Origin of the sequence: Streptomyces cinereoruber, assembly GCF_009299385.1 — a bacterium.
GTDB classification, from domain to species: Bacteria; Actinomycetota; Actinomycetes; order Streptomycetales; family Streptomycetaceae; genus Streptomyces; species Streptomyces bikiniensis.
On the sequence record NZ_CP023693.1, the window covers coordinates 4,035,708 to 4,091,898 of the forward strand.

General features: G+C 71.1%; 56 protein-coding genes, 3 tRNA genes and 1 pseudogene (1 of these 60 running past the window's edge). 28 read left to right on the forward strand and 32 right to left on the reverse strand.

From position 1 onward, the window contains the following. Positions 1-18: 18 nt before the first annotated feature. The gene (locus CP977_RS18020; protein ID WP_152370470.1) at positions 19-3,843 is read right to left on the reverse strand and encodes a PAS domain-containing protein; all 3,825 of its coding nucleotides are present in this window, start codon (positions 3,841-3,843) and stop codon (positions 19-21) included. Between the two features lie 205 nt (positions 3,844-4,048). Next, positions 4,049-4,477, reverse strand: a complete 429-nt coding sequence (locus CP977_RS18025; protein WP_152370471.1) for an SSI family serine proteinase inhibitor — start codon at positions 4,475-4,477, stop codon at positions 4,049-4,051. 317 nt (positions 4,478-4,794) lie between these two features. On the opposite strand from CP977_RS18025, the gene CP977_RS18030 reads away from it, so the two are divergent. The 14 genes from CP977_RS18030 to CP977_RS18095 all read left to right on the forward strand — a co-directional run bounded on the left by CP977_RS18030 (position 4,795) and on the right by CP977_RS18095 (position 18,499). Further along, positions 4,795-4,885: transfer RNA gene (locus CP977_RS18030), tRNA-Ser, on the forward strand. A gap of 202 nt (positions 4,886-5,087) precedes the next feature. Beyond that, positions 5,088-5,160 (forward strand) — tRNA-Arg (locus CP977_RS18035). Positions 5,161-5,330: 170 nt separating this feature from the next. Beyond that, entirely contained in the window at positions 5,331-6,008 is a 678-nt protein-coding gene (locus CP977_RS18040) for a signal protein (RefSeq protein WP_229991609.1), read from the forward strand. 261 nt (positions 6,009-6,269) lie between these two features. After that, on the forward strand, positions 6,270-6,635 hold the full coding sequence (locus CP977_RS18045; RefSeq protein WP_030549674.1) for a PH domain-containing protein: 366 nt from the start codon (positions 6,270-6,272) through the stop codon (positions 6,633-6,635). Positions 6,636-6,773: 138 nt separating this feature from the next. After that, positions 6,774-7,598 (forward strand): BRO family protein, encoded by an 825-nt coding sequence (locus CP977_RS18050; RefSeq protein WP_109186730.1) that lies wholly within the window; start codon positions 6,774-6,776, stop codon positions 7,596-7,598. Between the two features lie 85 nt (positions 7,599-7,683). Then, positions 7,684-8,556, forward strand: a complete 873-nt coding sequence (locus CP977_RS18055) for a DUF2797 domain-containing protein (RefSeq protein WP_229991610.1) — start codon at positions 7,684-7,686, stop codon at positions 8,554-8,556. 133 nt (positions 8,557-8,689) lie between these two features. After that, the gene (locus CP977_RS18060) at positions 8,690-9,025 is read left to right on the forward strand and encodes an antibiotic biosynthesis monooxygenase family protein (protein ID WP_062753598.1); all 336 of its coding nucleotides are present in this window, start codon (positions 8,690-8,692) and stop codon (positions 9,023-9,025) included. Next, the gene (locus CP977_RS18065) at positions 9,012-9,959 is read left to right on the forward strand and encodes an amidohydrolase family protein (protein WP_079131106.1); all 948 of its coding nucleotides are present in this window, start codon (positions 9,012-9,014) and stop codon (positions 9,957-9,959) included. The genes CP977_RS18060 and CP977_RS18065 overlap by 14 nt, the downstream gene beginning before the upstream one ends. 125 nt (positions 9,960-10,084) lie before the next feature. Beyond that, entirely contained in the window at positions 10,085-10,840 is a 756-nt protein-coding gene (locus CP977_RS18070) for a response regulator transcription factor (protein WP_152370473.1), read from the forward strand. Positions 10,841-10,876: 36 nt separating this feature from the next. Further along, positions 10,877-12,466: a sensor histidine kinase gene (locus CP977_RS18075; RefSeq protein WP_109186727.1), complete on the forward strand. Its 1,590-nt coding sequence runs from the start codon at positions 10,877-10,879 to the stop codon at positions 12,464-12,466. 26 nt (positions 12,467-12,492) lie between these two features. Then, positions 12,493-13,782 (forward strand): bifunctional glycosyltransferase family 2/GtrA family protein, encoded by a 1,290-nt coding sequence (locus CP977_RS18080; protein ID WP_152370474.1) that lies wholly within the window; start codon positions 12,493-12,495, stop codon positions 13,780-13,782. Then, entirely contained in the window at positions 13,779-15,896 is a 2,118-nt protein-coding gene (locus tag CP977_RS18085) for an ArnT family glycosyltransferase (RefSeq protein WP_152370475.1), read from the forward strand. The genes CP977_RS18080 and CP977_RS18085 overlap by 4 nt, the downstream gene beginning before the upstream one ends. Positions 15,897-15,994: 98 nt before the next feature. Continuing rightward, positions 15,995-17,524, forward strand: a complete 1,530-nt coding sequence (locus CP977_RS18090; RefSeq protein ID WP_062753592.1) for an MFS transporter — start codon at positions 15,995-15,997, stop codon at positions 17,522-17,524. A gap of 210 nt (positions 17,525-17,734) precedes the next feature. Next, positions 17,735-18,499, forward strand: a complete 765-nt coding sequence (locus CP977_RS18095; RefSeq protein WP_152370476.1) for a TetR/AcrR family transcriptional regulator — start codon at positions 17,735-17,737, stop codon at positions 18,497-18,499. A 125-nt stretch (positions 18,500-18,624) separates the two neighbouring features. On the opposite strand, the gene CP977_RS18100 is transcribed toward CP977_RS18095, so the two are convergent. Both CP977_RS18100 and CP977_RS18105 read right to left on the reverse strand, forming a co-directional pair. After that, positions 18,625-20,181 (reverse strand): MDR family MFS transporter, encoded by a 1,557-nt coding sequence (locus tag CP977_RS18100; protein ID WP_471957861.1) that lies wholly within the window; start codon positions 20,179-20,181, stop codon positions 18,625-18,627. Positions 20,182-20,274: 93 nt separating this feature from the next. Next, a complete protein-coding gene (locus CP977_RS18105; RefSeq protein WP_062756969.1) occupies positions 20,275-20,718 on the reverse strand; it encodes a MarR family winged helix-turn-helix transcriptional regulator in 444 nt (147 codons plus the stop codon). Between the two features lie 201 nt (positions 20,719-20,919). On the opposite strand from CP977_RS18105, the gene CP977_RS18110 reads away from it, so the two are divergent. Beyond that, the gene (locus tag CP977_RS18110) at positions 20,920-21,144 is read left to right on the forward strand and encodes a hypothetical protein (RefSeq protein WP_152370477.1); all 225 of its coding nucleotides are present in this window, start codon (positions 20,920-20,922) and stop codon (positions 21,142-21,144) included. Between the two features lie 237 nt (positions 21,145-21,381). On the opposite strand, the gene CP977_RS18115 is transcribed toward CP977_RS18110, so the two are convergent. The 8 genes from CP977_RS18115 to CP977_RS18145 form a co-directional block, all read right to left on the reverse strand. Continuing rightward, a complete protein-coding gene (locus tag CP977_RS18115; protein WP_183953323.1) occupies positions 21,382-22,296 on the reverse strand; it encodes an RNA polymerase sigma factor SigF in 915 nt (304 codons plus the stop codon). Between the two features lie 234 nt (positions 22,297-22,530). After that, positions 22,531-23,376, reverse strand: a complete 846-nt coding sequence (locus CP977_RS18120) for an RNA polymerase sigma factor SigF (RefSeq protein WP_062756968.1) — start codon at positions 23,374-23,376, stop codon at positions 22,531-22,533. A gap of 247 nt (positions 23,377-23,623) precedes the next feature. After that, positions 23,624-23,917 carry a Dabb family protein gene (locus CP977_RS18125; RefSeq protein WP_062753582.1) on the reverse strand — a complete coding sequence of 98 codons (294 nt, stop codon included), beginning with the start codon at positions 23,915-23,917 and terminating at the stop codon, positions 23,624-23,626. Positions 23,918-23,926: 9 nt separating this feature from the next. After that, a complete protein-coding gene (locus CP977_RS34125) occupies positions 23,927-24,091 on the reverse strand; it encodes a hypothetical protein (protein ID WP_163013800.1) in 165 nt (54 codons plus the stop codon). 393 nt (positions 24,092-24,484) lie between these two features. Continuing rightward, a tRNA-Ser gene (locus CP977_RS18130) sits at positions 24,485-24,569 on the reverse strand. Positions 24,570-24,647: 78 nt separating this feature from the next. After that, on the reverse strand, positions 24,648-25,076 hold the full coding sequence (gene tadA, locus CP977_RS18135) for a tRNA adenosine(34) deaminase TadA (RefSeq protein WP_062753580.1): 429 nt from the start codon (positions 25,074-25,076) through the stop codon (positions 24,648-24,650). A gap of 131 nt (positions 25,077-25,207) precedes the next feature. After that, the gene (locus CP977_RS18140) at positions 25,208-25,744 is read right to left on the reverse strand and encodes a tRNA adenosine deaminase-associated protein (RefSeq protein ID WP_062753578.1); all 537 of its coding nucleotides are present in this window, start codon (positions 25,742-25,744) and stop codon (positions 25,208-25,210) included. 359 nt (positions 25,745-26,103) lie between these two features. Next, positions 26,104-26,313, reverse strand: a complete 210-nt coding sequence (locus CP977_RS18145; RefSeq protein ID WP_030209434.1) for a hypothetical protein — start codon at positions 26,311-26,313, stop codon at positions 26,104-26,106. 92 nt (positions 26,314-26,405) lie between these two features. Here CP977_RS18145 and upp point away from each other — a divergent pair, with 92 nt between their 5' ends. Further along, positions 26,406-27,041, forward strand: a complete 636-nt coding sequence (upp, locus tag CP977_RS18150) for a uracil phosphoribosyltransferase (protein WP_062753576.1) — start codon at positions 26,406-26,408, stop codon at positions 27,039-27,041. A 4-nt stretch (positions 27,042-27,045) separates the two neighbouring features. On the opposite strand, the gene CP977_RS18155 is transcribed toward upp, so the two are convergent. From CP977_RS18155 to CP977_RS18180, 6 genes are all read right to left on the reverse strand, one after another. Further along, positions 27,046-27,675: a LytR C-terminal domain-containing protein gene (locus CP977_RS18155; protein WP_062753574.1), complete on the reverse strand. Its 630-nt coding sequence runs from the start codon at positions 27,673-27,675 to the stop codon at positions 27,046-27,048. Between the two features lie 138 nt (positions 27,676-27,813). Beyond that, the gene (locus tag CP977_RS18160; RefSeq protein ID WP_030209440.1) at positions 27,814-28,110 is read right to left on the reverse strand and encodes a type II toxin-antitoxin system VapB family antitoxin; all 297 of its coding nucleotides are present in this window, start codon (positions 28,108-28,110) and stop codon (positions 27,814-27,816) included. A 289-nt stretch (positions 28,111-28,399) separates the two neighbouring features. Then, entirely contained in the window at positions 28,400-29,953 is a 1,554-nt protein-coding gene (locus CP977_RS18165) for a M20/M25/M40 family metallo-hydrolase (protein ID WP_062753572.1), read from the reverse strand. A gap of 159 nt (positions 29,954-30,112) precedes the next feature. Continuing rightward, on the reverse strand, positions 30,113-31,063 hold the full coding sequence (gene pip, locus CP977_RS18170) for a prolyl aminopeptidase (protein ID WP_109186723.1): 951 nt from the start codon (positions 31,061-31,063) through the stop codon (positions 30,113-30,115). A gap of 10 nt (positions 31,064-31,073) precedes the next feature. Then, entirely contained in the window at positions 31,074-31,682 is a 609-nt protein-coding gene (locus CP977_RS18175; protein ID WP_062753567.1) for an RBBP9/YdeN family alpha/beta hydrolase, read from the reverse strand. A gap of 95 nt (positions 31,683-31,777) precedes the next feature. Next, positions 31,778-32,431, reverse strand: coding sequence for a TetR/AcrR family transcriptional regulator (locus CP977_RS18180; RefSeq protein ID WP_062753565.1), 654 nt, complete (start codon positions 32,429-32,431; stop codon positions 31,778-31,780). Positions 32,432-32,664: 233 nt separating this feature from the next. On the opposite strand from CP977_RS18180, the gene wrbA reads away from it, so the two are divergent. Then, positions 32,665-33,273, forward strand: a complete 609-nt coding sequence (gene wrbA / locus CP977_RS18185; protein WP_152370479.1) for an NAD(P)H:quinone oxidoreductase — start codon at positions 32,665-32,667, stop codon at positions 33,271-33,273. A gap of 24 nt (positions 33,274-33,297) precedes the next feature. Here wrbA and CP977_RS18190 read toward each other — a convergent pair whose 3' ends face one another. From CP977_RS18190 to CP977_RS18200, 3 genes are all read right to left on the reverse strand, one after another. Beyond that, positions 33,298-33,585 carry a metal-sensitive transcriptional regulator gene (locus CP977_RS18190; RefSeq protein ID WP_062753561.1) on the reverse strand — a complete coding sequence of 96 codons (288 nt, stop codon included), beginning with the start codon at positions 33,583-33,585 and terminating at the stop codon, positions 33,298-33,300. A gap of 284 nt (positions 33,586-33,869) precedes the next feature. After that, on the reverse strand, positions 33,870-36,029 hold the full coding sequence (locus CP977_RS18195; protein WP_152371588.1) for a TerD family protein: 2,160 nt from the start codon (positions 36,027-36,029) through the stop codon (positions 33,870-33,872). Positions 36,030-36,173: 144 nt separating this feature from the next. Then, the gene (locus CP977_RS18200; protein WP_062753559.1) at positions 36,174-36,590 is read right to left on the reverse strand and encodes a YciI family protein; all 417 of its coding nucleotides are present in this window, start codon (positions 36,588-36,590) and stop codon (positions 36,174-36,176) included. A 208-nt stretch (positions 36,591-36,798) separates the two neighbouring features. On the opposite strand from CP977_RS18200, the gene CP977_RS18205 reads away from it, so the two are divergent. Then, positions 36,799-37,428, forward strand: coding sequence for a MarC family protein (locus CP977_RS18205; RefSeq protein WP_062753557.1), 630 nt, complete (start codon positions 36,799-36,801; stop codon positions 37,426-37,428). A 32-nt stretch (positions 37,429-37,460) separates the two neighbouring features. Here the strand turns inward: CP977_RS18205 and CP977_RS18210 are convergent, their stop codons facing one another. Continuing rightward, complete coding sequence (locus tag CP977_RS18210) at positions 37,461-38,462, reverse strand: ArsR/SmtB family transcription factor (RefSeq protein WP_062753555.1); 1,002 nt, start codon at positions 38,460-38,462, stop codon at positions 37,461-37,463. A 107-nt stretch (positions 38,463-38,569) separates the two neighbouring features. On the opposite strand from CP977_RS18210, the gene CP977_RS18215 reads away from it, so the two are divergent. Beyond that, positions 38,570-39,763 (forward strand): MFS transporter, encoded by a 1,194-nt coding sequence (locus tag CP977_RS18215; RefSeq protein ID WP_062753553.1) that lies wholly within the window; start codon positions 38,570-38,572, stop codon positions 39,761-39,763. Between the two features lie 65 nt (positions 39,764-39,828). Here the strand turns inward: CP977_RS18215 and CP977_RS18220 are convergent, their stop codons facing one another. The 3 genes from CP977_RS18220 to CP977_RS18230 are packed head-to-tail and all read right to left on the reverse strand — an operon-like array spanning position 39,829 to position 43,170. Continuing rightward, entirely contained in the window at positions 39,829-42,084 is a 2,256-nt protein-coding gene (locus CP977_RS18220) for an FtsX-like permease family protein (RefSeq protein WP_152370480.1), read from the reverse strand. After that, positions 42,081-42,755 (reverse strand): ABC transporter ATP-binding protein, encoded by a 675-nt coding sequence (locus CP977_RS18225; protein WP_062753550.1) that lies wholly within the window; start codon positions 42,753-42,755, stop codon positions 42,081-42,083. The genes CP977_RS18220 and CP977_RS18225 overlap by 4 nt, the downstream gene beginning before the upstream one ends. A gap of 58 nt (positions 42,756-42,813) precedes the next feature. Then, positions 42,814-43,170: a hypothetical protein gene (locus CP977_RS18230; RefSeq protein ID WP_244412632.1), complete on the reverse strand. Its 357-nt coding sequence runs from the start codon at positions 43,168-43,170 to the stop codon at positions 42,814-42,816. A gap of 598 nt (positions 43,171-43,768) precedes the next feature. On the opposite strand from CP977_RS18230, the gene CP977_RS18235 reads away from it, so the two are divergent. Next, positions 43,769-43,966: a hypothetical protein gene (locus CP977_RS18235; RefSeq protein WP_152370481.1), complete on the forward strand. Its 198-nt coding sequence runs from the start codon at positions 43,769-43,771 to the stop codon at positions 43,964-43,966. 357 nt (positions 43,967-44,323) lie between these two features. On the opposite strand, the gene CP977_RS18240 is transcribed toward CP977_RS18235, so the two are convergent. The 7 genes and pseudogenes from CP977_RS18240 to CP977_RS18270 form a co-directional block, all read right to left on the reverse strand. Next, positions 44,324-44,746 carry a PIN domain nuclease gene (locus tag CP977_RS18240; protein ID WP_152370482.1) on the reverse strand — a complete coding sequence of 141 codons (423 nt, stop codon included), beginning with the start codon at positions 44,744-44,746 and terminating at the stop codon, positions 44,324-44,326. Next, complete coding sequence (locus tag CP977_RS18245) at positions 44,743-44,958, reverse strand: type II toxin-antitoxin system VapB family antitoxin (protein WP_109186718.1); 216 nt, start codon at positions 44,956-44,958, stop codon at positions 44,743-44,745. Before CP977_RS18245 ends, CP977_RS18240 begins: the two co-directional genes overlap by 4 nt. Positions 44,959-45,023: 65 nt before the next feature. Next, positions 45,024-47,446: pseudogene (locus CP977_RS35515) on the reverse strand (helicase-associated domain-containing protein). A gap of 708 nt (positions 47,447-48,154) precedes the next feature. Continuing rightward, complete coding sequence (locus CP977_RS18255; protein ID WP_152370483.1) at positions 48,155-48,790, reverse strand: DUF4276 family protein; 636 nt, start codon at positions 48,788-48,790, stop codon at positions 48,155-48,157. A gap of 9 nt (positions 48,791-48,799) precedes the next feature. After that, positions 48,800-49,984, reverse strand: coding sequence for an AAA family ATPase (locus tag CP977_RS18260; protein ID WP_229991612.1), 1,185 nt, complete (start codon positions 49,982-49,984; stop codon positions 48,800-48,802). A 275-nt stretch (positions 49,985-50,259) separates the two neighbouring features. After that, positions 50,260-50,856 carry a P-loop nucleotide/nucleoside kinase family protein gene (locus CP977_RS18265; protein WP_152370485.1) on the reverse strand — a complete coding sequence of 199 codons (597 nt, stop codon included), beginning with the start codon at positions 50,854-50,856 and terminating at the stop codon, positions 50,260-50,262. Then, entirely contained in the window at positions 50,826-51,584 is a 759-nt protein-coding gene (locus CP977_RS18270; RefSeq protein ID WP_152370486.1) for a GntR family transcriptional regulator, read from the reverse strand. The genes CP977_RS18265 and CP977_RS18270 overlap by 31 nt, the downstream gene beginning before the upstream one ends. A 473-nt stretch (positions 51,585-52,057) precedes the next feature. Between CP977_RS18270 and CP977_RS18275 the strand changes: the two genes are divergently transcribed. From CP977_RS18275 to CP977_RS18305, 8 genes are all read left to right on the forward strand, one after another. Next, positions 52,058-52,327: a DUF6284 family protein gene (locus CP977_RS18275; RefSeq protein ID WP_152370487.1), complete on the forward strand. Its 270-nt coding sequence runs from the start codon at positions 52,058-52,060 to the stop codon at positions 52,325-52,327. A gap of 146 nt (positions 52,328-52,473) precedes the next feature. Beyond that, positions 52,474-52,932, forward strand: a complete 459-nt coding sequence (locus CP977_RS18280; protein WP_236071796.1) for a hypothetical protein — start codon at positions 52,474-52,476, stop codon at positions 52,930-52,932. Then, entirely contained in the window at positions 52,929-54,062 is a 1,134-nt protein-coding gene (locus CP977_RS18285; protein ID WP_152370488.1) for a conjugal transfer protein, read from the forward strand. Before CP977_RS18280 ends, CP977_RS18285 begins: the two co-directional genes overlap by 4 nt. After that, positions 54,059-54,388, forward strand: a complete 330-nt coding sequence (locus CP977_RS18290) for an RRQRL motif-containing zinc-binding protein (protein ID WP_152370489.1) — start codon at positions 54,059-54,061, stop codon at positions 54,386-54,388. The genes CP977_RS18285 and CP977_RS18290 overlap by 4 nt, the downstream gene beginning before the upstream one ends. A 210-nt stretch (positions 54,389-54,598) precedes the next feature. Then, a complete protein-coding gene (locus CP977_RS18295; RefSeq protein WP_152370490.1) occupies positions 54,599-54,985 on the forward strand; it encodes a DUF6251 family protein in 387 nt (128 codons plus the stop codon). A 2-nt stretch (positions 54,986-54,987) separates the two neighbouring features. Next, complete coding sequence (locus CP977_RS34130) at positions 54,988-55,143, forward strand: hypothetical protein (RefSeq protein WP_167308909.1); 156 nt, start codon at positions 54,988-54,990, stop codon at positions 55,141-55,143. A gap of 4 nt (positions 55,144-55,147) precedes the next feature. Next, positions 55,148-55,327, forward strand: coding sequence for a DUF6257 family protein (locus tag CP977_RS18300; protein WP_152370491.1), 180 nt, complete (start codon positions 55,148-55,150; stop codon positions 55,325-55,327). A gap of 88 nt (positions 55,328-55,415) precedes the next feature. Beyond that, positions 55,416-56,191 carry the 5' portion of an FtsK/SpoIIIE domain-containing protein gene (locus tag CP977_RS18305; protein WP_152370492.1) on the forward strand. The gene runs 1,348 nt beyond the window's last position, so 776 of the gene's 2,124 nt are visible here — the first part of the coding sequence; its start codon is at positions 55,416-55,418; its stop codon lies beyond the right edge, outside the window.

Here is a 56,191-nt window from a genome sequence, read left to right on the forward strand (position 1 = left end):
ATCATGGCCGGGTGGGCCCTAGTTGGTGCCGATCTTCGCGAGCAGGTCGACGATCCGGGCCTGGACCTCGGCGCTGTTCGCGCGCTCGGCGAGGAAGAGAACCGTCTCGCCGGAGGACAGCTTCGGCAGCTCCTCCTCGACCAGGTCGGCCGAGGTGTAGACGACGAGCGGGGTGCGGTTGAGCTGCCCGTTCGCCCGCAGCCAGTCGATGATCCCGGCCCGGCGGCGGCGCACCTGCATCAGGTCCATCACCACCAGGTTCGGCTGCGTCTGCGTGGCGAGCGTGACCGCCTCGGAGTCCGTGGCCGCCCGCGCCACCTGCATCCCGCGCCGCTCCAGGGTGGCCGCGAGCGCCTCCGCGATGTCCTCGTTCTCCTCGATGAGCAGGACCCGGGACGGGTGCTGCTCGCTGTCGCGCGGCGCGAGCGCCTTGAGGAGTACGGCCGGATCGGCGCCGTACGCCGCCTCGCGGGTCGCCTGTCCGAGCCCGGCCGCGAGCAGTACCGGCACCTCGGCGGCGACGGCGGCCTGGCGCAGCGACTGGAGCGCGGTACGGGTGATGGGCCCGGTCAGCGGGTCGACGAAGAGCGCGGCCGGGAAGGCGGCGATCTGCGCGTCGACCTCCTCGCGGGAGTGCACGATCACCGGTCGGTAGCCGCGGTCGCTCAGCGCCTGCTGCGTGGAGACGTCGGGCGCGGGCCAGACGAGGAGCCGGCGCGGGTTGTCGAGGGGCTCCGGGGGCAGCTCGTCGTCGACGGGGAGCGGGGCGGGCCGGTTGGCGACCTCGACCGCGCCGCCGGGACCGTCGAGCGGTTCGGGTCCCTCGGCGGAGCCCGCGGCAGGGGCCCCTATGGCGTACGCCCGGCCCTCGGACGCGGGGGAGGCGGACGGCGGAGCGGGCGGGGCGAACCCCGGCGCGGCCTCCGCCTGGGGCTGCGGATGGGGCCTGGCCTCGGTCCCGGCCGGCGCGGGGAGCGCCGCCGGGGCCGGCGGATCGACCTCGGGCGGGGTGGCGAGCTTCCGCCGCCGCCCGGAGCCGTTGGAGGGCGCGGCGGGAGCGGCGGGAGCGGTCGGCGACGCCGGAGCCGGGGTCGGGGTCGGGGCAGTCTGTACGGAGGGAGCCGGGGCCGCCGGAGGGATCGCGCCGGCGGGGGGAGTCGCAGGGGCCGGGGGGACGAAGGGCACGCCCTGCCCGAGGGTCCGGACGCTGAACGCCCGCCCCTGGGTCGACTCCCTCGGCATGGGCAGCTCGGGCGGCAGCGGTACGGAGCCGGTACCGGTCCCGTTGACGGGCTGCGGCTGCGGCTGCGGCTGCTGAGGCTCCGGTGCGGGTGCGGGTGCGGGTGCCGGGGGCGCGACGGCCCGGCGCCGTCCGGTCGGTTCGGCGGGCGCGGGCAGGGGGGCGGAGGCGTCGGGCGCCCGGGCCGGCAGCGGGGTCTGGACGTGGGGGTGGGGCTGCGGCGGCGTGTGATCCGCGCCCGGCACGCCCCGTACCACCTCGTGCTGTCCCTCGTCGGAGACCGGCAGCGGGCCGGCGGGCGTACCGGCCGGCGGACCGGCCACGGGCGCGGCGGGCAGGGGTACTTCGCGGTCGGCGTCGGCGGGCGGCAGCGCGAACGGGGTCCGGGGACCGGCCTCGGCCGCGGCCGCCCGCTCCTGCGCGGCGGCCAGCGCGCGCCGGCGGCGCCCGCTCGGCCGCGCCGGGGCCTCCTCGGAGGCGACGGCGGGCAGGGCCAGGGCGGACGCGGGTGAGGCACCGCTTCCGGCCCCGCTCCCGTTTCCGGTTCCGGGGATGCCCGAGGGATCGACGGGAACGCCCTGCGGCGGTACGGCCGCGCCGAGCGCGGCGCGCCCCTGCGCGCCCTCGGCGGCGGTCACGACGGAACCCTCGGCGGGCCGTCCCCGACGGCGCCCGGTGGGCTCGGCGGGCGAGACGCCCGGAGCGCCCGGGGCGACGGGCGCGGGGGGAGCGATCGCGTTCTGCTGGGCCGGGATCAGATCGGCCGCGGTGGTCCCTCCGGTACGGGCACGGCGCCGCCCGCTGGGCTCGGCACCGCCCGGGGCGTCGCCCCCGGCCGCGACCGCGCTCTCCAGGAAGGCGTCCGTCGAGCCGCGCCGCGCCCGCCGTCGCCCGCCACCGGGAACCTCCGCGTCCGGCCCCGCACCCGGAGAGGGAACGGCGGCGGAGACCTCGGGGGCCGGGCCCGAGGCCTGCGCGGGCAGCGCGAGGGCCTCCCGGCCCCCCGCCTGCGCGTCGTTCCGGGACGTGGGCGCGGGCGCCGGGACCGTGCCCCGGCCCGCGCCGACCGGCACTTCGAGGACGTACGCGCCGCCGCTCGTCCCCGGCACCTCGTGGGTCTGCACGACACCGCCGTGCGCCGCCACGATCCCGCGCACGACGGGCCCGTGGACCGGGTCGCCGCCCGCGTACGGGCCGCGGACCTCGATGCGTACGACGTCACCGCGCTGGGCGGCCGCCACGACGATCGTGGAGTCGACGGGCGCGGCGCCCGGGACGGCGGCCCGGTTCCGGCCGGTCGCGTCGACGCCGGCGACGTCCGCGACGAGGTGCGCGAGCGCGGTCGCGAGCCGGACCGGGTCCACCTCGGCCTCGATGGGCGGGGTGTGCACGGCGAACTGCGCGCGGCCGGGCCCGATCAGCTCGACGGCCCCGTCGATGCCGGCCGACACGACCCCGTCGAGGAGCGTGACGTGCTTGTCGAGCTCCTCCGCGCCCGCGTCGAGGCGCTGGTAGCCCAGGACGTTGTCCACGAGCGCCGTCATCCGGGCGTACCCGGCGGCGAGGTGGTGGAGGACCTGGTTGGCCTCGGGCCAGAGCTGCCCGGCGTCGTCGGCGGCCAGGGCGCCGAGCTGGGTGCGCAGCTCCTCCAGGGGGCCGCGCAGCGACTCGGCGAGGACGGCCGTCAGCTGCTCGTGGCGGGCGGCGAGCGAGGCGTACCGCTCCTGCTGCGCCTCGCGCTCCGCCGCCGCCCGCTCGGCGCGGTCGGCCAGCTCGGCGGCGTGCTGCTCGACGAGCTGCTCGTACGGCCTGCGGTCGGTGAAGGTCATCACCGCGCCGACGAGCTGGTCCCCGTCCCGTACCGGAGCGGTCGTCAGGTCGACCGGGACCCGCTCGCCCTTCTTCGTCCACAGGACCTGCCCGCGCACACGGTGCTTCCGCCCGGACTTGAGGGTGTCCGCGAGCGGCGACTCCTCGTACGGGAAGGGCTCGCCGTCGGCGCGCTTGGCGAGGATCAGGGGGTGCAGCTCCCGGCCGCCGAGCTCGCCGGCGCGGTGGCCGAGGATCTGCGCGGCGGCGGGGTTCACGAGGACGACCCGGCCGTCGGTGTCCGTGCCGACGACGCCCTCGGAGGCGGCGCGCAGGATCATCTCGGTCTGCCGCTGCGAGCGGGCGAGTTCGGCCTCGGTGTCGACGGTGCCGGTGAGGTCGCGCACGACCAGCATGAGCAGCTCGTCGCCGGTGTAGCCGCCGTACGAGTCGTAGGCCTCGCGGCCGTCCTCCAGACTGGCGCTGGTCACCTCGACGGGGAACTCGCCGCCGTCGGTGCGGCGGGCGACCATCCGGGTCGGCTTGGTGCGGCCGCGCTCGTCGGTGTTGTCCGGGCGGCGCATGGAGCCGGGGATGAGGCGCGAGTCGAAGTCGGGCAGGAGGTCGAGGAGGCCGCGCCCGACGAGGGCGGTGCCGGGCGTCTCGAACATGCCGAGGGCGATGGTGTTGGCGTTGACGACCGTGCCGTTGCAGTTGACGAGCACGAGGCCGTCGGGGAGGGCGTCGAGTATGGCTGCGAGGCGAGCAGCGCCTCGGGATGGCCTGCTGCTCACGACGACGCTTCCTCCCTGACGCACTGCACGCGCTTGGCCTGTCGACCGGCCGGCCCCATCTTGCCCCTCGGGCCGTGGCCTGTCACTGGAGAGGAGTCTAAGGGAGCCTCCGGCCGACACCCCCGGACGCCGCCCCCGACCGCCGTCCCCTCACGGCATCTCCGCACGTCATCCCCGGACGACCGTCCCGAAGGGCACCGGGAGGTCACCTCCGGACAAGGGGAAGAACGGGCTCCAGATTCTCCCAGCGGTCGATCTCGCAGCCGTTGGCACGGGAGAAGCGGGCGTCGATCTCGCGCCCCTGCCAGGTACCGGTCACCCGTGCGAGGACGGACCCGCCGTACACCTGTGCGCACACCCGGTCCTCGGGGACCGGCCGGAACGGGTCCTCGTCCGCCGCCGCGAGCCGCTCCAGGCGCTCACAGGCGCGCTCGGCGGCCGGATGGTCGCCCCCGGGCCGGTCGCCGCAGGTCAGCTCGAAGGTGCCGTCGGCCTCGGGATGGCCGCTCCGGGAGACGACCACGGTCAGGGCGTCGGGCGCCGACGGGGCGAACAGCGGCAGCGGCGGCAGGGGCCCGAGACCGGTGGTCCCGGCGGCGGTGGCGAGGGAGGCGAGGGCGATACGGCGCAGCATGCGGATCTCCGGGGGCGCGGGCCCGCGGTGGACGCGGGGAAGCGGCGGGTACGACGGGTACTGCAGGTACTACGTGCGGGTAGGCGGGTACGGGTACACACGGGCACGGACGCACGACGCGCCCGCCCCGTCTAACGCCCCGGACGCGACGGCGTTGCGCCGGACGGGGGTGCGCCGGGCGGGCGCGCGGGCTCGTACGCGCGCTGGTGGGCTTTGCCCTGAACCCCGGAGGACTAGTACGGTGAGAATCGATTGGTGACAGCCGGTTCGCCTGTGTCATCATCTGCACGCACCACCCGCGCATGCGTGAGGTGCATGGAGGCGTCGCCTAGTCCGGTCTATGGCGCCGCACTGCTAATGCGGTTTGGGTCTTAAAGCCCATCGAGGGTTCAAATCCCTCCGCCTCCGCCCCACACCGAAGCCCCGGCCCCAAGGCCGGGGCTTCGGCCGTTCCCGGGACCTGCCCCCACGCCACCCGTCGAGACGTTTCCGCAGGTCACAAGGGGTGGGGCAATCGGATTTCACATGACGGCGGCAGTCATGTAATGTTCTTCCTGTCGCCGCGAGCGGGTCGAAAGACCGGGGAGCGAAGACAACAACTGAAAAACAAGCACTCGTAGCTTAACGGATAGAGCATCTGACTACGGATCAGAAGGTTGCAGGTTCGAATCCTGCCGAGTGCACATGAACGAGAGGCCCGGACGAGAGTCCGGGCCTCTCGTGTTTCCAGGGCTTACAACGGTGAAGCGCAGCAACCGGCCCGGAGGCGGCCCGGTCCTGCCTCGCAGGTAGCGTGTCCGCTCATGTCGCGCCGGGGTGGGGACACGGCGGCGCGTCCGATCGGGAGGGGCGTATGAAGTTCAAGGCTGGAGTGGCGGGTCTGACCGCTGTGGTGATGGCGGCTTTGGCGGGGTGCGGGAACCAGGCGGCCACGGGCCCGGAAGGCACGGGACGGGTGACGCCGGCGAGCACCGCTCCCGCGAACACCGTTCCGCCGAGCACCGCTCCCGCGAAGGAGAACGCGCGTCTCCCCTCTGCGGAGCTGCAAGGCCGATGGTGGACGTGGGCGGCCTCGGAACCCGAGGCGACCAACCCTGTCGCCGACACGGACGGGAGGGCGTGCGGACGCAATCAACCGCACGACGTGTGGTTCCTGGCCGGAACCTTCGGCGGTCAGGTTGAGCGCGCGTGCGAGGTTCCCAGTGGTCGTCCGATCGCTGCGCCTGTCGTCAACACCTTCGGAGACCGTCAGGACTGCGCGGCCTTCATGGGCATGGCGCAGGGGACCGTGCTCCTTGACGGCAAGGTGGTCGAGCCGGAGACCTACGAAGGCGACTCGATCACGGTCCAAGGCGTTCAGGGCAACCCGCTCACCGGGGAGGAAGGGCGCGTCACCGCTACGGGGTGCGGTCTGTGGGTGCAGTTGCCGCCCCTCGATTCCGGGAAGCACTCCCTGAAGATCCGCGGACGCTCGGGCGACTTCTCGACCGGTGTGGACTACGCGTTGACCGTCGCCGCCTCGGCGGCCTAGCGAGCCGCTGTAGCCCAGGGCCCGCGCCACGACCGGGGACTGCCCTTACTCACCCGTGGGCCGGCCCGGCATCGTCCTCGGACGACCGCTTCTCACCCGTGCTCGCGCTCGTCGGCCTCGTCGTCGCCACGCGCAGGTGACGGCCTGATCCGCGCGTCCCGTCGGCGAGGCGCCGCCCCTCACGGGAAGGCCGCCGTGCTTCTCGTTGGTGCGGCGGTTAGGGTCGAGTGATTGTTCTTTTGTCGTACAGGGGGTTGGGACATGGCGCTCTTCGGGAACGCGCACGCGATCGATCCGGCGCAGGCGCAGCAGGACTACGCGCGGCTGCTCGGGCAGGGGGAGCAGGTGCACGCCGCGTACCTGCTGATCCGGGACACGATCTTCTTCACCGACCGGCGGCTCGTGCTCGTCGACAAGCAGGGGATCACCGGCAAGAAGGTCGAGTACCACTCGATCCCGTACCGGAGCATCACCCACTTCGCCGTCGAGACCGCCGGCACCTTCGACCTCGACGCCGAGCTGAAGATCTGGATCTCGGGCAGTCAGCTGCCCGTGCAGAAGACCTTCACCAAGGGGGTCGACATCTACGAGGTGCAGGCGATCCTCACGCAGTTCGTCGCCAAGTAGGCGTCACGGGAAGAGATGCGGGAAGGGGAGGGTTCTCGGGGGAAGCCCCGGGACCCTCCCCTTTTGGGTGAACCTGTCTTATTTGCATGTCAGTTGAATATGCCTTCGGACTAGCTTGCGAGGCGGAGGTGATGATCGATGGACGCGATCGACATCGATGACGTGGTGTACGCCGCCACCGGAGAGCGCCTGCGGAGGCTGACCGCGCCGGGCGGGGCCCACTGGTTCCCGGTGGTGGACGTGGCGAGACGGCTGGGGTACGCGGGGACGAGGGAGGCCCTGCGGACGGTGACGCTGCCCCGGGAGTGCCTGGCGTCCGCGCGGGAGGTCGCCGGCGACGAGGCGTACCTCCGCCGGGGCGGGATCCGCGCCTCGACCCGGATGGTGAACCTCCAGGGGCTCGTCCAGCTCGTCGGGGCCTGCCGCAGACCGGAGGCCGGGCCGTTCCGGGCGTGGGTGGCCGAGGTCGTGGCGTCGGTCCAGCGGTACGGCGGGTACGGACTCGAACCCTCCCCGGTGCACGCCGGGTTCCTCCTGCCGCCGGAACTCGTCGACGTCCTCGTACGCCTGGAGGGGCGGCTCGACGAGCGGGCCCTCGTGTCCACCGAGCAGGTCGAGTACGCGGAGCTGCTCCGCGAGACCCGGCAGAGCCTCTCAAGGGTCGCCGACTCCCTTGAGCGGCTCGCCGTGCCCCGCCAGCGCACCGGCTCCGCCGTCGCGCTCAGCCCGCGGGAACTCGTCGACTCCTGGGCCATCACCGGGGACGTGCGGACGGTCGCCGACTGCCTCGCTCCCGGGCTCGTCCGGGGCGGGGTGCGCTACCGCGCCCAGGACGTCACCCGCCGCACCGGCCTCTCCCGCGAGCGCGTCCGCGACTGCGTACGGCTCCTCCTCGAACGCGGCTGCATGAGGGAGGTCGGCGGGCCCGATCCGGACGGGACCAGGATCTACGTTCTGCCCTGAGTCCCGGACCGACCCGCCGAGGCCGGACGCGGGTGGCGGAGACTGGACGTCTGCGGCGTACAGGGCGCGGTCGGGAGGCGTGGGCGTGGAGTGGCGGTGCCGGAGGATCACCTGGAGCGGCGGGGAGCCGGGGCTGCGGTGGGAGGGCGGGAAGGTCAGCCCGCTCGTGTACGGGCGGCCGCTCGCCTTCCGGGCCGTCGGGGTACGGCGCTGTCCGGGGGCCCGGGGCAACCCCTGCCCCCTGGCGGCCGCCGTTCCCGGCCGGGCCACCGGAGGGATGTGCGCGGAGTGCGCCCGGCTCGACCGGGCCCACTCGGTCGCGGCCGACACCGTGGCCGACGACCCCCAGCCGTACCGCGTCTACCTGGCCTGGTTCGGGCCCGGCATGACCAAGGTGGGGATCACCGCCGAGGCCCGGGGCGGGGCCCGGCTCCTGGAACAGGGCGCCGTCGCGTTCAGCTGGCTCGGCCGGGGGCCGCTGATGGCCGCCCGGCGCACCGAGGAGGTCCTGCGGCAGGCGCTCGGCGTGCCCGACCGGGTCGCGTACGAGCGCAAGCGGGCCGCCCGGCACCCCTTGCCGCCCGCCGCCGACCGGGCCCGGGAGGTCGAGGAGCTGTACCGGCGGGCCCGGGAGGTCGGAGGCTGGACCGAGACCCTGGAGCCGCTGGAGTTCGCGCCGCACGACCACGCCGGGGCCTTCCGCCTCGACGGGCTGCCGCCGCTCGCCGGCACGGTCACCGAGCTGACCGACGGCGGCACCGTCGCCGGGCGGCTGCTCGCCGCCGCCGGTCCCGACCTGCACCTCCTCGCCCCCGACGGGCGCTGCCTCGCCCTCGACACCCGGCTCATGGGCGGATGGGCCCTCCGGCGGGCCGGGGAGGAGGACGGGTTCTCCGTCCCGGTGACGGCGGTGGCCGCCGCCGCGAGCGACCCGGACGCGCAGGGGGAGCTCTTCTGATCGTGGTCCCCCGGGCGGTTCCCTGAGCGTTTCCCGAGGCGGTTCCCGGACGCCGGGCCCGCTTCGTAAAGTCTTGGATCCCTTTGCCCGGGGGCCGTGGACATCCCGGTCCGGCCCCCGCGAGGGTGATCGCATGACCCCGAAACTGGTGGCGGGCATCGAACCGCCCTACTACACCGCCGTCTTCACCTCGATCCGGCCCGACGCGCCCGAGGGGTACGCCGAGACCGCCTCCCGGATGCGGCGGTCCGTCGAGGAGATCCCGGGCTACCTCGGCCACGAGTCCGCCCGCACCCCCGGCGGCATCGGCATCACCGTCGCCTACTTCCGCGACCTGGAGTCCCTCGACGCCTGGCGACTCCACACCGCGCACCAGGAGGCCAAGGCGTACGGGCGGGAGCACTGGTACGACAGCTACAGCGTCCACATCGGCAGGGTCGAGCGGAGTTACGGCCATGAGCGCGCATGACGGTACGAGCGGGACGGCCGGCGGTACGAGCGGGACGGCCGACGGTGAGGCGGTCGGTGTCGCCGACATTCCCGCGCTCCTCGCGCGGCTCGGGATTCCCGGACTCGTGGACGTGCACACGCACTTCATGCCGAAGAACGTCCTCGACAAGGTCTGGGCCTACTTCGACGCCGTCGGCCCCCTGACAGGTCTGGAGTGGCCCATCACCTACCGCGAGGAAGAGGACCGCAGGCTCGCCCTCCTGCGCGGGTTCGGGGCGGTCGCCTTCACCGCGATGCTCTACCCGCACAAGCCCGGCATGGCCTCCTGGCTGAACTCCTGGGCCGCCGACTTCGCCGCCCGTACCCCCGACTGCCTGCACACCGCGACCTTCTTCCCCGAGCCGGGCGCCGGCGGTTACGTCCACGAAGCGCTCGACGCCGGGGCCCGCGTCTTCAAGGTGCACCTCCAGGTCGGCGGGTTCGACCCGAACGACGAGCGGATCGACGGGGTGTGGGGGAGCCTCGCGGACAGTGGCACCCCCGTCGTCGTCCACTGCGGTTCCGGGCCCACCCCGGGAAACTTCACCGGCCCCGGCCCCATGGGACGGTTGCTCGCCCGCCACCCCCGACTGCGGGTGATCGTCGCGCACATGGGGATGCCCGAGTACGGCGACTTCCTCTCCCTGGCCGAGCGGTACGAGGGCGTCCACCTCGACACCACCATGGCGTTCACCGACTTCAGCGAGCGGCTGGCGCCCTTCCCCGAGGAGGAGCGCAAGCGGCTGCTCGACCTCGGCGACCGGGTTCTCCTCGGCTCTGACTTCCCCAACATCCCGTATCCATACGCCCATCAGCTCCACGCCCTCGAACGCCTCGGGCTCGGGGACGACTGGCTCCGGAAGGTGCTGTACGAGAACGGAGCCGCGATGTTTCACGTGAAACCGGCTCGATGAACCGCAGAGCGTGCTGTTTCACGTGAAACCGACCCTTGCGGACGCCTGCCGACGGCAGCCGTTTCTCAGGTAATTCACAGGAAAGGAAAAGGGGCCTTTCAGCGGCGGCGGTCAGCGTGGGCCCCATGACCGTCACCCGACACCGCACGAGCGACCGCCCCGGCACCCGCGCCGACATGCTCCGCGCCGACGGAACCGCCGTCCGGGTCCTCGTCGTGGACGACGAGGCCTCGCTCACCGAACTGCTCTCCATGGCCCTGCGCTACGAGGGCTGGCAGGTCATGAGCGCCGGGGACGGGGCCGCCGCGCTGCGCTCCGCGCGCGAGTTCCGGCCCGATGCCGAGATCCTCGACATGATGCTGCCCGACGTCGACGGACTGAGCCTGCTCGGCTCGATCCGGCGCGAACTGCCCGACGTACCGGTGCTCTTCCTCACGGCGAAGGACGCCGTGGAGGACCGGATCGCCGGGCTCACGGCGGGCGGCGACGACTACGTGACCAAGCCCTTCAGCCTGGAGGAGGTGGTCGCCCGGCTGCGCGGCCTCATCCGCAGGTCCGGGGCCGCCCAGGCCCGCAGCGAATCGCTGCTCACCGTCGGGGACCTGACCCTCGACGAGGACAGCCACGAGGTCACCCGGGGCGGCGACTCGATCCACCTCACGGCGACCGAGTTCGAGCTGCTGCGCTACCTCATGCGCAATCCGCGCCGGGTGCTCAGCAAGGCGCAGATCCTCGACCGGGTCTGGTCGTACGACTTCGGAGGCCAGGCCAATGTGGTCGAGCTCTACATCTCCTACCTGCGCCGGAAGATCGACGCGGGGCGCTCCCCGATGATCCACACCCGACGCGGGGCCGGCTACCTCATCAAGCCGGGGGAGTAGCGGCCGGTGACGCGAGGCACACCATCGGGCCGGGATGTGCGGCGACCCTGGTCGCTGCGCACCCGGCTCGTCGTGTCGGCGGTCGCGCTGATCGCGGTCGTCGCGGCCGTCATCGGCACGGTCACGACGATCGCGTTCCGCTCGTACCTGTACGACCAGGCCGACGAGCAGGTCCGGGGGCTCTCCCAGCGGGCCGCCGGGCCGCCGGTCGTCCTGCCCGTACCCGTGCCCGACCCCGGCCGGGAACGGGAGCCCTTCGCCTTCCTCGGCGGTCCGGGCGCCCCGATAGGGACCCTCGGCGCGGTCCTGACCGACGGGGAGATCACCTCCGCCGGGTACTCGACGGAAGTGGCCGGGGGCAGCGGTACGGACGGGCCCAGGTTCCCCGTCGAGAAGCTGGACGCGGAGCAGCGGGCCGCCCTCGCCGCCGTCCCGCGCGACGGCGAGCCGCACACCGTGGAGCTGCCCGGCGGCCTCGGTTCCTATCGGGTCGCCTACGCGGAGGGCAGCCGCGGCACCTTCCTCACCGGCATCCCGCTCACCGAGGTGGACGACGCCCTCTCCACCCTCGTCCTGGTCGAGCTGAGCGTCACCGGCGCCGGGCTCGTCGCGGCCTCGCTCGCCGGGACGGTGCTCGTCCGGGTGGCCCTGCGCCCGCTGCGGCGGGTCGCCGCCACCGCCTCCCAGGTCGCCCGGCTCCCGCTGCACAGCGGCGAGGTGGCGCTCCACCAGCGGGTCCCGGAGACGGAGGCCGATCCGCGTACCGAGGTCGGCCAGGTCGGCGCGGCCCTCAACCGGATGCTCGACCACGTCCACTCGGCCCTCGACGCGCGCCAGCGGAGCGAGACCCGGGTCCGGCGGTTCGTCGCGGACGCCAGCCACGAGCTGCGCACCCCGCTCGCCTCGATCCGGGGGTACGCGGAGCTGACCCGGCGCGGCCGCGAGGAGTGCGGCCCCGACACCCGGCACGCGCTCGGCCGGATCGAGTCGGAGGCGACCCGGATGACGGGCCTGGTGGAGGACCTGCTGCTGCTCGCCCGGCTCGACGCCGGACGCCCCCTCGCGGACGAGCCCGTCGATCTCGCCGCCCTGGTCGTGGACGCCGTGAGCGACGTCCGCGCCGCCGGGCCCGGTCACCGCTGGAGCCTCGAACTCCCCGAGGGGGGGACGGAGGTGCGGGGGGACGGCGCCCGGCTCCAGCAGGTGCTCGTCAACCTCCTCGCCAACGCCCGTACCCACACCCCGCCCGGCACGAAGGTCACCGCCCGCGTCCGCGCGGAGGGACCGGACGCGGTCGTGGAGGTCGAGGACGACGGGCCCGGCATCCCGGACGCGCTCCTGCCCTCCGTCTTCGAGCGGTTCGCGCGCGGCGACGCCTCCCGTTCCAGGAACGCCGGCTCCACCGGCCTCGGCCTCGCGATCGTCCGTGCGGTCGTGCTCGCGCACGGTGGCGAGGTGACGGTGGCGAGCGCCCCCGGGCGGACCGTCTTCGCCGTCCGGCTGCCCCTGGAGCCTGCCCGGAGGACCGGGGGCGGGCAGACCCTGGACGTCATGGCCGGGCAGGCCCCGGCCGACGGCCCGCGCGGAGACTCACAGGCGGGGCACAGGCTCGGCACACAGGCGTGACAGCCGCCGCGGCGAGTGTCTGGGGCATGCGAACCCCAACGATCGCGCGGCCCGTGCCCGGCGCCCTGCCCGCCCGGGAACACCTGCCCGTGGACGTCGCCGGACGGCCCGTCCTGGACGTGGTGATCCCCGTCTACAACGAGGAGAATGACCTGGAGCCGTGCGTCCGCCGGCTCCACGAGCACCTCTCCCGGACCTTCCCGTACGGCTTCCGCATCACCGTCGCCGACAACGCCTCCACCGACACGACGCCCGCCGTCGCCGCGGCCCTCGCCGACGAGATGCCCGGCGTGCGCTCCGTACGCCTCGAACAGAAGGGGCGCGGGCGGGCCCTGCGCACGGTGTGGTCGGCGTCGGACGCGCCCGTCCTCGCCTACATGGACGTGGACCTGTCCACCGACCTGAACGCGCTGCTCCCGCTGGTCGCGCCGCTCATCTCCGGCCACTCGGACCTGGCGATCGGCTCCCGCCTCTCCCGCTCCTCGCGGGTGGTGCGCGGCCCGAAGCGCGAGTTCGTCTCCCGCGCGTACAACCTGATCCTGCGCTCCTCGCTCGCGGCCCGGTTCTCGGACGCGCAGTGCGGGTTCAAGGCCATCCGGCGCGAGGTCGCCGAGCGGCTGCTCCCGATGGTCGAGGACACCGGCTGGTTCTTCGACACCGAGATGCTGGTCCTCGCCGAGCGGGCCGGGCTGCGGATCCACGAGGTGCCGGTCGACTGGGTCGACGACCCCGACTCGACCGTGCACATCGTGAGGACGGCGACCGACGACCTCAAGGGCGTCTGGCGGGTGGGGCGGGCCCTCGCGACCGGCTCGCTGCCGCTCGACCGGCTCGCCCGGCCGTTCGGGGACGACCCCCGGGACCGCGAACTCAGCGGCGTGCCCGGCGGACTCGCCCGCCAGCTCCTCGGCTTCTGCGCGGTCGGGGTCCTGTCCACGCTGCTCTACCTGGCGCTGTACTCGGCCTTCCGGCTCGGCCTCGGCCCGCAGCTCGCCAACGCCGGGGCCCTCCTCGTCTCGGCCGTCGCCAACACGGCGGCCAACCGGCGACTCACCTTCGGGGTGCGGGGCCGGGACCGGGCCGTCCGGCACCAGGCGCAGGGGCTCGTGGTCTTCGGCATCGGCCTGGCCCTGACCAGTGGTTCGCTCGCCGCCCTCGGCGCGGCGACCGGAGACCCGTCACACTCCACCGAGCTGGCCGTCCTGATCGTCGCCAACCTGGCCGCGACCGTCCTGCGCTTCCTCCTCTTCCGGCTCTGGGTCTTCCCCGAGCGGGCCACCGCGCCTGCCGCGTCCACCACGAGGAACGAACGATGACCACACCGAACCCCGCGGCACCCGCCGCCAGGGGGAGCGACCGCCTCGCCCGCTTCTGGCGCGGGCGCACCGAGGACGCCCCCTGGGCCCGGCCCGCCTTCCTCGGCCTGCTCGCCGCGACCGGCCTGCTCTACCTGTGGAACCTGAGCGCCTCCGGCTACGCCAACTCCTTCTACTCCGCCGCCGTCCAGGCCGGTGGCGAGAGCTGGAAGGCCTTCTTCTTCGGCTCCCTCGACGCGGCCAACGCCATCACCGTCGACAAGCCGCCGGCCGCGCTCTGGCCGATGGCGCTCTCCGTCCGGCTCTTCGGCCTGGGCTCCTGGCAGATCCTCGTGCCCGAGGTGCTCATGGGCGTGGCCTCGGTCGGCGTCCTGTACGCGGCCGTCCGGCGCCGGTTCGGCGCGGGCGCCGGCCTGATCGCGGGCCTGGTCCTGGCGTTGACCCCGGTCGCCGCCCTGATGTTCCGCTTCAACAACCCGGACGCGCTGCTCGCCCTGCTCATGACGGTCGCCGCGTACGGGGTGCTGCGCGCCCTGGAGGGCGGGCCGGGCGCGGTGAAGTGGCTGATGGGGGCGGGGGTGGCCTTCGGTTTCGCGTTCCTGGCGAAGACCCTCCAGGCCTTCCTGATCCTGCCGCCGCTCGCCCTCGTGTACGCGGTGTGCGCGCCGGGCGGGCTCGGGCGCCGGATTCGTGACCTGGCCCTCGCCGGGCTCGCGCTGCTCGTCTCGGCGGGCTGGTGGGTGGCCCTGGTCGAGCTGTGGCCGGCCTCCTCCCGCCCGTACGTCGGAGGCTCGCAGAACAACAGCTTCCTGGAGCTGACCTTCGGCTACAACGGCCTCGGCCGCATCAACGGCAACGAGACCGGCAGCGTGGGCGGCGGCGGAGGTCCCGGTGGGGGCGCGGGCGGCGGCCGCTGGGGCGAGACCGGCATCGGCCGGATGTTCAACGACGCTGTCGGCGGTCAGATCTCCTGGCTGCTCCCGGCCGCGCTGCTCCTGCTCGTCGCGGGGCTCGTCGTCACCCGGCGGGCGCCCCGCACGGACACCGCGCGCTCGGCGTTCCTGGTGTGGGGCGGCGCGCTGCTGATCACCCTCGCGGTGTTCAGCTTCATGGCCGGCATCTTCCACGAGTACTACACGATCGCCCTGGCCCCGTACGTCGCGGCGCTCGTCGGCATGGGCGCCTCCGTGCTGTGGGAGGAGCGCACCCGGTTCGCCGCGTCGGCGGCGCTCGCGGTGACGGCGGCGGTGACGGCCTGGTGGGCCTGGACGCTGCTCGGCCGTACGCCGGACTGGCTGCCGTGGCTGCGCTGGACGGTCCTGGTGGCGGGTGCCGTCGCGGCCCTCGGGCTCCTCGTCTCGGGCCGGGTCGACCGGCGCCTCGGGCTCGCGGCGGCGGGGCTCGGCCTGGCGGCGGGCCTCGCGGGCCCCTTCGCGTACACCCTGGCGACGGTGGACACCGGCCACCAGGGCTCCATCGTGACGGCGGGCCCGTCGGGCGGCCGGGGCCCGGGCGGCTTCGGGGGCCGGATGCCGGAGGGCGGCCAGGGCGGCCAGATGCCGGGCGGCTTCGACGGCCAGGGCCAAGGCCAGGGACAGCGCCAAGGCCAGGGGCAGGGCCAGAGCCAGGGCCGGATGCCCGGCGGCACCCCGCCCCAGGGAATGCCCCAAGGCATGCCCCAAGGCGGCTTCCAGGGCTCGCGTGGCGAGCGCCCCGGCCTCGGGGGCGGCGGAGGCGGCGGCATGGGCGGCCTCCTCAACGGCGCGAACGTCGGCGCGGAGGCCAAGGCGGCGCTCCTGAAGGACGCCGGCTCCTACACCTGGGTCGCGGCCACGGTCGGCGCCCAGAACGCGGCCGGCTACCAGCTCGCCACGGAGAAGCCGGTCATGGCGATCGGTGGCTTCAACGGCAGCGACCCGTCCCCGGCCCTCGCGCAGTTCAAGCAGTACGTCGCCGAGGGGAAGGTCCACTACTTCATCGGCAGCGGGGAGGGGAACGGCGGCGGTCCCGGTGGCCCCGGCGGCAACTCCGAGATCTCCACCTGGGTCGCGGCGACCTTCGAGAAGGCCACGGTCGGCAGCGCCACCTTCTACGACCTGACCAAGGAGAAGTGACCGGAGAGCACGGCCGAAAATAACCGCTATACAGTGTAAGAGAGCCCTTGTACGGTGTACGAGAAACCTATCCCGTACACCGTACAAGGAGTGCTGCCATGACGGCGACGACCGCCGCGAACGATCCGTCCGCCGCCCCCGGCGGCCACCCTCAGCGCTGGCTGATCCTCGGCGTCATCTGCCTGGCCCAGCTCACCGTGCTGCTCGACAACACCGTGCTCGGCGTCGCCATCCCCTCGCTGACCTCGGAACTCCACGCCTCCACCGCCGACATCCAGTGGATGATCAACGCGTACTCGCTCGTCCAGTCCGGCCTGCTCCTGACCGCCGGCAACGCCGCCGACCGCTACGGCCGCAAGAAGCTCCTCGCCGCCGGGCTCGCGCTCTTCGGCCTCGGCTCGCTCGCCGCCGGACTCGCCGACTCCACCGCCCAGTTGATCGCCGCCCGCGCGGGCATGGGCGTCGGCGGCGCGCTGCTCATGACCACCACGCTCGCCGTCGTCATGCAGATCTTCGACGACTCCGAGCGGGTCAAGGCCATCGCGCTGTGGGCCACCGTCAGTTCGCTCGGCTTCGCCGCCGGGCCGCTGATCGGCGGCGCCATCCTGAACCACTTCTGGTGGGGCATGATCTTCCTGATCAACATCCCGGTCGCGCTCGTCGGCCTGGTCGCCGTCGTCAAGCTGGTCCCGGAGTCCAAGAACCCCCAGGGCGAGCGGCCCGACCTGGTCGGCGCGCTGCTCTCCACCGTCGGCATGACCGCCGTCGTGTACGCGATCATCACCGGTCCCGAGCACGGCTGGACCTCCGCCGAGGTGCTGGTCCCGGCGTTCGTCGGCGTCGCCGTCCTCGCCGCCTTCGCCCGGTGGGAGCTGCACGTCCCGTACCCGATGCTCGACATGCACTTCTTCCGCGACCAGAAGTTCGTCGGCGCGGTCGCGGGCGCGATCCTGGTCATGTTCGGCATGGGCGGCTCGCTCTTCCTGCTCACCCAGCACCTGCAGTTCGTCCTCGGCTACGAGCCGCTGGAGGCCGGTCTGCGGATGGCGCCGCTCGCCCTGACCGTGGTCGCGCTCAACCTGACCGGCGTCGGCCCGCGGATCGTGATGAAGCTCGGCACCGCGCCCACCGTGGCCGTCGGCATGACGCTCGTCGCGGCCGGTCTCGCCTCGATCGCCCTCATCGGCGGCGGCACGGAGAGCAGTTACTGGGGGATGCTCCTGGGCCTGGTCCTGATGGGCGTCGGCCTCGCGGTCTCCAACCCGGCCATGGCCAACGCCATCATGAGCGCGATCCCGCCGGAGAAGGCCGGGGTGGGCGCGGGCGTCAACGGCACCCTCGCCGAGTTCGGCAACGGCCTGGGCGTCGCCGTCCTCGGAGCCGTGCTCAACGCGCGCTTCGCCGCCCTCGTCACCGTCACCGCGACCTCGCTGCCCGCCGCCCTCGCGGCGGCCGGGAGCGACGCCGAACGGGCCCGGGTCTCCGACGCGTTCGCCTCCGGCCTCCAGACCAGCCAGCTGGTCGGCGCGGTCGCCGTCCTCGCGGGCGGCCTGCTCGCCGCGGTCCTGCTCGGCCGGGCCGAACGGGCGGAGAAGGCAACGGCTCCCAAGTCGTCGGTGGCTGCCTAGGGCGTGTCCGGAAAGTAGCGTCGTCTGCCCGTCAGGGCAGGGCCGGCGGTGTCCGGTGCGTGCGATCGCAAGGCGGAGGAGGGAGTCATGGCGTGCCATGGCGACCGACGACAACGCGGCGAGCGTGCGTGCCGGGCGCCGCCGGCCAGACGGGACTTTCCGGACACGCCCTAGCATGGCCAACGGACCGCTGACAGACGGAGGAACGCGATGGTCAAGGCAGCCGACAGGGCCAAGGACCCGGCGCGTTCCAGCGTCTGGCTGGAGGACCGGGCCCCCCGCCGGGGGAGTGGCCCGGCCGGTCTCGACCGGGACCGGATCGTGGCCGCCGCGATCCGGATGCTCGACGAGGAGGGGCTGAACGGCCTCTCGATGCGCAAGCTCGCGACCGAGCTCGGCGTCACGGCGATGTCGCTCTACTGGTACGTGGACACCAAGGACGACATCATCGAGTACGCCGTCGACTCGGTCTACGCGGAGGTCGACGCCGCCGCGATCGGCACCGACGGCGACTGGCGCGACCGGCTCCGGGCGCTGGCCCTGGAGTACCGGAGGATGCTGGTCCGCCACCCGTGGATGTCGCCGTGCGCCGGCAAGTACCTGAACATCGGGCCGAACTCGATCGCCGTCGGCGCCCGGATCCACGAGGCGATCCGGGACACCGGACTGCCGATGCACCGCCGGCCGAGCGCGATGTCGGCGGTCTTCCAGTTCGTGTACGGCTACGGGACGATCGAGTCGCAGTTCCAGCGGCGGGCGGCGGAGGCCGGCATGTCGCAGGACGCCTTCTACGGGGAGGCGCTCAAGGCCTTCCGGGACGACGCGCAGTTCATCGAGGCGCTCGAACCGATGACGGAGCTCCTCGACGAGCGGGCCTCGCACGGCAGCGTCGACGACATCTGGGACCGGGACTTCGCGTACGCCCTCGACGTCCTGGTCGCCGGCATCGAGGTGATGGTGGCGCGGGGCGAGTAGGGCCCGTCCGACCCTGATCCGCCGGACACGCCCCAGGAACGCGACGGAGCGGCGGGCCGTCCCCTGCCCGCCGCTCCGTACCGACCCGGCCGCGCCTCCGCTCGAAGCGCGGCCGGGAGCTTCTCCTACCTGGCGTTCGCCGTGACCTTCTCGTCCACGACCGCCTTCTCCTCCGCCTTCACCGTGCCGCTCTTGAGGGCGACCTCCTTGATGAACAGCGTCACCAGGAAGGCGAGCAGCGCGAACGGCGCCGAGTAGAGGAAGACGTCCGCGACGCCGTGGCCGTACGCGTCCTCCATGACCGTGCGGATCGGGGCCGGCAGCTTGTCCATGTCGGGGATGCCGCCGCCCGTGCCGCCCTGGCCCATGGCGCCCGCGGCCTTCGGGCCCAGCTCGGCCAGGCCCTCCTTGACGTAGTCCGTGACCCGGTGGGCCATGACCGCGCCGAGCGCCGAGACGCCGACCGCACCGCCCAGGGAGCGGAAGAAGGTGACGACGGAGGAGGCGGCGCCGAGGTCGGCGGGGGCCACCTGGTTCTGGGTGCAGAGCACCAGGTTCTGCATCATCATGCCGAGGCCGAGGCCGAGGAGCGCCATGAAGAGCGCGATGTGCCAGTACTCCGTGTCGTACCGGATCGTGCCGAGCAGGCCGAGGCCGCCGGTGGCCAGGGCGCCGCCGCTGACCAGCCACGCCTTCCAGCGGCCGGTCTTGGTGATGATCAGACCGGAGACGGTGGAGGAGACGAACAGGCCCGCGATCATCGGGATGGTGAGGACGCCGGACATCGTCGGCGACTCGTTGCGCGCCAGCTGGAAGTACTGGCTGAAGAAGACCGTGCCGGCGAACATCGCGACGCCCACGAAGAGCGAGGCGAGCGAGGCCAGGGTGATCGTGCGGTTGCGGAACAGGCGGAGCGGGATGATCGGCTCGCTCGCCTTCGACTCGACCAGGAGGAAGAGCCCGCCGAGGGCGACGGAACCGAGGACCATGACGGCCGTCTGCCAGGACATCCAGTCGTACTTGTCGCCCGCGAAGGTGACCCAGACGAGGAGCAGGGAGACGGCGGCGCTGATGAGGAAGGCGCCGGCCCAGTCGACCTTGACCTGGCGCTTCACGACGGGGAGCTTCAGGGTCTTCTGCAGGACGAGCAGCGCGATGAGCGCGAAGGGCACGCCGACGTAGAAGCACCAGCGCCAGCCGAGCCAGTCGGTGTCGGTGATGACGCCGCCGAGGAGCGGGCCGCCGACGGTGGCGACGGCGAAGGTCGCGCCCAGGTAGCCGCTGTACCGGCCGCGCTCGCGCGGGGCGATCATGGCGGCCAGGATGATCTGGGAGAGGGCGGTCAGACCGCCGACGCCGATGCCCTGGACGACGCGACAGGCGATCAGCATGCCGGTGCTCTGCGAGAGGCCGGCGACGACCGAGCCCGCGACGTAGATGACCAGGGCTATCTGGACGAGCAGCTTCTTGGAGAAGAGGTCCGCGAGCTTGCCCCAGAGCGGGGTGGTCGCGGTCATCGCCAGGAGGGCCGCGGTCACGACCCAGGTGTAGGCGGACTGGCCGCCGCCCAGGTCGGTGATGATCTGCGGCAGGGCGTTGGAGACGATCGTCGAGGACAGGATGGCGACGAACATGCCGAGCAGCAGCCCGGAGAGCGCCTCCATGATCTGCTTGTGCGTCATCGGGGCGCCGCCGGAGGCGAGGTCCCCCTCCTTTGCGCTCCCGCCGCGCACACCGGTCTCTGGTGTGGTGCTAGCCATGGACTTCCTTCGTTCTCAAGCGTGGTGGGCCCGGCAGTCCCCGAAGGAATCGCGGAGGCGGGCGAGCAGGGTGGTGAGCAGTTCGACGTCGTCGTCGGACCACTCCGCGAGGGTGCGGGCGAGCACGTCGGTCAGCCGTCGGTCGAGGACGGCGAGCATGGACTCGCCCGCCGGGGTCAGATGGAGGATGCGGGAGCGCCGGTCGGCGGGGTCGGGCAGGCGCTCGACCCAGCCGCGGTCCACGGTGTGGGCCACGTGACGGCTGCTGACCGACATGTCGACGGCCATCAGCTCGGAGACGCGGCCCATCCGCATGTCCCCGTGGTGGTTGAGGAGCGCGAGGACGATCGCGGATCCGCCGGGGCACTCGGCGGGCAGGGTCCGCGCGAGTCCGCGCTTCACAGCCCCGATGGCGCTCACCTGGCGGGCGAGGTTCTCGTACCGGTTTCCTGTGTTTATCGCGTGCTCCACCGCGTACTCCACATATCTTGTTGCTTAGGGCAACCATAGAGATGGATGGTTGCTCCAGGCAAACTAAATCGGTCAAACAGCGCTAAAGAATCGGCAAAGGGGAGCCGAGGAGCCGTGCGCGGCCCCTCGCGCGGGTCGCGGGGCGGCCGGGGTTGGGCGACCCGGCCGACTTCGCTAGGGTCCTGGCCCATGGCACACAACCCCCAAGCACCGTACGGCCAGGGCCAGGGCCCCGAGGGCTCCTACGACCCCGCCGGCAGCACCCAGATGTTCCGCGCCTTCGTCGACGAGGGCGCCCCGCAGCAGCAGCCGCAGGCTGTCGCCGCCTCCTCGGGCCCCCGGGTGGGCCTGATCGCGGGAGTGTTCGCGGCCGTCGTGATCCTGGCGGGCGTCGCCTGGCTCGCGTTCGGCTGACCGTTCCGCAGGTCTCGCACAGCTCGCACGACGCACGTCCCGTACGGCCTGCGCCCCCCGCACGTCCCGCACGTCCCGCACGTCCAGGGCGGGCCGGCTCCGCACCACGCGGACCGGCCCGCTTCTGTTTTCTCCGGGCCCTCCGGGCCCGCTCCCCGGCGGTCGCCGGACGGCGAGCGGCCCCCTCGTCGGCGTACCGCCGTCCGAGGGGGCCGGTCGAGGACCGTCCGAAGGGGGTCAGTCGGAGATGAGGCCGTCCCGGAGCTGGGCCAGGGTGCGGGTGAGCAGGCGCGAGACGTGCATCTGGGAGATGCCGACCTCCTCGCCGATCTGCGACTGGGTCATGTTGGCGAAGAAGCGCAGCATGATGATCTGCCGCTCGCGGGGCGGGAGCTTGGCGAGCAGCGGCTTGAGCGACTCGCGGTACTCGACGCCTTCGAGCGCGGTGTCCTCGTAACCGAGGCGGTCCGCGAGGGAGCCCTCGCCGCCGTCGTCCTCGGGCGAGGGGGAGTCGAGCGAGGAGGCGGTGTACGCGTTGCCGACGGCGAGGCCGTCGACCACGTCCTCCTCCGACACCCCGAGCACGGCGGCCAGTTCGGCGACGGTGGGGGAGCGGTCGAGCTTCTGGGCGAGCTCGTCGCCGGCCTTGGTGAGGGCGAGGCGCAGCTCCTGGAGCCGGCGCGGGACCCGCACGGACCACGAGGTGTCGCGGAAGAAGCGCTTGATCTCGCCGACGACCGTGGGCATCGCGAACGTCGGGAACTCCACGCCCCGTTCGCAGTCGAAGCGGTCGATCGCCTTGATCAGGCCGATGGTGCCGACCTGGACGATGTCCTCCATGGGCTCGTTGCGGGAGCGGAAGCGGGCGGCCGCGTACCGGACGAGGGGGAGGTTGAGCTCGATGAGGGTGTCGCGGACGTAGGTCCGCTCCGGGCTGTCGGCGGCCGCGCCCTCCGCGTCCAGGGCGCGCAGCCGCAGGAAGAGGGAGCGGGAGAGGGTGCGGGTGTCGAGGGCGCCGGTCGTGACGGGCATCGGCGGGGGCGTGGGCTCCGCGCTCTCGGGCGCCGTCGGCGCCGTCGTCTGCGTGGGCACGGGAACGACGGGAACGGGCGTGAGCGTGAGCACCTTGGAGCTGTCCAGTTCTGTGGACATGCCACCCCCTTGAGGTCGCGGACGGTCGCGGTGCCGCGACCGTCTGAGGAACGCAGCCACCACCTGAATACCGGCGGTGGGGCTGCGGCAAACGCGCTTCCAGCAGAATGTCACATGTCGGCAACACGCTGTAGTGACTTGTCGACACAATGTCTGCGCATATCCGCAGGAAACAAGGGGTTTACGGCATCCGGTGCGGCGCGGAACTACTCCGAACCGGTCTACCCGTTCCGGTTACGCTTCGATCCTGTTTGCGGATCTCAATCGTGCGAAGCTCCGCGCGAGGAGTCTTGACACGTGCATCTGGGAGACGCCGAGTTCCTGGCTGATCTGAGACTGGGTCAAGTTGCTGTAGTAGCGCAGCATCAGGATCCGCTGTTCCCGTTCGGGCAGTTGTACGAGAAGGTGCCGGACCAGGTCCCGGTGTTCCACCCCGGCGAGCGCGGGGTCCTCGTAACCGAGCCGGTCGAGCAGGCCCGGCAGCCCGTCGCCCTCCTGTGCAGCCTCCAGGGAGGTGGCGTGGTACGAGCGTCCGGCCTCGATGCAGGCGAGCACCTCGTCCTCCCCGATCCGCAGCCGCTCGGCGATCTCGGCGGTGGTGGGGGAGCGCCCGTGGGCGGTCGTCAGGTCCTCGGTGGCGCCGTTCACCTGGACCCACAGCTCGTGCAGCCGGCGGGGCACGTGCACGGTCCGCACGTTGTCCCGGAAGTAGCGTTTGATCTCGCCGACGACGGTCGGCATGGCGAACGTCGGGAACTGCACGCCCCGGTCCGGGTCGAAGCGGTCGATGGCGTTGATCAGGCCGATGGTGCCGACCTGGACGACGTCCTCCATGGGCTCGTTGCGGGAGCGGAAGCGGGCGGCCGCGTACCGGACGAGCGGCAGGTTGGCCTCGATGAGGGCGCCGCGCACCCGGTCGTGCTCGGGGGTGCCCGGCTCCAGGTTCTTGAGCTGGCCGAAGAGGACCTGGGTGAGGGCGCGGGTGTCGGCGCCGCGGGTGCTCTGGGGGCGCGTGCGCGGGGTCTCCGGGCCGCCTGCCTCGTGCTGGGGCGGGACTTGAGGTGCTGTACTGGCCGGCACGTTCACGCCACCTCTTTGGCTGGTCCTGCTGGGTCGACTGGTGTCAACTACGGTCAACTCATCCGTCAAAAGCGGTCATAGCATCACAAGACATGTCCACTGTGTGCAAGCACCCCATAACCACGTGTTGAGGACGCGGAGGGAGGGAAGAGAGGGCCGAATGGGGGGAGAGGTGAGGGGTGGGCGGGGGCCGGAAGGCGCGAGGCCCCCCGCCGTGACGGCGGGGGGCCTCGGTCGTGACCGGGGATCAGAACGCGTAGTCGGCGATCACCCAGGTGGCGAATTCCCGCCACTGGGCGACACCCGCCTGGTGGGCGGGGTGCTCCAGATAGCGCTGGAGGGCGTCGGTGTCCTCGACGGCCGAGTTGATGGCGAAGTCGTACGCGATCGGCCGGTCCGTGATGTTCCAGTCGCACTCCCAGAACCGCAGCTCCGGAATCTGCTCGCCGAGCGCCCGGAACGCCTCGACGCCCGCGACGACGCGCGGCTCGTCACGGGCGACGCCGTCGTCGAGCTTGAAGAGGACCAGATGGCGGATCACGGAGGGCTCCTAATTGATGAGTTCGGTCATGAACTCGCCGACACCCTGGGCGGCGCTGGAAATGCCCTCGAACCCTACCTGGACCAGATCCGCCGCCCTCGCCGGGGACGTGACGATCGTGTACAGAACAAAGACCACGACCGCGTACAGCGCGACCTTCTTCGCCTGCGCCATTTCCGCCCTCCCCAGTTCCCCCGCCGTACGACCGCGCCACTCTAACCGAGCCTTTACGGACCAAGGGCCCGGAGAACGGGGACTTTTGCCGCCCGCCGGAAGGGTGCCGTGCGCGCAGTATGGATGTCGAGCCCGGAGGACCCGGCAGGAATCCGAAGGGCTCCGGAACCGGCCCGCACTGCGGGGTCCGCGCCGCGAGGCCTCCCCCGACGACGGCGCGGACTTGAGGGCCCGGTTCTCACCGGGGGGAGCGGCTTGTCCCCCCGATGCCGCTCCCCCCGACCGGCGCCGCCCTGCCGGAGGCCCGTGCACCGGTCCCGTGCACTGGCTCCGTACCGGCCTCCGTACACGCCGAAGGGCCCGGTTCTGATGAACCGGGCCCTTCGATCGAAGCGGTAGCGGAGGGATTTGAACCCTCGGTGAGTTTCCCCACACTCGCTTTCGAGGCGAGCTCCTTCGGCCGCTCGGACACGCTACCGAGAGAGAGCTTAGCCGAAACTGGCGCTGCGATGAAATCCGTATCCCGCCGCAGGTCGGAGAGGGCTCACGGGGCACGTCAGCGGTCGCGGAAGAAGGCCGTCAGCTGTCGGGCGCACTCCTCGCCGAGGACGCCGTGGATCACTTCGGGGCGGTGGTTGAGCCGCCGGTCCCGTACGAGGTCCCAGAGCGAGCCCGCCGCGCCCGCCTTCTCGTCCAGGGCCCCGAACACCACCCGCTCCACCCGGGACTGGACCAGGGCGCCCGCGCACATCACGCACGGCTCCAGGGTCACGACCAGTGTGCAGCCCGTCAGTCGCCACTCCCCGGTCGCCGCGGCCGCCCGGCGCAGGGCCAGCACCTCGGCGTGCGCGGTGGGGTCGCCGGCCGCCTCCCGCTCGTTGTGCGCCCGCGCGAGGACCTTCCCGTCCGGGCCGAGCACGACCGCGCCGACCGGTACGTCACCGGCCGGCCCGGCCGCGTCCGCCTCGTCGAGAGCGAGCCGCATGGCGTCCCGCCAGGGGTCCCGCAGAGGATCCGGTAGGGGATCCCGTACGGGGCCGGAGCCGGCATCGGGGTCGGGATCGGGGTTCGGTCCGGGACCGGAGCCGGTCCCGGGAACAGGTGCCGCGGGGGCCACTAGCGGACGGCCTCCAGGACCTCGCCGGCGCCCAGCGCGTCCGCGATCTCCGCGAGCGCGTCGGTCTCCAGGGCGAGCAGTTCGGCCGGCGGCAGACCGAGGTCCGCCAGGATCAGCCGGTCGCCCACCGGGGCGGCCGGGACGGCCTCGGCGGCCACGGAGCCCGCCTCGTCGTCCTCGTCACCGTCGGCGTCGAGCGGTTCCCCGTCCTCCGTGCCGTCCAGGTCCAGCGACTCCAGCTCGTCGATCAGGTCCTCCGGATCGTCACCGAGGATCTCCCGGGTGAGCATCTCCCCGTACGAGGAACGCGCCGCGGCGGCCCCGTCCGAGACGTAGATGCGGGGGTCCTCCTCCCCCTCGATCCGGACGAGTCCGAACCACGCGTCCTCCTGCTCGATGAAGACGATCACCGTGTCGTCGTCCGAGGCGTCGCGGGCCAGCTCGACCAGATCCGACAGGGTCTCCACGTCGTCGAGCTCCGTGTCGCTCGCTTCCCACCCGTCTTCGGTGCGCGCGAGCAGTGCGGCGAAGTACACCTGACTCTCTCCCACTGATCAGAAGGTGTGACGTTCCGGTGGCGCGGTCCTGAGCCCCGCCCCCTCGGCATCGTGACAGAAACGGCGCCCGCAGGAGAGGTCTTCGGCTCTTGCGTCGTGCATCAGTCTGAACGTCCCCGCTATCGGGCGGGCGCGCGACCCCGGCGCACTCGGGGGGCGCACGGCGGGACCCGCCCCGTCGCCGCTGGTCCGGGCCCGTTTCCGCCGGTCGTACGGCATCCGGCGGGGCGCACCCGTACCACCGGCCCCGGGGGTCTCCGGGGCCCCGGCGCGTCCCCGCGCCCCTCCGGTCTCACCAGCGGAAGATCCGCGTCCTCACCGGCGGAGGGTCCGCGTCCTCACCAGCGGAAGGTCCGCATCCGCATGGCCTGTCGCATCCGGGCCGCCCGGGCGCGCCGGGGCTGCACGCGCTCGCGCAGGGCCTTCGCCTCGTGCAGCTCGCGGAGGAACTGGGCGCGGCGCCTGCGCCGCTCCGCGTCGGTCTCCGTCACCGGGCTCCGGGCCGCCCCCTCGGCGGGTCCCTCGGCCGGTCCTTCCAGGTCGGACATCTGCCACACCACCCCATCACCGGGTCCGTGTGCCCCCACCTTCCCCCAGTGGCGCGGATCGACGCCAGTGCGGGGCGGGCTACTGTTGAGTCATGCGTCTCCACGTCGTCGACCACCCCCTGGTCGCCCACAAGCTCACCACCCTGCGCGACAAGCGCACGGACTCCGCGACCTTCCGCCGTCTCGCCGACGAGCTGGTCACCCTGCTCGCCTACGAGGCCACCCGGGACGTGCGGACCGAGCAGGTCGACATCGAGACCCCGGTCACGACCACGACCGGTGTGAAGCTGTCGCACCCGCGCCCGCTGGTGGTCCCGATCCTGCGCGCCGGCCTCGGCATGCTCGACGGCATGGTCCGGCTGCTCCCGACCGCCGAGGTCGGCTTCCTGGGCATGATCCGCAACGAGGAGACGCTGGAGGCGTCGACCTACGCCACGCGGATGCCGGAGGACCTCTCGGGCCGCCAGGTGTACGTCCTGGACCCGATGCTGGCGACCGGCGGCACGCTGGTCGCGGCGATCCAGGAGCTGATCAAGCGCGGCGCGGACGACGTGACCGCGGTGGTGCTCCTCGCCGCCCCGGAGGGCGTCGAGGTCATGGAGCGCGAGCTGGCGGGCACCCCCGTCACCGTCGTGACGGCCTCGGTCGACGAGCGCCTCAACGAGAACGGCTACATCGTCCCGGGCCTGGGCGACGCGGGCGACCGCATGTACGGCTCGGCCGAGTAGGTCCTCAGCACTTCCCGGTCGGAGCGGGCGCGGGCTTGGTCAGGGCGACCAGGGCCGCGTCCGCCGTCGTCTTCGGGGACAGGTTCTTGAAGGCGGTCCCGATGATCAGGTCCACGTCCGCCGTCGCCCGGGTGTCCGTCTTGGTCGTGGCGCCCGCGAGCTGGGTGCCGAGGACCGGGAAGGCGCCCTTGGTGGCGGCGGGCGCGCCGAGGAGCAGTCCGGCGCCCGGGACCTTCTTGTCGTAGGCGGCGGGCGCGTTCCCGATCTTGCCCACCTTGAAGCCGCGTTTCGCCAGCTCGTCGGCCGTCGTCTTGGCGAGTCCGCTGCGCGGGGTCGCGTTGTAGACGTTGACCGTGATCTGCGCGGGCTTGGGCAGGGCCGCGGCCGGTGCGGCGGTCGGCGTGGGGGCGGGTTTGCAGTCGGCCTGTTTCCCGGCCGCCGCCTTCGTGCCCGCGTCGCCGGAGAACACGTCGACGAGTTGCAGTGTGCCCCAGCCGGCCGCGCCGAGCACGACCACGGCGGCGGTGGCCGCGAGGACGATCCTGCGCCGGCGGTGGGGGCGGCGCATGCGCGGGTAGACGTCCCCCGTGATGCGGTACTTTCCGCCCATGCCGGGGGGAGTGAGCATGCTCATGAACGCAGCGTAATGCCGCCCGTCGGCGATGCCTACTTGATGATCATGTGATCGCGTCCGGATGGGGTGGAACTGACCCCGAAAGGGTCAGCGACCGCCCCGTTCCGGCCGGTCGTCCACCCGTTCCGGGGACGGCCGTCAGTCCAGTTCGAGGACGCGGGCGTGGAGCACCTGGCGCTGCTGGAGCGCCGCGCGGACGGCGCGGTGCAGTCCGTCCTCGAGGTAGAGGTCGCCCTGCCACTTCACGACGTGCGCGAAGAGGTCGCCGTAGAAGGTGGAGTCCTCCGCGAGCAGGGTCTCCAGGTCCAGCTGGCCCTTGGTGGTGACCAGCTGGTCGAGGCGGACCGGGCGCGGGGCGACGTCCGCCCACTGCCGGGTGCTTTCCCGGCCGTGGTCGGGATACGGCTTTCCGTTTCCGATGCGCTTGAAGATCACACGGAAAGCCTACCGGGCGAGCGGCTCCCGGCGCAGCCACGCCCGCCCGGTGGGATGCCGGTGCAAACGGTGACGAACCGGAAATCGGGCGCCGTCGCGCGCGTGAACGGGCCGCCACCGGCCGGGGAGGCGGCCCGCGGCGGGTCCACACCTGCTCTCCGTGACCTCCCCTCCGGGTCCGCCCCCTGTCACCCGGAAGGGGCCCCGGAAGGCCGGCCGGGAACGGGGCGGGGGCCCTCCTCCGGCGACGTTCCGCCGGAGGAGGGCCCCCGGGGCCGGCCGGCGGTGCCTACTCGGTGACCTCGTGGTGGTCGTCGTGCAGGCCGCCGCCGCTGCCCGCGTCGCCGGTGGTCGGGACGGAGACGACCGGCTTGCGGAGCGAGGAGATGTCGTGGGCGTAGGTGCCCACGGCGTTGGCGATGACGTCGATGTTGATGTCGAACGCCTTCATGTTGATGTTGCTGAGGTCGTCGCCCTTGGCGTGGTAGTTCACGTCGTACGCGACGCCCGCCTGGCCGCCGAACTTGGCCGCCTGGCCCGCGGTCTTGATGCCCTCGGCGCCGGTGAAGGTGCCGCCGGAGGGGATGCCGACCTCGATGAACGGGCCGTAGTCGGAGCGGCCGGTGAAGTCGGTGCCCTCGTGCGGGTGCCCGTTCTTGTCGAGGAACTCGTTGATGTCGCGCTCCAGCTGCGCCGAGCCCGCGGGGCCGGCGCCCGCGCCGACGCCGTCCGAGTCGTCGCCGTCGTACACGAACAGGCCGTAGTTCGGCGAGGCGATCATGTCGAAGTTGAGGTAGAGCTTGATCTCCTTCTTGTCGAGCTCCGTGAGGTTCTTCACGTAGTGCTCGGAGCCGAGGAGGCCGTTCTCCTCCGCCGACCACCAGGCGAAGCGGACCTTGTTGCGGACCTTGTCCTTCGACGCGGCCAGCTTCAGGGCGGCCTGGAGGAGGCCGGCGGAGCCGGAGCCGTTGTCGTTGATGCCGGGGCCGGCGGTGACGGAGTCGAGGTGGGAGCCGAGCACCACGGTGTTGGCGGCGTTGCCGCCCTTGGTCTCCGCGATGACGTTGTTGGTGGAGCGCGTCTGCTGGAGCTGGCGGATCTCCACGGAGAGGGTGACCGGGCCCTTGGCGAGGTCGGCGGCGAGCGCCTGCCCCTCGGCCAGGGTGATGCCGCCGGTGGGGATCTTCCCGGAGGCGGCGTCCCCGAGGGTGCCGGAGAGGACGCCGTCGGCGTTGTTGTAGATGACGGCGGCGACGGCGCCGGCGTCGGCGGCGTTCTGCTGCTTGACGGCGAAGGCGCAGCCGCCGCGCTGGATGAGCGCGATCTTGCCGGTGAAGGCGCCGGCGGCGAAGTCGCCCGGCTCGCAGCCGGTGGTGGCGTCGGCGTCGACCGGCACGGCCACCAGCTCGGCCTTGACGCCGCCGACCGGGGTGGACTTGGTGTACGTCATGGCCTTGATGTCGAACGCGCGGGGCGCGGGGGAGACGACGGAGGCCTTCTCGGCCAGCGTCTCCGTGTACTCGAAGTCGAACTTCTCGTACCAGACGTGGTAACCGGCCTTCTTGAGCTGCGTGTACACGTACGCCGCCGAGGCGTCGTGCCCGAGCGAACCGGCCGCGCGGTGGCCGCCGGCCGAGTCGGCTATCGCCTGGAACTTCTGCAGGTGCTTGTAGGCGTCCTTGGCGGTGGTTTCGCGGACCAGCTTCTTCGCCAGCTTGGCGGCATCACGGGCGGGTGCGGCCGTGGGGTCCTGTCCCGCGGTGGCGGGGGAAGAGAGGACCAGCGGGGCGGCGAGGGCGGCGGCGGCGAGGATGGCCGCGGCTCGGCGCTGGGATGCGTTCACAGAAGTCCTTCCCGGTACGGACGAGGTTGAGGGGAAGTTAGCGATCTCGGGGGCGTTCTGTGAACAGATCCGCCACAATTCCTGCCGGGTCGAACAGGATTGACATCTGGAATTCTCAATTCCCTTACGGGTCGGCCGGTTTCGTCGCTTTTGCGGAGGTCAGGTCCGCGCGAAGCGGTCGAGGGCCGAGAGGACCAGGCGGCCGGTCTCCTCGCCACCCAGGTGACCGGCGCGCTCGACCACGTGCAGCTCGGCGTCCGGCCAGGCGCGGGCCAGCTCCCAGGCGGTGGCTAGCGGCCCGCCCATGTCGAGCCGGCCGTGGACCAGGACGCCGGGGATGCCGGCGAGCCGGTGCGCGTCGCGGATCAGGGCGCCCTCCTCCAGCCAGACGCCGTGCGCGAAGTAGTGCGAGCAGATCCGGACGAAGCCGAGCCGGGCGTCGTCGACGCGGTCGGTGTACGGGGTGCCCATGCCCTCCGCCGAGAGGACGGCGTCCTCCCAGGCGCACCAGTCGGCCGCGGCCTTCTCCCGTACGGCCCGCTCGGGGTGGTTCATCAGGGCGGCGTACGCCCTGACCAGCCCTTCCGCCCCGACCTCCGGACCGGCCCCGGCGCCCGCCCGGAAGCGCTCGTGGGCCTCGGGGAAGAAGCGTCCGGCGCCCTCGTACAGCCAGGCGGTCTCGGAGCGGCGGGTGGTGGTGACGGCGGCGATCACGATCTCCGTGACGCGCTCGGGGTGGGCCTGCGCGTACGCCAGGATCAGCGTGGAGCCCCAGGAGCCCCCGTACAGCAGCCACTTGTCGATCCCGAGGTGCTCGCGCAGCCGCTCCATGTCCGCGACCAAGTGGGCGGTGGTGTTGACGGACAGGTCGGCGGCCGGGTCGCTCGCGTGCGGGACGGAGCGGCCGCAGCCGCGCTGGTCGAAGAGGACGACCCGGTACGCCTCCGGGTCGAAGAGGCGCCGGGAGCGCGGGGAGGAGCCGGAGCCCGGCCCGCCGTGGACGACGAGCGCGGGCTTGCCCTCCGGGTTGCCGGAGACCTCCCAGTGGACGCGGTTGCCGTCGCCCACATCGAGCAGGCCCTGGTCGTATGGTGCGGTCCCCGGGTGCATCCGGCCGATCCTACCGACCCCTCACCCGCACCGACGGGTCCTCGCACCACTCCAGGACCGAGGGCCAGTCCCCGTACCCGGTGGCGGGGTTGAGGTGCTCGCCGCCCGGTACGTGGTCGAGGTCGAGGCCGAGCGGGCGGCCGTAGTGCAGGTCGGCGCCGTCGGGGCAGTACGGGTCGCCGTCCCCGTACACGAGGCGCGCCGCGAGGCCGGCCCCGGTGAGGTCGAGGCCGTCGGCGAAGGCGGCGATCTCGGGGATGGAGGCGGTCACGGGCGGCGAGGGCGGCGCGACGAGCAGCACCCGGTCGGCGTCCGGCCTGCGGTCCCCGGCCCGCAGCCACAGCAGGACGGACAGGCTGTGCGCGAGGACCACGAACTCGCTGTCGGCGGGCCGCCGTCCGTGCTCCTCCAGGGCGTCGAGCCACTCGGCGAGCACGGGCGCGTCCGGCGAGGGCAGCTGCGGGTAGCGGACCTCGTGCCCGCGCTCCCGCAGCCGCCCGGCGAGCCAGTGCTGCCAGTGGCCGGGCGGCCGGTGGTTCTGGAAGCCGTGCAGGATCAGGAAGGTCTTGGGCCCGGGGCCCGCCTCCGCTTCGGTTTCGGTCGCGATCTCGGTCGTCATGGCGGGATCGTGCGGTCCCGGGGGCCCGCAGGTCCAGCCGGGTTCCAGGGTGTGGACGGGTTCCGGGGTGCGGACGGGTTCCGGGGTGCGGGCCGTCAGCTGCCCTGCCGCAGGGTGAGCAGCTCCCGTACGCCCGCCTTGAGGCGCTCGCCCGACAGCTCCTGCTCGACGGCCAGGTGGTGCATGACGTCGGGGGAGAAGGGCGCGAGCAGCAGGTGCGCGAGGAGCGCGCCGTCCGCCCCCGGTCTGAGCTGCCCGATGAGCAGGGCGACGTGGGTGTGCATCAGCCGGTACGCGCCGCTGTGGTACCGGGCGCGGGGCGCGGCGGAGTGTGCGGCGAGCAGGATCTCGCGCTGCTCGGCGACGCGGTCGACCAGGGCGTCGAGGAAGGCGTCGAGCCGCTCGGCGGTCGGGGCGCCGGGCCCGAGCGGCGGCGGGCCGCTCATGTACGCCTCCTGGAACCGGCGCTCGCGGTCGTCGAGGAGCGCCCACAGGAGCTGGGAGACGTCGCCGAAGCGGCGGTAGACGGTGCCGACGCCGATGCCGCTGGCGTGGGCGACCTGGTTCATGGTGACGGCGTCGGGGCCCCGCTCGGCGACGATCCGGGCGGCCGCGTCGAGGATCCTGCGCCGGTTGCGGGCCGCGTCGGCGCGCTCGGGGGCGGGGGCGTCGAGGGTGGGGAGCAGCCCGGGCGCGGGCGCCGCCGTCCGCGTCTCGCGCTCCTCGGCCCGCGGGTTCTCGGTGCTCATCTCTGCGGACTCCTGCCCTTCTGCCCCTGTGTCCTGTCTCTGTGTCCTGCCCCTGGAACCGAGCATACCCGCCACCCTTGCAAAACGGATTGCTATCCGATTAGCCTCGTCCCGAGCATGCGGATAGTCATCCGTTTACTCGGGCGGACCCGCTCCCGGCCGACCGGACGCGGGGAGACCGCCGTGAAGTGACCGAAGAAGTGACCGAAGAAAGAGATCGAGGAGAGTCCGTCATGTCCGTCAAGGTCGCCGTCATCCACTACTCGGCCACGGGTACCGTCCACCGCCTCGCCCAGGCCGTCGCCGAGGGCGCGGAGAAGGCGGGCGCCGAGGTGCGCCTGCGCCGGGTCCCCGAGCTCGCCCCCGACGCCGCGATCGACGCGAACCCGGCCTGGCGCGCCCACGTGGACGCCACCGGCGACGTGGAGGTCGCCACGCTGGAGGACCTGGAGTGGGCGGACGCGTACGCCCTCGGCTCCCCGACCCGCTTCGGGAACGTGGCCGCGCAGCTCAAGCAGTACATCGACACGTCGGGCGGCCTGTGGCAGCGGGGCGTCATGGCGGACAAGCCCGCGACCGCCTTCACCAGCGCCCACAACGTCCACGGCGGCAACGAGTCGACGCTGCTCGCCCTCTACAACACCTTCCACCACTGGGGCTCGGTCATCGTCTCGCCCGGCTTCACCGACCCGTCGGTGTACGCGGCGGGCGGCAACCCCTACGGGACGGCCCACCCGGGCGCCCACGGCGCCCCCGACGAGAACTCCCTCGCCGCCGCCCGCTACCAGGGCGAACGCCTCACCCGCATCACGAAGCGCCTGAAGGGCCTGGCGGACGCCTGAGGTTCCCCGGCGCCCCGCGGGGGATCACGCCAGGGACAGGAACAGCTTCTCCAGGCGGGCCCGCATGGCCTCGCGGTCCTCGCCGTTCTCGCGGCCGCCCTCGATGTCGGTCAGGCACTGCTGGAGACCGGTCGCGATGATCGCGAAACCGGCCCGGTCGAGGGCGCGGGAGGCGGCGGCGAGCTGGGTCACGACCTCCTCGCAGTCCCGGCCCTCCTCGATCATCCGGATCACCCCGGAGATCTGACCCTGCGCCCGGCGCAGCCGGTTCAGTACGGCCTTGAGCTCCGCGCCCGCGAGATCGAGTTCCACAACGTCTCCTCCACAGATACCCCGGAGGGTGATGTACTCCCCGGCCCGGGGCTCCGTCGTAGTCCAAGGATGACATCCGGAGAAGCACACCGACGGCCGACGGGTGAGAGGCGCCCCCTACGGGAGGCGGGCGGTGGCCGACGGGTGGCGGGCGGTGGCCGCCGGGCCGGGGCCGGGAGCCCGGAGGGCTCGACCCGTACGGGAAGGCTCGACCCGTACGGGAAGGCTCAGCCCGTACGGGAAGGCTCAGCCCGTACGGGAAGGCTCAGCCCGTACCGGAAGGTTCACCCCGTACCGGAAGGCTCGGCCGTCTGCCGCGTCCGGCCGGGTCGGCGCTGCTCGAACTGCCCCAGGTGGGCGACGACCGACCCGTAGAAACGGTCCACGGCCTGGTCGACGCTGCGGATGAACCCCGTCTCCGCGCTGCCCCGCCCGCTGCCCATCCCCTTGAAGAGCGAGAGCCGGAAGCCGGTGATCTCGGCACCGTCCCCGGGCAGCAGGTCGCCCGGCTCCGGCCGCAGCCGCTCCAGCGTTCCGCGCGGCCCGTTCCGTCCGTCGAGCAGGGTTTCCACGTGCAGGTCGGCCGGGGCCTCCTCCAGGAATCGCAGGAGGCGCTTCGCGACCGAGAGCGGGTAGGCGCCGTCCGGGGCCGGCACGTCCATGGACGTGCGGATCTTCCCCGTGCGGAGGTCGGCCGTGACGGACAGGATGCTCCGCGCGCCGTCGACCCGTACCTCCGCGGAGAGCTTCCCCTCCTCGCAGAGCCGGTCGGCCAGCTCGGCGCGGCGGGACTTCGGGTCGGTGCCGCGCCGGGCCCGCTGCACGGGCAGCGCCTTCTGCCCCAGCTCGCCGCCGAGCCGCAGGCAGACCTGGCGGATCAGCCGCTCCCAGCTCTCCACGACCTCCACCGCGCGCGGATCGCCCTGGCACAGGGTCTCGGCGTCGATGCCGTCGCGCACGGGCACCCAGGCCGGCCCCATGTTCTGGAAGCCGTGACAGCCGGAGTTCTCGTGCTGGAGGTAGTGGAGCAGCTCCTGGAGGAGCCAGGCGTGCGCCGCGTTCCCGACGCCCTCGTGCCGGATCAGCATCTGGGCCTGGTGGGCGACCTCGGCCCACGAGAGGTGCCAGAGCGACACCTTGTGCTTGCGCCGCCCGTCCGTCTTGACCCGGACGAGGGGGCTGCCCTCCAGGGCCACGTCGTTGGACAGGGTGATGACGGCCTCGTACCCGCGCCGCGCGGCGATGTCCATGTAGGTCTGCACCTGCTCGGACTTCAGCGGGTTGCCGTTGGTCTTGGTCTCGACGAGCGCCGTCCACAGCTTCCCGGCCCGTTCCGCGCGGATGACGCCGTCCGGGCGCTTCGGGCTGTCCCCGTGGGGCAGCGACACCTCGGTGAACGTCTGCATCCGGCCCGCGGGCGCCCCGAACCCGGCGGTGAGGCGCCGGCCGAACTCCGGGACCTCCGCCATCACGGAGAGCAGCACCGACGTGGCGCGCACCTCGCGTTCCCGGTCGCTCTTGTAGGAGGGCACGGGGAAGAGGCGGGCGGGCTTCCAGGAGTCGTTCTCCGCCAGCGACTTCTTCGGGGCCTTCGGGAGGGTGACCTTCTTCTTGGCCGTACGCGTGCCACGGGGCCGGGCGGTGGTCGGGGCCGCCCGGTCGGCCCCGCCGTCAGCGGCCGGGACCGATCCGCCGACCGCCCCGTCGGCCGGGACCGAGGTCGGGGCCTGGGCCGGGGCCGGGACCGCCACCGGATCCGAGGCCGGCGCCGGATCCGTACCGGCGCCGGGACCCCTCTGCGCCGGGACCGTGACGACGGCCTCTTCCGTTTCCGTACCGCCGACGCCCGGGCCACCGACTCCGGCCTCGCCACCTTCACCGGCCGCTCCCACTTCACCGCCCTCGTCCTCCTCCTCGACGGTGATGCCGAAGTCGGTGGCGAGCCCGGCGAGTCCGGTCTCGTACCCCTGGCCCACGGCGCGGAACTTCCACTCCTCGTTCCGCCGGTAGAGCTCGCCGAAGATGAAGGCCGTCTCGACCGTGGCGTCCGTGATGGAGAAGCCGAGCAGCGGCTCGCCCGACCCGTCCGTGAGCGTCAGGCGCAGGTCGTCCAGGTCGCCGAAGCGGGCGCCGCCGTCCCGGCTCGCCGCCACCACGATCCTGGCGACGTCCTCGGGGATCGCCGTGAGGTCCAGGCTGATCCGGTCCTCGCTGCCGTTCTCCGTCGGGACCTTGCCCAGGAGCTGCACGCTTCCGTCCTCGGCGGCGGGACGGTTGTAGAAGTAGAAGTCGGAGTCGCCGCGCACCTTGCCGTCGCCGTCGAGGAGCAGCAGCGAGACGTCGGCGTCGCCGTCGCCCGCCGCGCTGCTCCAGCTCAGCCCGACGACGACCGCGCCGGTGTCCTCGCCGAGGGCGGCCAGCCCGATGTTGGCGCCCTTGAGCATCTCGTGCACGTGTCCCCCCGGACCCTCGCGATGTGATCTACGTCCCACGGGAACCGTAGCGTCCGCAACGGGAGGCCGAGTGGAAAGTGTGAAAATTTGACGAACAGTTGGGGCGGGGAGGCGCCGGGGAGGACCGGCCCGGGATCAGTCCAGGCTCGGACCGACCTCGTCCACCGGCCGGACGACCACCGGGTACGCCGGGGAGCCCTCCGGGACCGGGCAGCGGGCCACCCGCGCGGCGATCTCGGTCACGCGCTCCAGGGAGGCGCACTCCAGGAGCCAGTAGCCGGCGACGACGCCCTCGGCCGCCGCGTACGGATCGTCCGTGACGACCGTGTTCCCGGTGTCGTCCACCGTCACGAAGCGGGTCGTGGACGGGGCGGCGAGCCCCTGGGCGTCGAGCATCTCGCCGCTCGCGGTGAGCTCCTCGTTGATCGCGTTCATGTGGTCGAACATCGCCTGCATCCCCGCCCGGTCCCAGGCGGGACTGCCGGCGGAGCCGCGCCCCGCCATCGCCTCGTAGTCGGCCTGCGACCCCTGGACCATCACCAGGTACTTCACGACGTCCTCCTCGTTCGGCGCGCGTACGCGTACGCGTACGCGTACACGTGCACGTGTACGCGCTCGTGTCCGTATCCGGGGCGGCGTGTGGCGCCCCGCCCTCACCGCAGCACGGCCGCACGGCCGGAGCCGGGCCGCCGCGCCCGACACCGCGCGGACGTACGCCCGGAAAACGGAAGAAATCACCCGGCCGCCTCATGATGCAGACGTGAACGCATTCACCTTCTCCGCCGCCTTCATCACCTTCTTCTCCGTCGTCGGCCCGCCGAAGGTGCTCCTCTCCTTCGCCGGCCTCGCCCAGGTCCACCCCGCCGGCCAGCTGCGGAAGATCGCCCTCATCTCCTCGGCCGCGGCCGTCCTCGTCGGCATCCTCGCCGGCGTCACGGCCCCCTGGCTGCTCGACCTCTTCCACATCAGCACCCCCGCCCTCCAGCTCGCGGGCGGCCTGATCTTCTTCCTCTACGCGGTCGGCCTCGTCCTCGGCATGCACCTCGGCTCCGACGGCCCCCACCAGGACGCCCCGGACCTGGTCAGCGGGGTGCGCGAGCTGCTGATGCCGTACGTGGTGAGCCCGCTCGCCCTGACGGCGGTGCTCATCGAGGCGGCCGCCCGCTCCGGCTTCAGCTGGCGCTCGACGGTGGTCGGGGCGTACGTGGCGGTCATCGCCCTCGACCTGGTCTGCGTCCTGCTCCTGACCCGGGTCCTGCTCCACACCCACCACGCCACGATCGAGCTCCTCGGCCGCCTCCTGGGCCTCCTGCTCGCCGCCGTCGGCGTCGACCTGGTCCTCGACGGCCTCTCGGACCTGGGGGTACCGGGCCTGGACGCCCGGCACTAGGGCCTGTCCGGCGGGTCAGGGCCGGACAGGCCCTAGGGGTTGAGAAGCTGATCGGCCACGGAGGTGCGGGCGTAGAGGACGGAGCGTCCGCTGCGGTGGGCGGTGACGAGGCCCGCGTTCCGCAGGGCGATGAGGTGCTGGGAGACGCCGGCGGCGGACAGCCCGGAGTGGGCGGCGAGCCAGGTGGTGGAGGCGGGGGTGTCGAGCGCGGCGAGGAGCAGGGTCCGGGAACGGCCGAGGACGGCGGCGACGGCGTCCGTGGAGGCGGTGGTACGGGGCTCCCACACGGCCCCGAAACCGCGCGCCGGATAGGCGAGTTGCGGCGGATCGGGGTGGACGGTCCGGGTGAGGACCCGGGGCCAGACGAAGACGGAGGGCACGAGCAGCAGCCCGGAGCCGGCCTGGTCGCGGGTGAGCGCGCAGTGGCGCCGTACGAGGCGCAGGGTGCCGTCGTCCCACCGTACGGTCTCGTGGAGTTCGCCCAGGACCCGGGCCGAACCGTGCTCGGCGACCTGCCGGGCCCGGTGGAAGACGTCGGCCTCCAGGACCTTCTGGATGCGGGCCCAGTAGGGGGCGAGGGCGAGTTCCCAGTAGACCTCGATCTCGTCGGCGACCTTCGGCAGGACGGCGACGGGATCGTCGTGAAGGGCCCGGAGCACCCCGCCACCGGCACCCCACGGCCCCGCTCCCGGGCGCGCGTCCAGGGCGAGCTTCCGAAGGTCTTTCCGCACCTGCCCGGCGGGGGTGCGGCGGACGGCGTCGAGTTCGGCGGCAAGGGTGGGGAAGGGCCCGTCGGGGGTGGGGTTGAGGAAGTCCGCGAGGTATCCGTCGGCGGGCACGAGGGCGGCGAGCCGCCCGCGGTCGAGCCCGGCGCGGGCGATCCGGGGCCGGACCTGGGCGGCCCAGCGCTGGTGCGGGGCGGAGTCGGACCGCTGGGCGAGGACCCGGAAGCTGGTGACTACCTCCCAGAGGGGGGAGACGGCGAACCGGGTCTGGGCGAGGTCGGCGGCGGAGAAGACGAGTCCGGATTCCATGCGTACGTGCCCCCGAGGCGTCGTCGGTGCGGCGGCCGGTCCCCGAATGGATTCGGCTCCACCTTAATCATTGGAGGGAACGGACGCGGAAAGAGCAACCTCCCCCCATGCCCACGACCTTCCGCAACCTCCCGCCCCTCGTCTGGACGCTCTTCGCCGGAACGATCGTCAACCGCCTCGGCTACCTCGTCACCCCGTTCCTGGTCTTCTTCCTCGCCTCGCGGGGAGTGACCGGCTCCGACACCTCGTACGTCCTCGGCGCCCTGGGCGCGGGCCACCTCCTCGGCCCCGCCGTCGGCGGCGTCCTCGCCGACCGCGTCGGCCGCCGCCCCACCATGCTCATCGGCCTGATCGGCACGGCGGCGGCGCAGGGGGCGCTGTTCCTCGCGCCCGGCGTCTGGACGATGGCGGCGGCCGCGCTGCTGATCAGCGCGGCGGGCAGCACCGTCTCGCCGGCCGCGTACGCGCTCCTCGCGGACGCGGTGGACGGCGAACGGCGCCGGCGCGCGTACGCCCTCTTCGGCTGGGGCGTGAACATCGGGACGGCGGTCGGGGGAGTCCTGGGCGGTTATCTCGCGGCCCACGGCTACTGGCTGCTCTTCGCGGTGGACGCGGGTGCGATGCTCCTGTACGCCCTGGTGGTGACGTTCCGCGTGAAGGAGCCGGAGCGAGCCCCGTCCTCGACCGAGGGACGGGGGAAGGAGATCGGCTACGGAGTGCTCCTCCGCGACCGCCTGGCCCTCCTGATCCTCCCCCTCTTCGGAGCCCAGCTCTTCGTGTACTCGCTCACCGAGGTGGCCCTGCCGCTGGCGATCCGCGACAGCGGCCTCTCCCCGGCGGTGTACGGGGCGATGGCGGCGGTCAACGCGATCCTGGTGGTGGCGCTCCAGCCGTTCGCGACGGCGTGGCTGGCGAGGCTGCCGCAGCTGGCGGTGCAGAGCGCGGGCGGCACGCTGATCGCGGTGGGCGTGGCGCTCACCGGCCTCGCGGACGGGGTCGTCGGCTACACGGTGTCGGTCGTGGTCTGGTCCCTCGGCGAGGTGGTGGTGGCCGGCATCGCGGCGAGCGTCGTCGCGAACCTGGCCCCGGCGCACGCCCGCGGCCGCTACCAGGGCGCCTTCGGGTGGGTGTGGGGGACGGCCCGCTTCGCGGCCCTGACCCTGGGCGTCACGGTCTACACGACCCTGGGCCCGGCGGTGCTGTGGTGGACGGCCCTGGCGACGGGCACGGCCGCGGCGGCGGCGACCCTGGCCCTGACGACGAGGATCGAACGCCGCACGGCCCACAGCCTGGCGGCATGACATGGGCCACGAGCGCGTTCACGCACTCGCGGCCCGCCGTGGAAGACCGACCTCCCGTACCGGGATCAGTCCCGCCGAATGTGCTCGGGATCGATGTGCCGCCGCACCATGGGCACGGAGGCGAGCGCGGCCGCGACCACCACCCCCAGCGCACAGGCGAACAGCAGCGGCAGCCCCTCCCAGTCCCAGTGCACGGCCCCGCCCCCGGTGATCAGATAACTGGACTCGGCAAGCCACCCGGCCACGATCGCCGCCCCCAGCCCCACCACCAACGGCAGCACCACCTGCACCACCTGCACCACCCGCAACGTCCCGGCCCGCGCCCCCAACAACGCGAGCGCCGTCACCTGCCCCCGCCTCTCCATGGCCCGATCAGCCACGGACACGACGAACGCGGCCACCCCGATCACCAGCCCGAGCACCATCCCGACAACCAACAGACTCCGAATCACGGTCAACTGCGCAAGCGAGTCGATCACGATCCCGACGGGCTCCACGGAGGCGGTGGGGGCAACGGCCCCGATACCGTCCAGGACGGAGCGGACGGTGGTGGGGTCGGCGTCACTGAGGAGCACAAGACGCCCTTCGGCAAGGACGACATCCGGAGGGATCAGTGAGGGAGGAATGAGGAGGCTCGGTCCTGCGAATTCTGAAGGCTGGTATGCGCGAACATGGATGCTTTCTTGTGGAACGGCGACGTTGATCTTCTGTCCGTTGCTGAGCAGGAACGGGAATACCTTCCCCGGGACAGCTGCGCTGTCGAAGGGGAAATTTTCATCCTCGAGGCGGAGGACCTTCCCATCGACACATCCTCTCGCTTTTGCGGTGAATGAGGAGAGTTGTTCGCATGTAGCTACTACGGCATACGTCCGAGGTTTGTATTCCTCTGTATTTTCCTCCCATGAAACAGAAGAAAATGCATGAGCCTTCACGTTCTTCACCCTGAGCGCCTCTAGGCGCTGGCGAGCGTCAAGTTGGTTGAGCGGGAGGGCGTATTCCTGGACAGGATTGGTGGATCGGCTCACCTGGTCCAGTTCGATGAGCACTCCTTGGGTAAGTGAGGTTCCGAACACCAGGAGCACGAGGCCGGTCACCACTCGCAACGACGATCCCGGATCGACCTCCGTACGTCGCATGGCCAATGCCACCGGCAGCGACTTCACCATTCCGGCCAGCCGCCGTGCGAGCCGTGCTGTGATGGGAGGCAGCCCGAAGACGAGCCCAGCCCCGGTCACCAGGACGGCGCCGGGAATCAGCACAGCGCTGGCCGTACCTCCCGATGGGTCTCGCCCCATCGCGCTGACCACGCAGTACCCGCCGATGACCCCGAGTCCGGGGACCAAAAGCAATGTGCCGTACTTCTTCGGAGGCTTTCGCTCACCGGTTCGACGCACACTGATCGGTGACAGGACCGCCCGCCGCGCGCTGAACTGGCTAACAGCCCAAGCGAGCATCGGACATCCGAGCAAACATGCAGCCACCGTCAGGCCTTCGGGACGCCCGTCTTCCGGATACCAATGCAGCCCTGGTAATCCGACCCGAGCCACGATCTCATTGACCCCCAGATATGCGAGAAGCCCGACCACGGCGCCAACGAGAGCTGCAGCCACGCTCTCTCCCGCGTTAACCCGCAATGTGTCCTTTGCGCTAAGCCCGACAAGCCGGAGGGCTGCGAGCCTGCGTGCGCGGGACTCACCGGAAAGGCGTGCGCAGACGGAGAGGAAGGTGACGAGAGGGAGCAACACGATGCACCCGAGAGTGAATCGCAGGATGTCGAGAGTCGACAGGTCGATGATCTCGTGCCGTGTGTACGTGGCTCCGAAGCGCCCCAGCGGCCTTGCTTCGGGAAGGCTGGCGGCAGGTACACCGATGTAGGCGTACAGCTCATCCGGGCCCCCCAATCCGGCGGGCCCAATCGTACCGATTACGCGTCCAGGCACGAGTCCTGCGGCACGAGGGTTGGCTGTCAAGACCTCCTTTAACTTAGGTGAGACGATCGCTTCGCCGGGGTAAGGGAGATCGTTCAGCCCTGGAGGAACAGGCACAGGGCTCGAGCCCGTGCGGCCAATGAAAACCCGCCGCAATGGTCGTGCTCCGTAAGGGTCGAGGAACTGCTGATAGACGACATTCGCGTTTTCGCCCGAGGACGCCGCCCGATTTGTTACACGGGTATCGTTGGCAGCGATGATGGTGGGAATGCTGAGGGTTGCCGCAAGGCAAGCCACCCCCAGCGCTGAGCCAAGCGACATCAACAGGAAGCGGATCCGCCCCCTGCGCCCACTGCCCCACAGCAGGCGCATCCCAAGGAGGAACGGATTCACACCGCCACCCGCTGTGCCAGAACCCCGTCCGTCATCGTGTACTGCGTATCGGCCTTCGCGGCGACATCCGCGTCATGGGTGACGATGACCACCGCGGTCTTCTGCCTCCGCGCGAGCTGAAGGAACTCATCCAGCACAGCAGCCGCGTTGACGCTGTCGAGCGCCCCGGTCGGTTCGTCCGCGAACACCACGTCCGGCCGGTGAACCAACGCCCGGGCGACCGCCACACGCTGACTCTGGCCACCCGACAGCTTCGAGGTCCTGCGCCGCACCAGGTCACTCATCCCGAGCCGCTTCAACACCTGGCCGGCCATCGCGTGGGCATGGTCCTTGCTGATCCCGGCGAGCCGAAGAGGAAGCGCCGCGTTCTCCTCGACGGTCAGCTCCGGCAGTAACTCCCCGTACTGGAAGACGAAGCCCAGCCGCGTACGCCGCAGCGCGCTGAGTTCCCCGTCGGGCAGGCAGGACAGCCGCTCCCCGTCGAAGGTCACCGCCCCGTTGGTGGGCGGCAGAACTCCGGCGAGGCAGTACAACAGCGACGACTTGCCCGACCCACTACTGCCCATGATGGCGGCCACTTCGCCGCGCTTGAGCGTGAAATCGGCACCGATGACGGCCTGCTGCTCACCGTAGAAGAGGTCCACGCCTTCGGCGCGGAGAATGACGTCCATCGTGATGTGTGCTTCCTGTGAGAGGGGCCACCTGTCGGCGGCCCCCAAGTGAAGACTGCTAGCGCCTGAACGTCCGGGTGTGCGAGCAGTTGTCCGGGCGCAGCGAGCCGCGGTTCCTGCAAACTCGCATGTCAGCCGTATTGGTGTAGCGGGTCGCACCGTCATGAACGGTTTTCTCGATGGAGATACTGCGCTTTTGTACGCCATCGAAGCGCTGCCAGCGGTAGTCGTGTGCTTTGGCCTGCAAGTAGACGTTGTGGCCGTCGCGGTCGTTGGTATCGCGGAGCACACCCCTGAAGCGGAAGGCGCCGCGCTTTTCACCTGGAGGCTCCCACTTGTACTCCACAGATTGGAACTTCGCCCCCGTAGTGGTAAAGGGTTCCTTGAGGGGGTGCCAGGAGTCGGCAACCGCCACTCCGGCCCCTCCAAAGAACAGGCTTGCGGTTACCAGGGCTGCAGTAAACTTCCTCATAAACACCCTCTGCTCGTCGTACTCGGGTTGGTCGCCACAGAAAGTATCGGGATTACTGCATGCCCGATGACGCAGGAACGTCCCTCCCGCGTTTATCCCCTCGATCTGGTGAATAAAGTAATCTTGCTGAGCCTCACCCCATAGGAGTGATCATTAGGATGCGCTGGCTGAGGGGGGCGTGGGCTGGTTGTCAGTAGTCCCTTCCGTTTTGGCCCTTGCTGTCGTCAACCTGGCCGTCTCCGTCTCGGGCTGCATACCCGTCAACCAAGAGGCCAGTTTCAAGAAAGCCTCTTTTGGCGTGGCTCAGGGCGCAGGCGACGTGAGGGTTCAGGAACGTTGATGATCCCGGCGATGCACTGGCAGAAGGTACGAGAATCAAACTGGTGATGGATTGTTCCCAGTGAGCTTCCAAACCTTCGTACGGGGCGGTCGTAGGCCGCGCCCTAACCCTCCTCACCTGCGGTGAAGCTTCAAGGGCGGCTTTGCTCGAACGAAGGCGAACAGGCCTGGGCGGAGTGCATCCAATCAGAACCGTGACCAAGTGGATAAAGACGCGAACGAACTCGCCGTCATGACGGAAGCCGAGGCGAAGTGCCGGGGCCAGCTTCCCGCTGCGGCTCCCGAGCCGACCGTGACTGTGCTGGCCTTGTTCCTGACCGAGGCCAAGGCGCTCAGTGCCTGCGTACGCAAGAACGGCTTCCCGAGGGCCCTGACCCTGGTCCGGCTACGGGAGACATGAAGTTGACGAACGACCAGGGGGCACTGCACCAAACGCCCGAGTTCCAGGACGTCGTGGCGAAGTGTGCCGGCAGGCGACGTTGCCGACAGCTGAACCGCCTGCTCCGGCGTGACGACGGAGGAAGGTAAAGGTTCCGGCCGCTGGGGGTTGGGACCTTCGTTTCGCCTGTTCAGCCGTGGCGGAGGATACGAGATTCGAACTCGTGAGGGGTTGCCCCCCACCACGCTTTCAAAGTGTTCGTACAGGGGCCCGGCGAGGGTCGTGCGCGTCCCGACCTGCGACGGAGTCTGTGCATCGCCTCCTTGTGGACGGCCCCGGACGGAGGCGAACGCAACCAGGACTGCAACCACCCCTCGACTACTTACGGCCCTTCGGGCCGTACCACTGGAGGGGCTGGCCGGTTACTGCGGCGATGCATTCGAAGTCGTGGTCACAGTGCAGGAGGGTGAGCCCCTGCAGCTCGGCAGTCGCTGCGACAACGAGATCGACTGCGCCTGCGCTGCGGTGCTTGCCTTGCTTGGTGAGGGCCTCCTGGACCTGCCAGGCCCGGTCGTAAGCGCGGTCGTCGACGGGGACCCAACCGAAGAGCAGCCTTATGTCCTCGATGCCGCGTGCCCGGTCGGCGGCCGATCGGGCGCTGTGGAAGAACTCCAGCTCCGTGATGGGGCTTGTGGCGATCAGGCCGGCGGCCGCTGCCTGATCCCAGCCGTACTGTTCCGCGTCGCCCCGCATGAATCGGGCGAGGGCGCTGGTGTCGATCAGGTAGAGCGCGGCGTTCACCGTCGGTAGTTCCGCTTGTCCTCGAGAAGCGTCAGATCGAACGCGCCTTCGTCGGCCGCGGCGCGCAGGCGGGTCAGGGCCAGTGCCCGCCGCCTGTTCTCCAGTACCTCGCGCAAGGCTGTGTTGACCGTCTCCTTCTTGGTGCTGGTGCCCAGGGCTTTGGCTACGTCTGCCACCAGCTCGTCATCGAGGTCGATCACTGTCCGGCTCATGTGCGCCTCCCGTATATCAATTATGGAAGTAATTATATCTCTCATGGTTCATCGATGTCATGGATTCACGTCGGCATGACCCCGTGGACACGGGAGAGCGTGAAGACGCGTTCGTCTTCTCGCGGGTGGCACCAGGCTTCAAGGTGGGGCGGGGCGAGTTCGAGGCGGCTGAGGGTGCGTACTGTGAGGTTGCCGGAGGCGGCTACGTACTCGACGGTGATGGCCTGACCTGTGTCGATGGCGTGGGCGAGCTGGCGGACGTCGGTGTACGGCAGTTGCTTCGCCCACCCTGCGACGATCTCCTCGGTGTCCGTGGCGAAGGGCGCTCCGCCCTCGAACGGTGCCGGGTCGGGAATCGTGGCCGGGGCGGCCAGCAGTCGGGTCGCCAACGCGCTCGGGTCGAAGTCGGCGGATCCCTTCGCCAGGCTCGGGGCGGCGGTCCGGCCGGCGCCCCTCGCCCTGGAGCCGCGCGGAGCCGGAACGGCAGCGGCGGCCCGCCGGGGCCGGGTCTTCTCGATGCGTACCGTTCCCTCGTCGGTCTCGGCGACGGGGGCGTATCCCTCGGCCCGAAGAGCGGCGAGGGTCGCGTCGAGCGGGCTGCGGCTGATCAGCACCGTCGGGGCCAATCGGCGCAGCCCGAGCTTGGCGAGCTTGCGGTGGGCGGCGAGTTCGGCCAGGAGTGCGGGCTCGTCGCCGTGGAGGACGCAGGCGGCGGGGGCGATGCGTACCCGCCCGTGGCCTCGTGCGGTGTCGGCGATCAGGTACGACAGGGGCTGGGGGAGCGGCCCGGCGGCGACGGCGGCCAGGTCGGCCGCGATGTCCTCGGGGGTGTGCCCGGCGTCCAGGGCCCGGCGGACGCCGGCGGCGCTGAACCGCCACACCGACGCCGTGCCGCTGGTCTCCCGGTCGGCGACGGAGTCCAGGAGCGCGGCCAGCCGCGCGGACGGGGTGCCGGTGACGACGGCGGTGAGGTCGGCGCCGAGCCGGGCCGTCGCGGTGGCCGAGGGCAGCAAGCGGCGGCACTCGACGTCCGGTGCCTCCGGGTCGCCGGTCCGCAGGTGGTGCCGAGGGCGGACAGGGCACCTCGCGCGAGTACGCCGAGGAGTTCGGCCTCGCGGATCGCGGTGGCGAACGGCGTGTCTTCCTGGAGCGAGCAGTCGGCGAACGGACGGTGCCAGGCGATCAGCGGCCCCAGATCCGCCGTGACCCGCACGCCGTGCCCTGCCGGGAGCCGCGCGGCTGCGGCCAGCAGCCCGTGGCGGGACTGCACACAGCCGTTGCAGGGCGGCGCGCCGAGCGCGGGGAGCGCCTTGCCGTCCTCGTCGCGTGCCCGGGTGGGGGTGAGCGCCAGGTTCCACCACGCCTGGAGCAGTACGGCGAACTGCTCGGGGGGTTCCTGTTCCGCCCAGGCGTCGTAAGCCCCGGTGGGGGCCACGTGGTCGCCGTTCCGGGCCATCAGGCCGGCGGCGTACGCGGTTTCCAGGACGAGGCGTACGACGGCGTCGTCGGCGTGGGCGGCCTTGCCGATCCGTGCCAGTTCACGCGCACCGATCCCGCCGGACCTCAACCGGGCCGGCGCGGTCGTCGAGCAGACCGACAGGACCGAGGCGGCACCGGCGGCGAACGTCGAGGCCACGGCCGACGCCTCGCGGTCCACATCCACCGGGGCGACGGACACCCGTTCCACGGAAGGCGGAACGGGTTGGAACGGCGCGTGCCGGCCGGGCCCGCGCAGCGCGAGCGCCACCTCGGCGGGCATACGGGCCGGACCGTAGCGGTGACGGTCCTCGATCAGGAGTCCTCGGTCCAGTGCCCATCGAGCGCCCGGTTCGGGTTCGGGATCGGGGTCCGGACTCCCGGACATGATGAACCGCGCGGGTCTCGCCCCCGCTCGGTCTTCCAGCAGCTTCCGGGTCGCCGCAGGGGCCTCGGCGAGCACGGAGAGGACGCGCTCCGGGTCGCCGTGGTGTTCCGCGAGCGCGGCCAGCCGCTGCGACTTGGTGCCCGGCGGCTTGACCCCCAGTGCCGCCAGCATGTCGCGTAGCTCGTCGGAGGTCGTGCCCGTGAGCAGTTCCTCCAGCGGGGCGTCCAGACCCAGGGGCGCGTCCCATGCGTGCCGCAACGCTCCGGCCATGCGGAGCTTCCCCGCGCCGTCGAACCAGACCAGAGCGTGATCGGCCAGAGCCTCCAGTACGGCGTCCAGCTCGCGGACGGCTTCGTCGTCCGCCGCTTCCAGCAGCTCCGCCAGGGCATCGCGCGACGCGGGCGCGCGCAGTGCCGCCAGCGCTTCGGCCACTTGGAGGTGTGGCTGCGCGAGCCGCGGCAGGGCAAGCGCCACCGATCCCGGGCGCTGAAGGCGCTCGGCCAGTTCCCCCACCGAGCGCGGCTCCGGGGCGGCCGCCGCGTCCCTCCGCCTCTCGAGCACGCGTGCCAGACGAGAGCCGTCGAGGCCGCCCAGCCAAGTCGCCAGCGTCGATCGGGGCTTCATGCCGGGGCACCTCGCGGGATCAGGACCATGGCGGCGGGGAGGCCCGCCGGGGGGTTGCAAGGATGTCGTACCCCTGCGATCCGCGGATGCCGTACGGGGCAGCACTCCCCCGATGGTGGGCACCTGCATCAGCGAAGCCGTGAGAGCGGGGCCCAGTTGCCCGAAACATCCGAATCGAATGCATGTGAGCGCAACCGGAAATGCAGCCGGAGTACGACGAGAAGCCGAGCCGCATATTGCGGCTCGGCTTCTCGTTTCGCCTGTTCAGGCGGCTGCGGAGGATACGAGATTCGAACTCGTGAGGGGTTGCCCCCAACACGCTTTCCAACTGTCCGCTCCGCCATCCATGGGCGTTCATGGGCGTTCATGGGACCGTCCAGTCCGGTGCGTGGATACCGGTGAACGGCTGCGTCCTATGGCGTACTGAACAAAGACCAGGACAACGCGTGGGTCTGACGACCGTCCTCCCGGCACCCTTCCTTGGGTTGCCGCCAAGCGCTTCTGTTCTGCGGCGCTGGGCGAGGCCGTCCAGCGCCGCAGCCCTACAGGCTGCCTCCAGACCGCCTGAGCGCGTCATGGGACAGCAGCCGCCGCTCTAGCTGTGGTCCGGCCTTACTGGGTCCACCTGATCCGCACTGCCGGATCGCCCGGTGCGCCTTGAGACTGCTTTGTGACCCCGCGCCCCGTGGTGTTGAAGTCACCCACCGTTCATGTGGAGTCATCCTCCGGGAACATCTCTTTCAGAGCATTGCAGAAGTGATTAAAGCTTGCGGAGGAGTTATTTTCGAGGCTGAGCAAGGGTGCCAGAGTTCTGGCAAGCTCAAGCTTGCGGAGTCCATTCGAGAAATAGCCGGCGTCCTGGAGGAGCTTTTCCAGTCTCTCCCAGGTTCCGCCTCGAATCGCGTCCACATCACGAAAGCCCGCACGATGCTCAAAAGACTTAGCAACCTTCGGATACGCAGTTCTGATAGCGGCAGGGTCACCGAGGAACCAGGCTTCGATTTCTTCGCACGCGATTCGAGCCTTGAAGCATCCTCCAAATCCGGCGCTCCCAGATTGGTGAAGCTTCAGACCCGCATCGACTGCAATCCGATTGATTCTCTCTTTGAGGGATACGCAGTTGTCGTCATCCCTGTCTACTAGAGTTAGAATTCGTACGTCAAAGTTGCGTGCCCACGATGAGTAACCGCGCAACCGGCTCGGGAGCTTGCGAAGGAGGTCATCTTTGCCGCTGAAGACGCGCAACTCGTAGTTTACGTGTTCTTCTGCATGAGGAATCATTCGAGGAATGATGATCCGTAGCGCTACTTCAGCACTCGGCTCTTCCAGAAGGAGTTGTAGCATTCTGTGCACTCACCGGCCTCTACGGGTGATGGGGTCACCTACATTGAAGTACCCTTCCATCCATAGATCGCCCAGCAGTGCTCCTGCTTGAATCATCGATCTGACTTGCTCGCTATCAGAAACGCGGAATGCGCGAGTGTATCCATCCTTGTCTCGATATAGGATTCTGAGTTCATTCGGGCGGATGCCGTTTACGAGGAACGGGGAGTGCGTAGAGACGAAAACTTGACTCCTCTCGGCGGCCGCCCTGCATTCTTCGGCGAGTTCCGGAAGGAGCTTAGGGTGTAGATGGTTTTCCGGCTCCTCGATGCCGATCAGGGACGGCGGCTCAGGGTCGTACAGGACCACCAGGTAGGACAGCATCTTGAGCGTCCCGTCGGAAGCCCAGCGAGATTGGACCGGATCAGAGAACGGTGCGTCTTTGAGCTGCAAAAGAAGACGACCGTCGTCCAGCGGTTTTGTCCTCACCTTCTCAAGCTGCGGCACTCGCTTCGCAAGGATTGAGAGAATCTCTTCTAGGCGGTCTTCGTGCTGTTCGGCGAGGAACTGCATCACGTTGGGAAGATTGTCGCCGGACTTGGATAGGCGTTCTTGTGGGCCTGCTTCGGGGATTCCCCGGGTGTCATTGGCCGAGATGTAGGAAAGGTACCACCCTGTAATATATCGCCTCAAAGCGCTTACCCGTGGATGGGCTGCCAATTGGCCTAGTGTGCTGACTGCGAGCAGGTCAGGAGAGTCCAGCTTTTCGGTGATTCGTGTGTCGCGTTCCTCTGGCGTGTCTCCCGTAATTACGGTGCCCTCGCCGTTCTTGAAGTCGAGGAATGTGTAGGGGTGTCCATACTGCTTTCCGCGCCTCCATCGCAGAGATTCGGATACGACCTCTGGACCGCGCTTGCCGTCGTCGATGGCAAGCTGGTAAGTGATGGGGCTCAGCCCTGGCTCTCGATACTTGATCTCGAATTCTACAGGACCTTCAGCTCCGCGAGAGCGAATCTCCCTTCCGCGTCCCCGCCTATCCCATGCGCGTCGCAGTCCATCATCGAAGCATTCGGCTAGAAATGCGAATACGTCGAACAGTGTCGATTTACCGCTGCCGTTAGGTCCAGCTACAACGGTCAGCGGCGTAATGTCTGAAAGTTGCAGGTCGCGAAGAGCTCGATAGTTCTTGACGCGCAAACTCTCGATGCGGGCCAAACCGGAAGGGGGTGGGGCTTGAGCCATCTTCTCCGCCGTTTCCTTTCGTGACTGTTCCTGCTGGAAGGGTCACCGAACCTCACTCGCTAGCCTAGACCTTATTACTCTGTCTCCTGCTGTGGAACCCGTAGTTCGAAAGAGCAGGCCTGGTGCATGCCCCTGTTCGGAACTTGGGTCGACCAGGCCGAACTTCCGTACCCTGCGGCCATCGGCAGGCTCGCGGGCTGCGGACACATCTGGCGTTGTGCATGCTGCTGGTGTCGGGCCGCCAGGAGTCAGCCCAAACCCTCCAGGGTGCCGAGCACGGTCGCGGGGTTGCCGTCGTACAGCACGTGCGACTCCTCGGCCTCGGGGGGAAAGAACCGGGTGCGGTATCGCTGGAGGTCGCTCTCCGAGAAGTAGATCGCGTTGGGATCATTCGCGTGGAACTCGTTGCGTTTGCTGACCCGCTCCCACAACTCGTCGTGGCTCACAGCAAGGTAGACGAGGAGGGAAGTTGCTCCTGCCTCGATGGCGAGCGACCGCCACTTTGCCCTGTCCTCGGGCGTCCAGAAGCCGTGATCGACCACGACGTCGTGTCCTGCCTTCAGATGCGCCCTGAGTTCTACGGCCGTGTCTTCGAGGACCGGACGCTCCAGGGTCGGGAAGAGTCCTCGCGGGAAGTCCACCCCGTAGACGCCGTGCCGGCGGAACATCTCCTCGTCCGGGCACAGGCGCACGAATCCGCGATCGGTGAGGACGCGGGACAGGGTGGTCTTGCCGGATCCGGGGAGCCCGACCATGAAGACACAGAACGGCCGACGGGATGGTGCGGGGGTCTTCTGCACTTGGTCCGCGCCGCTCACGCGACTACCTCTGATTCCGTCCGCCATGTCCTCCCAGGGCCACCAAGGTCTACGCCGTACTCAACGACGGTGCCCTCGCTGTCCACGAACTTCGCAGTCATGACGACTACCGGGTCCGCGGGCGAGTCGTCGAGATCCAACTCCAGGAGTCGCGCATGCTCCGCAGTCAGGAGAGAGGCGGAAGCTGTGTCAATGCGGTGGCTGATCGGATGCCCCGTCGCCTCTGCGATGAGCTGGAGCGAGGTTCCCCCTATCAGGCGCTCACTTGTTGCCAGCTGCGGGATCAGCTCGGCGTAGCGAGCGGGGATCCACGATGTGCTGTGCGCGACGATGCCGTGGCGGTCGCGATAGACACGGCTGCGGCGCACCACTTCGGAGCCAGGCTGAATGTCCAGGGCTTGCGCCACATCGGCGGGCGCCGGCACCACTGCGGCCTGGTGTGAGTCGGAGCGTTCTCCGTCGCCCCAACTAGACCCTGTACGGCGTCCCCGGTCCTGTCGCTGAGATCCGGAGGACATGGGAGCGGGTTGATCCAGAACCTCTGTACCGATGCCGTGGATTCCGCGAATGAGTCCGTCGTTGCGCAGCTTACGCAGGGCTTTCTCGACTGTGGCCGTACTTACCTTCCACTCCTCCGAAAGGTTCTTGATGCTCGGCATGAGGGTCCCCGGCTGAAGCTCACCAGTAGAGATCAGCTCAGCGTAGTGAGCAGCAATCCTCGCGTAGGGCGCCCGATTGTCGGCCTGGCCTGCCATGTCGCTCGCTCCCTCTCGTGACATCCCTGAGGTTCCCTAGCTTACTGCTTGACACCGCAGGGAACCCTAGGGAACCTTAGGGACGTGCCCGCTGGGCGGTTATCTGAACCGACTGGCGGGCAGGGAGGCCCTTCTTTGGGCTGCTCCCGGCGCCCGGAGAGCCCTTGAAACGGCTCAATGGAAGCGACAGCTCCTAGAGAACTGAACAGCGTGCTTTGAGGCATCCGCCCCCCTCCAGCGACAAGCGGGCGGCGTACGCGAGTCCTGTCCTCGCGTATGGAACAGCGTTATGAAGCCCCTCCGCAGCCGCTAAGTGGCTGTGGCCGGTTGCCTCCTCCGCCCGTCCGGGCCCCTCGCGGGGTGCCGTACGGGCGGGGTGGCAGGGAGCCGGATGGTTCCAACGGCGAGAGGCCCCGGCGGTAGGACGCCGGGGCCTCGTTTCGGGCCGTTCCTGTCTGGAAGGAACACACCCAATGAAGTCCATCGTTGCACTTCAGGCCGTTGTTACGGCCACCCCGTTCGACGGTGAGCCGTCGGATGCGGAGCTGGACGCGATCGAGCAGGAACTTCCGCTGATCCTGGCGGAGGTCGACCTGCTCGACGCGCAGATCATGACCCTGGACCGCCCGGTCACCGAGCTGGACGAGCGGCGCATCCGCCGGGCCCGCAACCGGGTGATGGTCGAGCGTCGGGACCTGACCAACCGCGCCGGCCTGGCGCAGTCGGGCGGTGCCGCGTGCTGACCACCGCCGTTCCCGACCGGGACCTGTTGGTCGACCACCGAGGCCGTCCCCGGGCCGGTGTCCGGACGGGTCTCACTCACGACCAGGCTCTGCTAGGCACGGCCTTTCACGAGGCCGGGCACGCGGTGCTGGCTCTGGTCCACGGCATGCACCTGGTGTCCAGTGAGGTCATGGCCTGGCTGAGCGGTCCGGGGCAGTCGACGGTCACCGGCCGGACGAACTTCAGCGCTGCCCGGATCGAGGACGTCCACCCCTGGCGGTTCGCCGCGCAGGCCGCCGCCGGATCGCTGGCCCAGGTCCGCTACCTCATGGACTACGGCCTGTGGACGCCCGAGCGGGCCGCCGCCTGCCCCGGCACCCACGACCGCGACCAGGCCGTCGACGTTCTCGCCGGCATGGGCTACCGGCTCGGCATCGGACACGTCCCGCCGGGCGGAAAGTCCTGGGGCCAGGTTCGGGGCATGGCCTGGCGCCGGATCGACCGGCTCTGGCCTCAGATCCGCACCGTCGCCCACACCATGAACGAGAACACCAAGCTCACCGGCGATCAGATCGCCGCCATGACCGGCCTGACCAACCCTCCCGCGCCGGGAGGTGAGGCATGAGCGCCACGGGCAAGGAGCTGAGCAGGCTCCAGAAGATCGTGTTGGGGGCCGCGTTCGTGCCGATGCTCGCCACCGGCGGCGCCGGCGGGTACGGCACCTTCACCAACATCAAAACCGCCTTCGGCTCCGGCACGGCGGTGGGTGCGGTCGCGGCCGGTGAGGGCGCGACCGCCGTGCTGGCGATCGTGCTGCTCGGGCTGACGCTGCTGGGGCAGTCCTCGCCGAAGGTGATCCGGGCGGGACTGTGGGCTCTTCCCGCCGCCGCCTCCGCCATGTCCGTCACCGCCGCCAAGACCCCGGGCGAGATGGTCATCTACGCCCTCACCCCCATGGGCATGACCGCCTCCGCCGAGGGCGCCGCCTTCCTGGCCCGCAGGATCGTGGTCTACCGCGACGGTCGCGACGCCGAGTCCGAGGCCCGCGCGGCGGCGATCGTGCAGGCCCTCGCCTACCACCGGGCCCGCGCCGCGAACCACCCCGACGAGAAGGTCCGGGCGAAGTCGGAGCGGACCTCCTGGAAGCTGGCGCGGAAGGTCGGCGCCGGAGACCTCGCCCTGGGCGATCGGCTGCTCGATGTCCAGCGCCAGCGGGTCACCGACGGAGCCGACGCGGCCCTGGCCGACATGTTCGGCGCCCCGACCGCCCTCGCCCTGGCCGCTGGACCGGTCGACGCTCCGACCGGTCTGACGGTGGACCTGGAGGTCGATCGGCCCATCCGACCGGTCGACTCTCAGAATCTGGAGGAATCGAAACAGAGCCATACGGAACGGTCTACCCCTGACCTGCCTGTACGGGCCTTGGAACCTGCTCCGGTCGACCCCGGCCCTGTCAAGCGGGAAGAGCCCGCCCCGCCCGTGCCGGAGGAGCCGACTGGTCGGGCCGTGGTGCGGGTGGTCGCGGCCGAGCAGGCACCGCGCCGTCGGGCGACCGGTCGGGTTCCCGCCGCCGCGAAGTCGTCTCAGCCGCGCCGCACGAAGGATGAACTCCTGCTGGAGGCGAGGCAGTTGACCGAGGCGTGGTCGGTGGATCAGTTGACCGCCGACGGCATCCGTAAGGCCCTGCGCACCTCGACCGAGAAGGGCCGGTGGCTGCGCGACACCCTCAAGGGTGAGCGGAGTGAAGCCGCATGACTGCCCTGCCGGTCTACCGGTGGCGTCTGGCTCCGGAGGGTCTGGCGACCTTCCGGCAGCTTCGTGCCCTCGGGCTCCGGCCGGGTGGTCAGCCGGTGGTGGCCCAGCTCGAACGGCCCCGCCGGCGGCGCGGCCCGCTGGTCGCCTACCTCTACCGGGTCGACCTGGCCCGCCCGGTCCGTCCCATGACCCCGGCCAAGCGGGCGGCCCTGGAGCGCGCGAACGCCGCCCGCCGGGTGTGTCCGGAGTGCGGGCGGGACGCCGGATACCGGATCCCCGCCTCGCTTGGCATGTGCGCCCCTTGCGCTTTCCCGGATGCCGTCTGAGCGGCGGTTAGGTACTGGCGGCTTCGCCGAACAGTTCCAGGATCCGTGAGATCCATTTCCGGGTCTGGTGCCACCGGTTGCAGTACCGGCGCGAGCGCCACCACGACCGGTACGCGACCGGCCGCCGACACCACTTGCACGGCTTCGTACGACTCCGCTGATCCCCCATGACCCGTGACTCTAACGGCCACCTCTGACCTGGGAGAACCCATGGCGAACCTCCCCGACCCCATCCGGGTCGTCCAACTCCCCGACGGCACCTACACCTACACCGACCACCTCCCCACCCCCATCCAGCCCACCACCGCCCCGCAGGTGGTACACCAGCACATCCACCAGGCCCCGCCCGACCGGACGGTGCAGCGGATCGCGCTCGGCTCCGGCATCGGCGCCGGCACCGTCGCCGCTGGGGTCTACTTCGGCCCCCTCCTGGTCGGCGCCCTGACTGCCATCGCCGCAAACCTGGCCCTGCTCGCCTTCCTCGCCACCGTCCTCGCCTGGGGCGTCGTGAGCGTCGTGAAGTCCATCGGCGGCCCGGAGGGTCAGGCCGCCGCCGAGTCGATCGGCAAGGTCCGCCGGGGCCGGAAGGGAAAGTGAGCGTGCCCCAGGCCGGAGACAGGGCGCTGACCGCCAGGTGCGAGGCCAACCCCCATACCGACAGCACCGGCGAGACCGCCGACCAGGACACCGCCGCCTGGGACGGGCGCGGCATCACCAACACCCCTACCGGCCCCGTGACCACCGAGGAGTGGTGAACCGATGACCGCACAGGACCCGTACCCGAAGTTGACCGCCGCCGAGCACGCGCAGGTTGGTTGGTACGTCGCCCGCATGGCCAAGCGCTGCGTCGCCGGTGAGGACGTCGACCGGTCCGACCTGGAGCGCAAGGTCGAGCGCATCCTCGACGGCGCCCGCAAGCGCGCCGAGAAGTCCCAGTAGCTCCGCCCCGGGGCGGCCGTTCCTCCGCCAAGACGTCCGACCACCCCGGGCCTACCCACCCTCAGCAGAGAGCAGGAGCACTCCCAGCATGACCGACAACGTCGTCCCCCTCTTCAAGGACCCCGACCCCGAACAGACCAGCGCGCCTCCGCCGATTCTGACGGCGGTGCCGGAGCCCGCCAAGAAGTCGCGTCCGGTGTGGGTGTTCGTCCGCACCCGTCGCACGGTGGTGGGTGCGGTGAAGCACGAGCGAACCCGGCAGGTGGCCCGCGTCAGCGTCCGCCACGGCTCCTACGTGATCGGCGGCACCCGCATCGTGGCCCGCCGCGCGTGGGACGGGCGGACCGGCGCCCGCTACGAACGCCTCCTGCGGGCGGCCGAAGCGGCCGGGAACTACGAAGCCGCGGGCGAGTGGGAGGAACGGCTGCACCGCTTCCGCACGGAGCGGCACAAGCGGCGCATGGACCTGCTTACCGCCCCGGAGAAGCTGGTCAAGGGCGCCGCCTACGGCGCCGGCGGCTCGATCGGCGTCCTGATCGCGATCGGCATCGCGCTGGCCATAGCGAACAAGGACGTCACCGACGTCGTCACTCCGCTCATGGCCCTGGTGGAGCTGATCCGGCTGCTCGTCACCCTGATCACCATCCTCTGGGGCCCGCTCGTCGCGATCGGCCCGTGGCTGGCCCTGGCCGGGGTGTGGGCGGTCGGACGCCACCGCGCCGCCGCACCGCAGTGGGCCCTTCCCGCCCACTCCCGCAGCGACGACGCCAGTGCGCCGATCACGCCGTCCATCGTGGTGACCGCGCTGCGGGACCTGGGGGTGGCGCCGCTGCGCAAGGCCATCACCGAGATGGGCGACGCTGG

Coding starts and splice junctions, on each gene's coding strand:
- CP977_RS18025 (WP_152370471.1), bottom strand. CDS start 4,477: ATGCTGCGCCGTATCGCCCTCGCCTCCCTCGCCACCGCCGCCGGGACC.
- CP977_RS18040 (WP_229991609.1), top strand. CDS start 5,331: ATGAAGTTCAAGGCTGGAGTGGCGGGTCTGACCGCTGTGGTGATGGCG.
- CP977_RS18045 (WP_030549674.1), top strand. CDS start 6,270: ATGGCGCTCTTCGGGAACGCGCACGCGATCGATCCGGCGCAGGCGCAG.
- CP977_RS18050 (WP_109186730.1), top strand. CDS start 6,774: ATGGACGCGATCGACATCGATGACGTGGTGTACGCCGCCACCGGAGAG.
- CP977_RS18060 (WP_062753598.1), top strand. CDS start 8,690: ATGACCCCGAAACTGGTGGCGGGCATCGAACCGCCCTACTACACCGCC.
- CP977_RS18065 (WP_079131106.1), top strand. CDS start 9,012: ATGAGCGCGCATGACGGTACGAGCGGGACGGCCGGCGGTACGAGCGGG.
- CP977_RS18070 (WP_152370473.1), top strand. CDS start 10,085: ATGACCGTCACCCGACACCGCACGAGCGACCGCCCCGGCACCCGCGCC.
- CP977_RS18080 (WP_152370474.1), top strand. CDS start 12,493: ATGCGAACCCCAACGATCGCGCGGCCCGTGCCCGGCGCCCTGCCCGCC.
- CP977_RS18085 (WP_152370475.1), top strand. CDS start 13,779: ATGACCACACCGAACCCCGCGGCACCCGCCGCCAGGGGGAGCGACCGC.
- CP977_RS18090 (WP_062753592.1), top strand. CDS start 15,995: ATGACGGCGACGACCGCCGCGAACGATCCGTCCGCCGCCCCCGGCGGC.
- CP977_RS18095 (WP_152370476.1), top strand. CDS start 17,735: ATGGTCAAGGCAGCCGACAGGGCCAAGGACCCGGCGCGTTCCAGCGTC.
- CP977_RS18100 (WP_471957861.1), bottom strand. CDS start 20,181: ATGACGCACAAGCAGATCATGGAGGCGCTCTCCGGGCTGCTGCTCGGC.
- CP977_RS18110 (WP_152370477.1), top strand. CDS start 20,920: ATGGCACACAACCCCCAAGCACCGTACGGCCAGGGCCAGGGCCCCGAG.
- CP977_RS18115 (WP_183953323.1), bottom strand. CDS start 22,296: ATGTCCACAGAACTGGACAGCTCCAAGGTGCTCACGCTCACGCCCGTT.
- CP977_RS34125 (WP_163013800.1), bottom strand. CDS start 24,091: ATGGCGCAGGCGAAGAAGGTCGCGCTGTACGCGGTCGTGGTCTTTGTT.
- tadA (WP_062753580.1), bottom strand. CDS start 25,076: ATGCGGCTCGCTCTCGACGAGGCGGACGCGGCCGGGCCGGCCGGTGAC.
- CP977_RS18145 (WP_030209434.1), bottom strand. CDS start 26,313: ATGTCCGACCTGGAAGGACCGGCCGAGGGACCCGCCGAGGGGGCGGCC.
- upp (WP_062753576.1), top strand. CDS start 26,406: ATGCGTCTCCACGTCGTCGACCACCCCCTGGTCGCCCACAAGCTCACC.
- CP977_RS18155 (WP_062753574.1), bottom strand. CDS start 27,675: ATGAGCATGCTCACTCCCCCCGGCATGGGCGGAAAGTACCGCATCACG.
- pip (WP_109186723.1), bottom strand. CDS start 31,063: ATGCACCCGGGGACCGCACCATACGACCAGGGCCTGCTCGATGTGGGC.
- CP977_RS18175 (WP_062753567.1), bottom strand. CDS start 31,682: ATGACGACCGAGATCGCGACCGAAACCGAAGCGGAGGCGGGCCCCGGG.
- CP977_RS18180 (WP_062753565.1), bottom strand. CDS start 32,431: ATGAGCACCGAGAACCCGCGGGCCGAGGAGCGCGAGACGCGGACGGCG.
- wrbA (WP_152370479.1), top strand. CDS start 32,665: ATGTCCGTCAAGGTCGCCGTCATCCACTACTCGGCCACGGGTACCGTC.
- CP977_RS18195 (WP_152371588.1), bottom strand. CDS start 36,029: ATGCTCAAGGGCGCCAACATCGGGCTGGCCGCCCTCGGCGAGGACACC.
- CP977_RS18210 (WP_062753555.1), bottom strand. CDS start 38,462: ATGGAATCCGGACTCGTCTTCTCCGCCGCCGACCTCGCCCAGACCCGG.
- CP977_RS18215 (WP_062753553.1), top strand. CDS start 38,570: ATGCCCACGACCTTCCGCAACCTCCCGCCCCTCGTCTGGACGCTCTTC.
- CP977_RS18225 (WP_062753550.1), bottom strand. CDS start 42,755: ATGGACGTCATTCTCCGCGCCGAAGGCGTGGACCTCTTCTACGGTGAG.
- CP977_RS18245 (WP_109186718.1), bottom strand. CDS start 44,958: ATGAGCCGGACAGTGATCGACCTCGATGACGAGCTGGTGGCAGACGTA.
- CP977_RS18255 (WP_152370483.1), bottom strand. CDS start 48,790: ATGCTACAACTCCTTCTGGAAGAGCCGAGTGCTGAAGTAGCGCTACGG.
- CP977_RS18265 (WP_152370485.1), bottom strand. CDS start 50,856: ATGGCGGACGGAATCAGAGGTAGTCGCGTGAGCGGCGCGGACCAAGTG.
- CP977_RS18270 (WP_152370486.1), bottom strand. CDS start 51,584: ATGGCAGGCCAGGCCGACAATCGGGCGCCCTACGCGAGGATTGCTGCT.
- CP977_RS18275 (WP_152370487.1), top strand. CDS start 52,058: ATGAAGTCCATCGTTGCACTTCAGGCCGTTGTTACGGCCACCCCGTTC.
- CP977_RS18280 (WP_236071796.1), top strand. CDS start 52,474: ATGCACCTGGTGTCCAGTGAGGTCATGGCCTGGCTGAGCGGTCCGGGG.
- CP977_RS18285 (WP_152370488.1), top strand. CDS start 52,929: ATGAGCGCCACGGGCAAGGAGCTGAGCAGGCTCCAGAAGATCGTGTTG.
- CP977_RS18290 (WP_152370489.1), top strand. CDS start 54,059: ATGACTGCCCTGCCGGTCTACCGGTGGCGTCTGGCTCCGGAGGGTCTG.
- CP977_RS18295 (WP_152370490.1), top strand. CDS start 54,599: ATGGCGAACCTCCCCGACCCCATCCGGGTCGTCCAACTCCCCGACGGC.
- CP977_RS18300 (WP_152370491.1), top strand. CDS start 55,148: ATGACCGCACAGGACCCGTACCCGAAGTTGACCGCCGCCGAGCACGCG.